The following is a 56,637-nucleotide window of genomic DNA, read 5'->3' on the forward strand; positions in this document are numbered from 1 at the left end:
GGGTACCTGGGCGATGCCTTCATCGTTGAATCCTCCATGGGGCATATTCGCGATCTTCCCCAGCCCTCTGAGCTGCCCGATGAACTCAAAAAGAGCCCCGTCGGCAAGTTTGCGGTCAACGTAGAAGAAGGCTTCGAGCCCTACTACGTGGTCAACCCCGATAAGAAAAAGAAGGTCACCGAGCTCAAGCGCCTGCTCAAAGAGTCCGATGCCCTCTACCTGGCAACCGATGGTGACCGCGAAGGTGAAGCCATTGCCTGGCACCTGCTGCAGGTGCTCAAGCCCAAGGTGCCCGTCTACCGTCTGACCTTCCCCGAAATCACCAAAGAAGCGATTCAGCGCGGTTTCAACGAACTGCGCGACATCGATAACAACCTGGTGGATGCCCAGGAAACCCGCCGTGTGCTCGACCGTATCTACGGTTACGAGCTCTCACCGGTGCTCTGGCGCAAGGTCTCCCGCGGCCTTTCAGCCGGCCGCGTGCAGTCTGTGGCAACCCGCCTGGTCGTAGAGCGCGAGCGCGAACGCATGGCCTTCCGCTCAGCCACCTACTGGGACCTCACCGGTACCTTCACCACCTCTGCCTCCGAGTCCTTCACCGCCAAGCTCTCCGCCGTTGACGGTGCCCGCGTAGCTACCGGCAAAGACTTTGCCGATGACGGCAGCCTCAAGCCCGCCGCAGCCGGTAAGGTTGCCCACCTGGACGAAGCCGCAGCCAGCTCTCTGGCTAGCGCGCTGGCGTCCGCCGCGTTCGCCGTCCGCTCGGTCGAAACCAAGCCCTACACCCGCCGCCCCGCTGCCCCCTTTACCACCTCAACCCTGCAGCAGGAGGCCGCTCGCAAGCTCCGTTTCTCATCCCGCTCCACCATGCAGGTGGCCCAGCGCCTCTACGAGAACGGTTACATCACCTACATGCGAACCGACTCGGTTGCCCTGTCTGACCAGGCGACCCAGGCTGCCCGCAAGCAGGCGGCTGAACTGTACGGCGCTGACTTTGTGCCCGCGTCCCCGCGCGTCTACACCTCCAAGTCCAAGAACGCCCAGGAAGCCCACGAGGCAATCCGCCCCGCAGGCGACTCCTTCAGCACCCCCGCCGAGGTCAAGAATGCGCTGAGTATCGACGAATTCCGCCTCTACGAGCTGATTTGGAAGCGCACCGTCGCCTCCCAGATGGCTGACGCCAAGGGCTCCACCGCCTCCGTCCGACTGGGTGCAACCGCCGCCGATGGCCGCGACGCAGAATTCGCAGCATCGGGTACCGTCATCACCTTCCGCGGCTTCCTGGCCGCCTACGAAGAGGGCCAGGACGTCAAGCGCGGCGAAGAGGGTAAGAGCGAGACCAAGGACGGTAAGGACGACAAGCGCCTACCCAACCTGGCAGAAGGCGACTCCCTGCGCGGCAGCGATATCGAAGCTGCCCGCCACGAAACCTCACCCCCGCCCCGCTACACCGAAGCCTCCCTGGTTAAGGCCATGGACGAACTCGGCATTGGCCGCCCCTCAACCTACGCAGCCGTTATCTCGACCATCATGGACCGCGGCTACGTCAATAACCGCTCCGGCTCCCTGGTGCCCTCCTGGACCGCTTTCTCGGTCGTCCGCCTGCTCGAAGAGCACTTCGCCAAGTACGTGGACTACGAGTTCACCGCCGAAATGGAAGAAGACCTCGACCGCATTGCCCGCGGTGAAGAAGCCCGCCCCGAGTGGCTGTCTCACTTCTACTTCGGTGGGGGAGACAAGCGTGGCCTCAAGCCCATCGTTGACAACCTGGGCGATATCGACGCCCGCGCGATCAACTCTGTAGAGGTCGCCCCTGGCGTGAACCTGCGCGTGGGCAAGTTTGGCCCCTACCTTGAGACCGGCGGCGAGATAGACACCGAAACCGGCGAAATTAAGGACCCCATCCGCGCCAACGTACCGGCAGATCTGGCACCCGATGAGCTGACCGAAGAAAAGGTCGCTGAACTGCTGGAAGCCGGTAAGAACGACGGCCGTGAACTTGGTGTTGACCCGGCTACCGGCCGCACCATTGTGGCTCGTGATGGCCGTTTTGGCCCCTACGTCACCGAGGTTATCCCCGAGATGACCGAAGAAGAAATTGCCGCCTGGATGGATGCCCAGCCCACCGAGTACTACAAGAACGGCAAGCCCAAGCCCAAGAAGAAGCCCAAGGCTGAAAAGCCCCGCACCGGCTCCCTCTTCAAGTCTATGGACCTGGCCACCGTCACCTTGGATGACGCCCTCAAGATTATGGCCCTGCCCCGCGTGGTCGGTACCGATGCCGAGGGCACCGAAATTACCGCCCAGAACGGTCGTTTCGGCCCCTACCTGAAGAAGGGCACCGACTCCCGCTCTCTGGAAACCGAGGACCAGATTTTCTCCATCACCCTGGAGCAGGCCCTGGAGATCTACTCCCAGCCCAAGCAGCGCGGACGCGGCGCCGCCAAGCCCCCGCTGGCTGAGCTCGGCGTAGATCCGGTCTCTGAGAAGAAGATCGTGGTGAAGGACGGCCGCTTCGGTCCCTACATCACCGACGGCGTCACCAACATTACGGTGCCCCGCAGCGAAATCATCGAGTCCCTCACCCACACTCGCGCGGTTGAGCTGCTCGCTGAGAAACGAGCTAAGGGACCGGTCAAGCGCAAGACCACCGCCAAGAAGCCGGCGGCTAAGAAAACCACAGCCAAGAAGACCGCTACCAAGAAGAGCACCGCTCAGAAAGCGGGCGAGTAGTCGGTTATCGCGTGGGTCCCGTCCTTGTACACTGGTAGGCAGGAAAACTGTTTGTCACCACTCAAGGGGGGACCCATGCGTCTAGGCGTGCTCGATATTGGCTCAAATACTGGCCACCTGCTTCTGATTGAGGGGCAGCTAGGCTCCCGCCCCGAAGCCTACACCGCAGCCCACAAGGAGCCCCTCCAGCTGGTGCGCTACATCGACGCGGACGGCAACATCACCGACGAGGGCCGCGACCGCCTCACCGCCTTCGTGAAGTCCGCAGTACTCTACGCGATTGAGCACGGAGCGGAAGACCTGCTGGCCTTTGCCACCAGCGCCATCCGCGAATCCAAAAACGGCCCCGAGGTACTGCAGCACGTGCAGAACCAGACCGGCGTCAACCTCACCGAAATTACCGGCGACCAGGAAGCCGCTATCACCTACCACGCCGTGCGCCACTGGCAGGGCTGGGGCGCCGGCCGTATTCTCAACTTCGACATCGGCGGCGGCTCCTTCGAGTTCTCCACCGGCATGGACGCCTACCCCGACGACGCAATCTCCGTGCCGCTGGGTGCCACCCGCCTGACCGGCGACTGGTTCAGCACCCCCGTGCCGTCCCCCAAGGAAATCAAAAAACTCCGCAAGTACGTGCGCGAAACCCTAGAACCCGTCGCCGAGACCCTGCTGGCCTACGGGCAGCCCAACATGGTTGTGGGTACCTCCAAAACCTTCCGCTCCCTCGCCCGTATCTGCGGGGCAGCCCCCTACTCTGCAGGCCCCTTCGTCAAGCGCGAAATGCTGCTACAGGATCTGCGCTTGTGGACCCGCCGTATGGAAGCCATGCCCCCCAGCGAACGTGAGGACTTACCCGGGGTATCTCACGTCCGCGCCGAGCAGATGCTAGCCGGAGCTATCGCGGCAGAAACCGCCATGGAGGTCTTCGGCGTAGATCGCATGCGCGTTTCCCCCTGGGCCCTGCGCGAGGGCCTGGTGTTACGCCGCCTAAACTACCTCTCCCAGCAGGGGCCCGAAGCCATGATTGACCCCCGTTCCCTGGCAGAATTTGTGCAGGACTAGCCGTGAGCACCGATGCCCCCAAGAACCCGCCCTCCCGCAAACCCGTACAGGTAGCGCTTTCTACCTCCTGCCTCTTCCCGCTCGGCGTGCCCGAAACTTTCTCAACCGCCGTAGACCTGGGCTACGACAGCGTGGAAGTTATGATCACCCACTCAGCCCTCTCCCAAGAGCCCCACGATCTGCTTGACCTGATTCAGAAATACCAGATTCCCATCTCCGCCATTCACGCCCCCACCCTGCTCCTGACCCAGCAGGTCTGGGGCCGGGCCTGGAACAAGATGCAGATGGCGGCCAAAATGACCAAGGCGGTAGGGGCGGATGTCATCGTCGCCCACCCGCCCTTCCGCTGGCAGAAGCTCTACGCCAAGAACTTCGTTGCTGGCGTGCGCGAAATATCAGAGCTCGAAAACGTCAAAATCGCCGTGGAAAACATGTACCCCTGGTCCATCAAAGGCCACGCGGTAGAGATGTACGCCCCCCACTGGGACCCCTCCCGCTTCGACTACGACTGGATGACCTGGGACTTCTCCCACGCAGCCGCAGCCGGGGACGACTCCCTCGAGGCCGTCAAACGCATCGGCTCCCGCCTGGGTCACGTGCATCTGACCGACGGATCCGGCGATAAGGTCATGGACGAACACCTGGTACCCGGCCACGGTACCCAGCCCGTCGCCGAAACCCTACAGTACATCGCAGCCAGCGATTTTGACGGCGTTGTCTGCGCTGAAGTGTCAACCCGCAAGGCAAAGGGCGCAGGCACCCGCGACGACATGCTCTACGAGACCCTGCAATTCGCCCGCACCCACCTAGCTAGGTGAAAAATCTTCACCAAAAATGCGCTTCGGACTCGCGCTCGCTGCCGACCCTCTCACAGGTTCGCTAGCGCTCACATGTGATTCACGCCAGCCCCGAGCCAGCAGCTGTGCTGCGAGTCCGACAGCGCCTTCAGCTATACGTCATATTCGAAGGAGAACATCGTGACTACTGTTGCTTTTATCGGAACCGGCTCCATGAACGGAGCGATCGCCTCGGGCCTGCTTGCTGCGGGTACCGACCCCACCTCTGTGCGCGCGACCGTAGGATCGCACGCCAGTATCTCTACCCTGCGTGAGAAGCTGGGGGAGGGGGCCCAGGACGTAACCATCCTTGCCGGTGAAGATGATGCGCAGGCTAACCTTAAAGCCGCTGAAGGGGCCGATGTGGTGCTGCTGGGGGTCAAGCCCTATGCCATCCTTGATCTTGCCCGCGAAATCTCACCGTCTCTGGGCGAGAAGACCGTAGTGGTGTCGGTTGCTGCCGGTATCACCTTAGAAGCCCTACAGCGGGCTCTGCCCGAGGGGCAGCCTGCAATCCGCTGCATGCCTAATACTCCTTCGCGGGTGGGCAAGGGCGTACTGGCTATCTCGGTGGGGCGGACCGTGACCGAGGAGCTTAAGGACGCCGCCGCTTCGGTTCTGGGGGCAGCAGGCCGGGTCATTGAGGTTGGGGAAGAGCAGATAGGGGCGGTAACCGCTGTATCTGGTTCAGGCCCTGCCTACGCCTTCTTGCTGGCAGAAACTATGGCCGCTGCCGGGGTTAAGCTGGGGCTGGACGAAAAAACTGCTACCGAGCTAGCAGCCGCTACGGTAGCTGGTGCGGGCCACTTGCTGGATATTGACCCCAACCCCCGGGATCTCCGCAAGGCTGTCACCAGCCCCAAGGGCACTACCGATAAGGCTATTACCGCCTACATCGATGGTGGTCTTTTCGAACTAACCGAGACCGCCATGCGGGCCTGCCTAGCTCGGAATGAGGAAATGACCGAAGAGTTCAGCTCCGAAAAATAGTTCAGACCTAGTCTAAAAAGAAGGCCCTATAAGAGCAGGCTGTGCTACCAAAACTCCTTGTGGAGTGGGGTAGGGCAGCCTGCTTTTTCTTTCCTGAACAAAGAATCTAGATACACTGAAGGCCAGTCCGTAGGGAATCGGACTGGCCTTCAGCTTTCTCTTTTGCCGGTAGGGATCCGGCTTCAAGAGAATGCTCGCCACCTGAAGCAGATGGGATTAGGGGGAACCATCTGAGGAATCTTCAGGTCTTGAGCTACTTGAACGGGTTCGCGGACCGTTCAGTAATCACTCGCACCTTTAGAGGTAGTTATAACTATATGCCAGTTTTTAAGTTTATGCACCCTGAAATCTGAAAAAAGACGAATTATTTCGGAAGACACCTGGGTGGTTTCTATACTCGGGTGGGTATAGGGTATAGTCAATGGTTCCTTGTAGGCATAAACCTGTTAGGGTCGTGTGGCAAATCTTTCAATAAGGTCTACCTGACCCGAGACAATCAATAAATCGCGTGAAGAAACCCGGGTGTCGGGTGTTGCGTAGGTAATTTCTTCACCTGGTGATTTCACTCCCACAATGGTCACCCCGTATTTAGACCGCACATCAGACTCTGCCAGGGTAAAGCCATGGGTCTCTTTGGGCGGGTACATTTTGACGATGGCAAAATCGTCATCGAACTCGATGAAGTCCAGTAGGCGCCCGGAGACTAGGTGGGCTGCTCGTACCCCCGCGTCCGACTCCGGGTAAACAACCCGGTGTGCTCCAATGCGGGAGAGAATCTTGCCATGAGAAGGGGTAATAGCTTTAGCCCAAATACGCTCAATGCCCAGATCCACCAGGTTGGCGGTAATCAGCACCGAGGCCTCCACCGAGGTGCCCACACCCACTACGGCGGCGGTAAAGTCCTGGGCCCCTAGCTGACGCAGGGCATTCATATCGGTGGCGTCGGCCTCCACCACGTGGGTAAGGTCGCCTGACCATTTCTGCACCAGGACGGGGTCTTTTTCAACAGCAAGCACCTCTTTGTTCTGGCGGACGAGCTGGGCGGCGGTAGCCGATCCAAAGCGTCCTAGGCCAATCACTAGCACGGGGGCGCTGTGGGCTGGGCGGAAGTCTTTTCTAGCCAATGATGGGCCTTTCTTCGGGGAACTTGTAGAGGCGGCGGCGGGAGCGCATCGCCAAGCCGGTGGCTACGGTGATGGTGCCGATGCGGCCAATGAGCATGAGGACAGAAAGTATGTAGGTTCCGGACGGCGGCAGCTCAGCTGAGAGCCCGGTGGATAGTCCGCAGGTCGCGTAGGCTGAGATGACCTCAAAGAGGGCCCGGTCGAGGCCGACGTTGCCAATGAGCATGATGGCGGTGGTGCCAGCCAGCACGAACATGAAGCTCATCATGATCACGGAAATGGCGATGCGCAGGACGGCGTCGGGAATAGTGCGGTTAAAGGCAACGACGAACTGGTCGCCGCGGGCTTCTGCCAGAATCGCCAGGAAGACCACGGTGATGGTGGTGATTTTGATGCCGCCTGCGGTTGATGCGGAGCCGCCGCCGATGAACATGAGTACGTCGGTGAGCAGCATGGTGACGGGATGGATATCTGCCATGTCGACCAGATTGAAGCCGCCGGAGCGGGTCATGATGGATGCGAAAGCGGCGTTGAGGATTTTATTGCCCGCGCCCATGGCACCGATGGTGCGGTCATTGCCCCACTCCAGGGCGCCCCAGGCAAAGGAGCCTAGGAAGAAGAGCACCAGCGTGCCGATGATGGTGAGTTTGGCGTTGAGATTCCACTTGCTAAAGCGCAGGTTGTTGCGCAGCACCAGAATGACGGGGAAACCCAGCGAGCCCACCATGACGCCCAGGGCGATGGGGAAGAGAATCCAGAGGTCGTGGCCGTAGGGCACAATGCCATCTGAGTGGGGAGTGAAGCCGGCGTTGTTGAAGGACGAGACCGCATAGAAGATGCCGTGCCAGACTGCCTGCCAGAGGGGCTCTCCCAGCACCAGGAAGCGGGGGATAAGCGTGAAGGCGATCAGGGCCTCAATGGCGATGGAGGTAAAGGCCACGGTGCGGAGCACTGAACCCACTTCACCCAGGCGTCCGATATTGAGGGACTCCTGGGCGATAATTTTGGAGCGCAACCCCAGCTTGCGCCCCACCGCCAGCGCCAAGATGGAGGTTAGGGTTAGGGTGCCCAGCCCACCAATCTGGGAGCCTAAGAGAATCATGAGCTGGCCAAAGAAGGTCCACTGCTCGGCGGTAGAAACCGTGGTGAGACCGGTGACAGTCACGGCACTAGTTGCCGTAAAAATAGCGTGGTGAAACTCCACCTGCTGGCCATCGCGTGAAGCCCAGGGGGTGTAGAGCATAAGCGAGAAGAAAATAATGACCAGCAAGAAGGCCGCAATAGCGATACGGGATGAGGAGGACCCAAAGATGCGGTCTACCAGGTCGCGCAGGTGGGCCATGCGGGCCTGAAAGGCTGCCGCAAATTTAACAATCTGCAGGAGCTGCTGGTATTCCAGCTGCCCCTGTTCCGTGGCGTCCAGAACCCGCTTGCGCTCCTGGACCTTGCGCACAATTTTGCCCACGTTCTTCACCTCGCTTTCTTCTGCCGTCTCTAGCGTAGTCTGCGTGTCATACAAGCGGGGTGTGGTGCCCGCAGAGTTTTTATGTGTTTAATGGTAAGTGTGACTTAAATTACCAAGGAGGTAGTGTTGGTGGCTATTATTGACAGTCTCACGCCCACCGACGTGCGTGTGCTCTGGACTCCCGCCATGGCCAACTACTATTTTGGCGACTATCACCCCATGCACCCCTCGCGGTTGGATGCAACAGCCTCCCTGGCGCGAGACCTAGGAATCTTTGATCTCCCACAGGTACAGCTTGAGGAACCCGAAATTGCCACCGTGCACCAGCTCATGCTGGCCCACGACTACCCCTATATCGACGCGGTGCAAAAAATCAGTGCCGATCCCACGCTAACCATTGCCAGCTGTGGGCTGGGTACCGAAGACACCCCCGGGTTTGAGGGGGTGCACGAGGCGTCCGCTCGACTCGCCGGGGGCACCTACCAGGCCGCCGAAGCTATCTTGAGCGGTAAGGTCAAACACGCCGTCAATTTTGGCGGAGGCATGCACCATGCCTCACGCGATCACGCCAGCGGCTTTTGTATCTATAACGACTGCGCTGTCGGCATTGCCCGCCTGCTTGAATCGGGAGTGCAGCGGGTCGTCTATATTGACGTGGACGCCCACCACGGGGACGGCACGCAAAGTATCTTCTGGGACGAGCCCCGGGTGATGACCATTTCCCTGCACGAGAGCGGCATGACCCTCTTCCCCGGTACCGGTTTCGCTAACGAGGTGGGGCCCGAAGGGCTGGCTGCCGGAACTTCGGTTAACATCGCCATGCCCGAAAGCACTACCGACTCGGGGTGGCTACGAGCCTTTGACGCGGTGGTTCCTGGCCTGCTGCGGCAGTTCCAGCCCGAGGTGATTGTTAGCCAGCACGGCTGCGACTCCCACCTGGCCGATGATATGTCGCACCTGAACATCAGCATTAACGGGCAGAGGGAAATTGCGGCCCATATCTCCTTGCTGGCGGACGAGCTCTGTGAGGGCCGCTGGATTGCTACCGGGGGAGGGGGTTACTCTATCTACAACGCCGTGCCCCGCTCTTGGAGCCACCTTATTGCGGTGGCGGCTGGCCAGCCCCTCGACATAAATATGCCCACACCGGAATCGTGGCAGGCTTATATGCTTGAAAAGTACGGGACTAAAGTGCCTACCATGATGGGGGATCCCGTGGATCTCTGGTGGTACTCCTGGGAGGTTGGCTACGACCCTGCCAGCAGCGTAGACCGCAGCATTATGGCCACCCGCAAGGAAGTATTCCCCCTCTGGGGGCTTGACCCCTGGTATGACTAGGCCGGTAATAGGGGCGGGTCGCCGGACCCGGCAGACGGCCCTGCCTGTGGGGTTCCCAGCCTGAGTGCTAGCTGGGCATAGGCGAAGAGTGTCCCCATTTCTGCTGGTCAAACATGTAATTGTGGGTATATATATGTAAAGATGTCAGTATGAAAGACGACGTATTTGCTGTTATCGCCGACCCCACGCGGCGACACATCCTCCAGGCACTAGCCGTCGAACGACTAGCCGTTGGCGAACTGGTCGAGGAACTGGGCGTCAGCCAGCCCACCGTATCCAAGCACCTCAAGGTGCTCCGCACCGCCGGTCTGGTTGAAACCGAAGCCGTAGGCCAAAAGCGCTTCTACTCTATTACCCCTGCCCCGCTTGCAAGCGTTGCCGACTGGGTCGACGGCCTGCTTACTGCCCCCGTAGCCGAGACCGCCCCCGCCCTCGAAGCGGTACCTGCCGCCGAGGCTACCCCTGTTGCTAACGAGAGCTCCGAGCCTGCCCCTGAGGCAAACCCTGCTGCGCCTGAAACCACCTCTGTTCCCGAGGGGCAAGAGGAGGCGTCCGCTCCGGCCGTCGATGTGCCCCACCCCAACACCGCAGGTATTACCTTCACCCCCCTAACCCCCTTTACCCCCGTGCTCGATAACCGGGTAGACAAAGAGGTCGTTGAGAGCCAGACACCTGCCGAGGTTGAGCAGGACGCCGTCAGCGGCCAGGTGCGCCAGCTCGCGCAGAGCCTGAGCTTGGGTGCCAAAGATGAGGAGCCCATCAGCTTTAAGGTGCCCACCCCTGAGCAGGTCATTGCCCAAGAGGCAGCGGCCAAGGCAAGCGATGAACAGGCCCACAAGCAGGCCGGTGACGAAGAGAGTGACGACCGCGGCCTGCTGGCCAAGCTCACCCGCTGGGGTCGCCGCAGCTCCCGCTAGGCCCTTGTCCACCAACCGCTAGTTTCAAAGGACACCACAAGACTGTATGGCACACCATCAGCAGCTTCTCGAATGGATCGAGAACGAACTGATTAACCAGACTCTACACCTGGGCGATAACCTGCCCGACGACAGGGTGCTGGCCCGCGAGGTGGGTATCAGTCAGAACCACATGCGGGAGAGCCTCAAACACTGCGAAGAAATTGGGGTGCTCAGGCTCTACGAGGGGCGGAAAAAGAGCATTATCGCCCAGCTAATGCGGGAACCGGCGGCTTCGGCGGGGCCAGCCGTCAGCCTCTATCTGGCCAGCTCCCTCTCGCCCTGCCAGGATCTGCTGGCAACCTGTCTGCTGCTTGAAAACCACGCCCTCACAGGGCCCGACTACGACCAGTCAGCCTTTGAAGAGCTGGACCGCATCGTGGAGGCCATGCAGGACACCGCTACCAGCCTGAGCGACTTTCACGATTTGGAAGCTGATTTCCATATCCAGCTGGGAAGGCTCTCGGGCAACGCCCTGATTTCTGCCCTCTTGGCGACCCTGCGAGACGCCATGATTGAAGCCCGGTTCGAGCTGGTCAGCCAGGTTCCCCTGTGGAGCGCTACCGCCTCGCGCCTGCGTATGGAGTATCGGGCTATCGTCGATGCTGCCCGCTCCGGTGACACTGCCCTCGCACAGATCCTGCTCAAGGCCAACCTGCAAGAGCGCTTTGCTGAGGCCGGGCACCCGGTCGATTTTGAGACCCCGACTAGGGAAACGGGCAGAATCAACCTTGAACCCATCGAGGTTGAGACCCAGGAACTGGTGCCCGATACCTGGGGTGGTCCCATTGAGCCTGATCTGTTTGAAGCCCTCACCAGCATCCAGCCCATGGATGTCGCCCCTGCAAGCGCTCAGCCCTCTACTGGGAGTGCAACCCGCCGCAGGCAAGGGACGGTGAGCCCGGTCGTCCGCGCCGCTAGCGCTACCGCCAGCCCTGGCCCCGGATCAGCAGCCCCCAAGAAGCCCGAGAGGCCCGCGGCCAGCGAGGCTCCCCAGTTGCAAGAAGCAAGGGAAGAAGCTGACAGTGACGCCGGTGAAGCTGCAGCCCCGCTGGGCGCCAGAAACCAGCCCGCTAAAAAGCGTTTTGACGTGGCTGGCTACTTTGGCTTCCGCAAAAGCGCCCCTGCCCAGCAGGAGAATGGAAGAGCTCGTGACCCCCGCGCCGCAGAACCTGCCAGGGCAGTGGAAGAAGACCCGGGGGAAGATGCCGCAGCGGCCCTGCGCGAGGGCTACGAATACGCCACTAGCGACCGCTAGAGGGCAGATAAAACGAGAAAATGCTCTCACTTGCCGGTGAACAGGGGGCGAAAAGTTCTGTTTACCTGTAGGCTTGGGAGAGAGCGTTTTTTCACGCCGAGGGTATTGCTATGCCCTTTATGCGTGCTTTGGAGCGTTTATACCGGTATAGCGCCCGGATAGCTACCGACCTACCGCCCCCGAGTGGTTGCTGTCGGCCGGGTATCGACCACTATTTAATAAGTGAGGTGAATCCAATGGGTTCAGTTATCAAGAAGCGCCGCAAGCGTATGTCTAAGAAGAAGCACCGCAAGCTTCTTCGCAAGACTCGCCACCAGCGCCGCAACAAGAAGTAAATTCTTCACCGCGAGCCCCGCACCTGTTTCGGTGCGGGGCTCGCGCTGTATGTGCGGCCTTGGGGTGCGGACGGGGCCGCTCGCCTGGCGGGGGAGGGGCGGGTTAGAGTGGAACAATGGCTACACCACTGATTGAACTGCTCACTAAGCCCGGCTGCCACCTCTGTGAGGCAGCCCGTGAAACCACTGCCCAGGTCGTTGCCCGTTACGGGCTGACCTACACAGAAATCAATGTTGAAGAGTACCCGGACCTGCTTGATCGCCACCGTACCGAAATTCCGGTTCTGCGGGTGGACGGTGAGGTCAAGGACTTCTGGCAGGTCAATGCCAAACGTCTGGCCAAGATTCTTGAGAAGAAACTAGCCGAATAAAGGAGATACGGAAGGCTGGTTAGCGCTTACTGACTAGGTTTGAGAGACTAGAGGTATGAACACTTCTTCGGCAACTGTCACCGTTCACCTGATGCGCCATGGCGAGGTGCACAACCCCGACCGTATCGTCTATGGGCGCCTGCCTAACTATCACCTGTCTGAGACTGGGCAGAAGATGGTGCGCCTGTCTGCTAAAGAGTTCAAGCGCCGTGCCGACGCCGGCGCCAACATTGTGCACCTGGTCTGCTCCCCGCTCACCCGCACCCGCGAATCAGCTGCCCCCATCGAGGAACTGCTGGGCCTAACAGCCCAGCCCGATGAGCGCGTGATTGAGGCCGGGAACTACTTCGAGGGTCTGCACGTGAATAAGGACGAGCTGCTGGGCAACCCTCGCCACTGGAAGCACCTGCTCAACCCCCTGCGTCCGTCCTGGGGCGAACCCTACCGGGACCAGGTGGTGCGTATGGCTGAGGCTATTAAGGACGCCGCCCGCACCGCCTACGAAAAGGGCGGGGACGGCGCCGAGGCGATTATTGTCTCGCACCAGCTACCCATTTGGATGGCCCGCACCTCGGTTGAAGGCGGGGCGCTGCCGCACGACCCGCGTAGCCGCCAGTGCAATTTAGCTTCCATTACAAGTTTTACCTTCCCCAATATTTTTGCCCCTGGCAAGCCAAAACTCTCCTATGTTGAGCCTGCTGGCGAGCTCTACTCAGGTGTTATTCAGTTACCGGGGTCATAATGGCACCGACTGCAAGCGCACACCACACTGACCTGAAAGACCTCTAATTCATGTCTACCTCTTTCCCCACCCGTGTGAGCCGTAAGCAGGCCCTGGTCATCGCCGCTCTGGGAACTGTCGGCCTGCTCTCCGCCTGCTCTTCAAGCCAGGACTCCCTGGCAGCCCAGGCAGATGCCGGTGACTCCAAGGGCTATATTGCCGGTGACGGTAGCGTTACCGAATACGCAGCCGGTGAGCGCGGCGAGCCCGTCGAATTTGAAAGTGAACTCTTTGACGGCACCGTCGTCTCCGCCGCCGATCTGCGCGGCAAGCCCGTGCTACTGAATTTCTGGTACGCCGGGTGCGCCCCCTGCCGTGTTGAGGCTCCCTGGCTCAACGAACTGCACGCTAGCTTTGGTGAGAAGGTTGCCTTTTACGGGGCTAACGTGCGCGATGAAAAGGGCACCGCTGAGGCCTTCGAAAAGAACTTTGAGGTACCCTACCCCTCCTTCCGCGACGTGACCGGCAAGGTACTGCTTGCTATGAGCAAGTACGTGCCTGCCCAGGCTGTGCCGACCACCGTCGTCCTCGATGCTGAGGGGCGCGTAGCTGCCCGTATTCTGGGCCAAATCGACAAGTCTGTGCTGAACACCCTGCTCGAAGATCAGGTCAGTGCCTAGCTTCGGCCAAATCGTCCTCGACGGCTCCCTCTGGCTCGCCCTGCCCCTTGCGGCACTGGCGGGCCTGGTCTCATTCGCCTCTCCCTGTGTGCTGCCGCTTGTGCCCGGCTACCTGGGCTACGTGACGGGCCTGTCGGGTGGGGAAATGAGCCCCCGCCGCCGCAACCTGCGCATGGTCACCGGAATTGGTCTCTTTGTGTTGGGTTTCTCTTTTATCTTTGTGCTCATGTCGGTAGTGCTAGCCCAGCTGGGCGCCGCCCCCTGGCTCAGAGGCCAGGGCTGGGTTGACCTGGTGCTGGGTCTGCTAGTGATTCTCATGGGTCTGGTCTTCATGGGCCGCTTTGATTTCTTCCAGCGCGACCGCAAGATTGAGGCCAAGCCCCCGGCCGGCCTCTGGGGCGCCCCGATTCTGGGTGTCACCTTTGGTCTGGGTTGGGCCCCCTGCATCGGCCCCACCTTCGCGGCCGTGCAGACCCTGGTCTACACCGGGGGCTCCGATAACAGCAAGGCAATTCTGCTGACCTTAGCCTACTGCTTAGGGCTAGGCGTTCCTTTCCTGCTGGTTGCTTTGGGGGTAGCCCGCGGGGTGAACACCATGGGCTGGGCCCGCAAGAACAGGCTGCTACTTCAGCGCCTGGGCGGGATCATGCTGATTGTCATTGGGCTGCTGCTGGCCACCGGCGTCTGGACGCAGATGATGTCCTGGTTCCAGGCCACCATGCCGGTCTACGAACTTCCCATCTAAACACACCCCACACTCACGCACCGAACCGAAGACAGCAAGGAAAAAATGGCAGAGACTCAGGACGCCCCGGCCCTAGGCCCGCTGGAAATGCTGCGCTGGGCATGGACGCAGCTGACAAAGATGAACACCGCCCTCTTCCTGCTGCTTATGCTGGCGGTCGCCGCGGTTCCCGGTTCGGTCTTTCCCCAGCGTATTCAGGACCCCGCAGCTGTAGCCGACTACATCGAGGTTCACCCCACCTGGGGCCCTATCGCTGATAAGCTCCAGCTCTTTGACGTCTTCTCGTCGGTCTGGTTCGCCGCGATCTATATTCTGCTCTTTATCTCCCTGATAGGCTGCGTGATTCCCCGCGCCGCCAAGCACTATCGGGCCATGCGGTCAGGTCCTGCCCGCACCCCTAAGAACTTTGCCCGCCTGCCCCAGCACCGCACCCTCACCATTCCTGTGGAGGCCGGTGCGGGGGAGCTCACCGCCGCCCGCGCTATCGAAGACGCCGCCGCCGTCCTGAAAAAGCGCCGTTACCGCATTGAGGTGCGTGAAGAAGCCCCGGGAGTCGTGAACGTTGCCGCCGAACGCGGTTACTTGCGCGAACTGGGCAACATTCTCTTCCACCTGGCCATGATCGGGGTGCTGATTGCGGTAGCGATTGGCTCCCTCTTTGGCTACAGCGGCCAGCGCGTGGTGACCGAGGACGAAACCTTCGTCAACTCCCTGGTTGCCTATGACTCCTTCAGCCCCGGCACCAACTACAACCCCGACTGGCTGGTGCCCTACTCAGCTACCCTCAACAACCTGACCGTCGAATATGACCGCCAGGAAGGCTCACCCACCTACGGGTCAGATATCAACTACGAAGCTGACTTCACCCTCACCAGTGCAGACGGTGAACAGCGCGAGCAGACCCTTAAAGTCAATGAGCCCATCTACTTTGAGGGAACCTCTATCTACCTGCTGGGCAACGGTTACTCGCCGGTCGTCCGTATCACCAACACTGACGGCTCTGTCGCCTACGAGGGGCCCGTGGTGGGCCTGCCCTCGGGCCGTAGCTACCTCTCATCTATCGTGCTGAAGGTTCCAGACGCCCGCCCCGACCAGCTGGGTTTTGTGGGTATGTTCCTGCCCACCGGCGAACGCACCACCGGCAGCGCCCCCACCTCTATCGACTCAGACCTACTCAACCCCATGCTGGTTCTCCAAAGCTATGCGGGCGACCTCGGGCTTGATAACGGCGTACCCCAGAACGTCTATGTGCTTGACGTTGATAGCCTGGCCTCGCTCAACACCATGGCTGCCGGTAACGGTATTGTGCTTGATGCCAGCAACAACACCGCCACCCTGCCCGATGGCCACGGAACTATCGAATTCCTAGGTGTTAAGCGCTACGCTGGCATTGAGATCAGGTCAGACCCCGGCCGCCCGATCGCCCTGGTTTCAGCAGCCCTACTCTTTGGCGGCTTGTTGGTCTCGGTCTTCGTCGCCCGCCGCCGCGTCTGGGTACGAGCCACCGAAAGTGGTACCGGGGCAGACCGCTTACTCACCGTCGAATACGGCCTACTGGCCCGTGGCGAAGACCCCCGCCTCGCTACCGAAGCCGACAAACTCACCGACCTCTTCGCAGAGCGGTGGGGACTAGAATTTGATGAAGCCTAACCTACCCACTGCCTGCCCCGGGGGTAACCCGGCCGGGCACCGACGTCCGCGCCCTACCTCAACCTGTGAAGTGAGAACACCATGTCAGAAGTCAATATAGAGCTCGCCCGCTGGAGCGAACTCTTTATGTACCTAGCAGCCATCACCTACATGGTGGCCTTCGTTGCCTTCGCCTGGGACGTTGCCGCCCACTCCCGCACCACCAAGCGCCTCGAAGCAGCCACCGCCCCCGAGCCTGAAAAGGAATTCGTGGGCGCCGCTGCCCGCGTCAAAAACGCCCGCTCAGTCCGCATCACCGGCACTGAACAGGGCACCGGCGAACGCGGCATGGGCTACAAGAAATCAGCCGCCGCCAAAATTGCCGGCCACGTCGCTGACTCAGAGATGCGCTACGGCACCGGCGAACGCCGCCCCGCCGCCCGTGCCGGCGTTGTCATCCTGGCCCTGGGCTGCCTGATTCACCTAGCCGGTGTGCTCTCCCGCGCCTTCGCCGCCAACCGCGTGCCCTGGGGCAACATGTACGAATTCTGCACCACCGGCGCCCTGCTCGTAGTCGTGGTCTACCTGGGCTTCCTCATCTTCCGCGATCTGCGCTTTGTGGGTAGCCTAGTCTCTGGCCTCGCCCTGACCATGATGACCGCAGCCACCATCGCCTACCCCACCCCCGTAGGCCAGCTGGTGCCCGCCCTGCAGTCCTACTGGCTGGTGATCCACGTGTCCATTGCTGTTCTGGCTTCCGCCATCTTCACCATCACCTTCGCCATGGCAATCCTGCAGCTGGTACAAACCTCCCGCGAACGCCACATCATCGAAGGCAACGACAGCTCCCTAGCCCGCCTTGGCTTCATGCGCCTGATCCCCTCATCCACCGCCCTCGAAAACTTCTCTTTCCGCCTCAACACCGTCGGCTTTGCCATGTGGACCTTCACCCTGGGCGCTGGCGCTATCTGGGCCGAGAAAGCCTGGGGCCGCTACTGGGGCTGGGACACCAAGGAAGTCTGGACCTTCATCATCTGGGTCGTCTACGCAGCCTACCTGCACGCTCGTGCCACCCGCGGCTGGTCAGGACCGCCCAGCGCCTGGCTCTCCATCGCAGGCTACCTCTGCATCATCTTCAACTTCACCGTGGTTAACGTGTACTTCTCAGGCCTGCACTCCTACTCGGGCCTGTAGGATTTATCGCTGACGCTTTTCCACAGGTTCACAGAAGCCCCCGCACCTTGTGTGCGGGGGCTTCTGTGTAGGTGCTATTCGGTAATAATCGACAAAAGTCTTGAAACCTATCTAGGTAGATGTTGTACTTAGATACAGAAGGAGGTGCTCATGAACCCCACCACCTACCCACCGGCCCTGATACGGGCAACCCTGCCCACCGCCGTCCTTGCCTGCCTGGCTCAAGAAGACCTGCACGGCTACGGCTTGGCTACCCGCCTGGAAGAGATGGGCTACGGACGCCTACGCGGCGGCTCCCTTTACCCGGCCCTCTCCAAGCTCGAAGAAGCCGGGTACGTCACCACCAGCTGGACGGAAGGAGAGAACGGCCCCGCCCGCCGCCAGTACCGGCTGACGGACGCAGGCGCCCGCCAGCTCGCCGACGAACGAGCTGCCCTGGCCCGGCTCGCTAGCGCCCTCGGAGCCTAAACCCACCCGAACCGTTGCAACATGACTCAAGGAGGAGACATGGCAAACAATCCCTACGAACGCCTGACCATTGCAATCGAAGAAGTCAGCGACAACCCGGCAGACAAAGACTGGGTGCAAACAGCTTTTGCCACCCTGGCTACAAATGGTGTCAAAGCAGTCACCAGCGAAAGCGCCCTCAACCGTGTTATTAGGCAGGTCGCAGAAAGTGGCGAAAGCGCCACGGACCTCTACGGTAATCCAGAGGGGTGGGCCTACAGTAAAATAGCGGGCTGGAAGGAAAAGGGAACCCAAGCCTTTGAAGAGAGCGAACCTCTCAACATAAAAACGGTTATTACCTATGGGCTGACAGCAGGCGGGATATTTTCTATTTTCTTCATGCTGGTGTACGCATTGCCCAGCAATAGGCCTGATACCGCCCACCTGGGACTGCTGCTAGGGATTATCCTGCTGGGGCTAGCGGTATCCAGCAGCCAGTACACTTTCCAGAGGTCTCAGCGTCACTTTGGTTTCGTAGCTGCTATAGGGCTAACTGGCCTCGTTATTGGAGCTATAGCTTGCTGCCTTGCCCTGCTCTTTGCATGGTTCTCAGAAAATACGGGGCGTTACTCAGTATGGTGGATGCTACCTGTTTCAGGAATTGCCAGCTTCGCCCTTGCCTACCTAGCCAACCGATTACTGCCTGAGTTCAACTATGCCCATGCCTCTAGCGTAGATTTCAGCGATAACGTTGAGTGGAAGGATGCATTTGTTCAGGCTCTCCGAGCTCGGGGAGATATCAGCGATAATCGAGTAAAGGAAGAAATAAGCCGGGTGCAGGAGTACACCCAAAGCACCGGAAGTAGCTACCTCGAAGAATTCGGCAACCCGGTAGCCTATGCCCGTTCCCTCTCAGAACAAAAGAAGGTCAAGCCCTACCGTCTCTATCTGCACTCCCTACTCATGCTCGCGATATTCGGCATATGGGGCTACGGACTTTACACGACTGATGACTACGCTAGCTTGACCTGGCGCCTGCCCCTTCTAGTTGTCATTGTCATCGGTGGTGTTCTTGAAACTAGAAGGCACTACCGGGCCTACAGCCAGGCGAAAGCGCAGTCCAGCTCATTCTGACCTTGGGTGATCCTTATCGTCGGTGGAGCCGGTAGCATCGTCGCCCTGGCCGGGGGCCTGCTTGCCAGGAGCAGGGCCCTGCCCACCGGCGTCCTTACGGTTCTTGCGCTGTTGCCACTCGGCGTCCTGGCGCTCGCGCCGGGCCCGGGCCTCAAGAAACTTCAAAAACTCAGGGTCATCATCGGGAGCTACCGGCGGCTTAGCAACAGGCGCCCCAAAAGACCCGTGGCGCGACCCGCGCGGACGCCCCAGCCAAAACCACAGCACCGACCCCAGCAACGGAAAGAGCACCAGTACAGCAAGCCAAGCCCCCTTGGGCAGGGTGCGAACGCGCAAACGGTCGGTCTGGGCGGCATCTAGAATCGAATAAATCCATACGCCCAGCAGAAGAGCGGCGCCGCCAATAATCAAAATAGCTCTACCCATACCCCCCATTTTTGCATGAATAGGCCCGCCCGCCCCGCTTTGTGCGCTCACAGCGTGCCAGCTGAGCAGGTGCCCGCTGCGCAGACCCTGCCCGTAGCGGGTTGGGTAGAATGAAGGGGTGAATTTTCTGAAGTACTCCCTGCTCCGCCTGCTGTTCTCAGCTGCCGCCTTCTTCGCCTCCTACTACTTTGGTGTGGGCTTTATCCTGGCTATCATCTTCGGCGCGCTCATCGGCTTTGCCATCTGCTACCTGGCCTTCCCCCGCCTGCACGACGCCGCAGCTGCCGACTTTAACCGGATGATTCGCCGCAAGAACAAGCCCAAGAAAACAAGCGTCGAAGATGAGAACCAGGCGATTGAAGACGAGCTGGACGAAGCAGCCCGCCGCAGCCAGGGCTTTTAGTAGCCGGTAAAGACGGTGGCCCGCTCGGCAAAGATTTCAAGCGGGTGCAGGGCTACCGCCAGGGCAATGAGCAGTGAATAAATCAGGGCAATGATGCCAGCCTGCTTCAGCACCGGAATCAGGTCGCGACCCAGGGCGCCCGAGAGCACCACCAGGGCTGAATGAACGACCGGCCCAATCAGAATAAAGGCCAGCGCGTACCAAGGGTTCTGCGGAACCAGCAGGGCGGTCAGGGCCAAGCCCAGGCCCATCTCCACGGCGTAGGTGATGCGCGAAGCCCGTTCGCCCAGGCGCACAGCCAGGGTTTTCTTACCCGCATCAATATCGGTGGGAATATCGCGTACGTTATTAGCCATCAGCAGGGCACAGGAGAACAGCCCCAGGGCGATGGCGAAGACCCAGGAGCTCAGGGTCAGCTGGTTGCTCTGGGTAAACATGGTGCCCAGGGTGGCGACCAGGCCAAAGTAGATAAAGACGAAGATATCGCCCAGGCCCATGTAACCGTAGGGGTGCTTGCCGCCGGTGTAACCCCAGGCTGCCAGCACAGCCGAGGCACCGATGGCAAGGAACCACCACTGCTGCGAGAGCATAATCAGGGCTAGCCCGCTCAAACCGGCCAGACCGAAGCAGATAAAGGCTGCCATTTTCACGTGGGAGGGCTTGGCGACGCCCGACCCGACCAGACGCAGGGGCCCTACGCGCACCTCGTCCGTGCCCTTAATTCCATCGGAGTAGTCGTTGGCGTAGTTGACGCCCACCTGCAAGAAGAAGGCCACGAGGAAGGCGAGCAGGGCACGGCCGGGCTTGAACTGGTGCACCTCGTAGGCGGCTGCAGAACCAGCAATGATAGGAGCTGCCGCCAGGGGGAGCGTGCGCAGACGCGCCCCTTCAATCCACTGTGCAACCGTTGCCACTGTCGTGCTCCTTATCAACCCAAGTCTCGATGTGGCGTCGCTACGCCACAAATACACACCATTCTCTCACTTTTTAGCGGTGGGTGCCCGCTAGTGGCTGCGTGACCTGCCCCGATTTGCTGACTGGGGTTTCCAGGCTTCTGCAAGGATCGCCTGCACGGCCCGCCGGTCAGGCTTGCCGGTGGGCAGAGTCGGCAGCTCAGGGAATACTTCAACGAGTTTGGGGGCGGACGCTGCCCCCAGCTTTTCTGCCACCAGCTGGGGGAGGGCGTCCGCAAGCTCAGAAGCGGGTGCGCTGTTGCCTGCCACCAGGGTGACGGCGGCGGTGATGGCGGTACCCCAGCGGGCATCTGGAACCCCGGCTACCAGGGCCTCGCGCACGGCCGGGTGGCTTTCGAGGGCGGTAGCTACGGCTGCCGCACTGGTTTTGATGCCGCCAGAAATCAGCACGTCGTCGGCGCGGCCCGCTACGGTGAGGGTTCCGGTGCGCAGGTCTTGGGTGCCCAAATCGTCGGTGCGGTACCAGCGGGTTCCCTGACCGTCTACAAAGAAATGGGCGGCGGTGCGCTGCGGGTCATTGGCGTAGCCGCTGGCAATGGTTGGCCCGCCCAGCCAGATGCGCCCGGGAGCGTCTGGGTTTGAGGCATCGGGTTCTATCTGCACGCGGACGCCCGGCAGCTGCTTACCTTCATAGACGCAGCCTCCGGCGGTTTCGGCCGACCCGTAGGTACGCACTACGGGCAGTGCCAGGTCGCGGGTGCTTGCGATAAGGTCGGCGCTGGCCGGTGCCCCGCCCAGCAGAATTACGGAGAAAGAACGCAGGGCCGCGAGGGTTTCTTCACGAAGGGGCCCTTCCGGGGTTTCGAGCAAGCGGTGTAGCTGGGTGGGTACCAGGGAAACCAACCGGTGCGGGGCTGAGAGCTTTTCGGCGGAGTTGACGAAATCCTGGGCCGTGAAGCGGGTGCCTTTGCTGACTGAAGCGGTCAGGACGGGGGCGGTACCTGCCAGGGCAGACCTCGCCACCACCTGCGCCCCGGCAACGTACTGCAGGGGAAGAGCCAGGAGCCACTGGGCACTGCTTGTCCCGGTGGCTGTTTCTGTGCCCTGAGCCGACGCACGTAGCGCCGAGGCCACGAGTATCGTCTGCTTGGGGGTGCCGGTGGAGCCGCTGGTCGTGACCACTAGGGCGGGGGCGTCCTGCCCTCTCTCTAGCTCTGCAAAGCGGGTGCTGAAAGTGTGCAGGGCTTCGGTGACCTGCTGGGCGGGGCTGGTGGGCTGATCTGACCCGACGCGGACGGCTATCCCCAGCTCGGGCAGGGTGGGAGAGGGGAGAGGGGTAAGGGAATCTAGTGTCATGGCTCTTTTAGTCTACGCCTGGTGATGATTGCCAGATAGTACGCCTGCTTGGTAATCTGGTGGGTAACACCTTCTGCTTCTCAAGGTCGAGATAGGAGCCAACCCATGCTTGAAGCAACCGGCGCTGCAATCGCGCTTTTGTTACTGTACCTGGCCCTGCTGGTGCTCTTCTTCGTAGTGTTACTGGGCTTTCACAAGAAAAATAAGACCGAGATTCGGGTGATTCGTAAGCGCCTGGGCCTGGGCGAGAATGCCACAGGTAACACCGACAAGGGAGCCTAACCATGACTGTACTTGCTACCAACCCGCTGGTGCCCACTACTGGGGAGGCCGTTCTTTCTGTGATTGGCCCAGCCTACCTGGTCTTCATGCTGGTCTTCCTGGTCTTTCTGGTCAACGTGCTGCTGACCTGGCACCGCAAGAACAAGCTGCGCATCATCGAGCTGGAGTTCGAAGAACGCGCCATCGACAATCGCAAGGCTGCCCGCCGCATGGCAGGCCCTGAGGCCTAGACTTAGGCCGAATGCAAGGACGCCCCGCCCCGCCTTCCCTGGAGAAGGTGGGCGGGGCGTCCTACTCGTAGTGGTACCTCACCGCAGCAATGCGCACAGAATTGCCCACGATTTTGTAAACCAGCCGGTGTTCTTCAGTAATTCTGCGGGACCAGTAGCCGGAGAGGTTGTTGCGCAGGGCCTCTGGCTTGCCAATGCCTTCGTTACCGTTGCGTTGAATATCCTTGAGTAGGGTATTGATTCTTTTGAGAACCTTGCGATCTTGCTTTTGCCACCACAGGTAATCTTCCCAGGCCTGACTGCTCCAGATAAGTTCCACGCCGCTGCCTAATCTTCGAGAAGTGCCTGGCTGGAGCCTCCACCTGCTTCAAGCTCGTCGATTGAATCTAACAGCCTTCGAGCATTGGCAGGCGAACGTACGAGATGAGCGGTCTCTTTGAGCGATTCGTATTCGGCAAGTGAAAGGATAACGGCAGGTTCGCGCCCTGCACGGGTAATCACAACCTCTTCAAGGTCTTCTACCGCGATATCGAGTACCTGGGCGTAGTTGGCGCGGGACTCGGTGTAGGTCATAGTTTTCATCAAAACCTCCTGTACAGAAAACTGTACGCTTGAGAGGTTGTATCTTCAAGAGCTCATGTTTTTCTTTTGGAATACCGCACTCAGCAGGGGAAGTATTGTCTTATTTTTTGCTCAGGGAGCGAAAGCCCACCAGACTCTCGTGCTGCCCACAGGGAAGATGGGCAGTATGAGAGTCTGGTGGGCACTTAGCCTGCGCAGCTCTGAGCCGGACGCGCGGACGCCGGTGGGCGGCTAGAAGTAGTAGGGGTAGTTTTCCCAGTTGGGGTTGCGCTTCTCAAGGAAGGCGTCGCGGCCCTCAACGGCCTCGTCGGTCATGTAGGCCATGCGGGTGGCCTCACCGGCAAAGACCTGCTGGCCGACCATGCCGTCGTCCGGAAGGTTGAAAGCGAACTTGAGCATACGAATCGCCTGCGGCGACTGGCGGGCAATGTGGGCCGCGTACTCCAGGCCCTTGGTCTCCAGCTCGGCGTGGGGCACCACGTCATTCACAGCGCCCATCTCATACATGCGCTTGGCGTCGTACTCCTTAGCCAGGAAGAAAATCTCGCGGGCAAACTTCTGGCCCACCTGGCGGGCCAGCAGGGCTGAGCCGTAGCCGGCATCAAAAGAGCCCACCGTCGCATCGGTCTGCTTGAACTTGCCGAACTCCTCAGAAGCAATGGTCAGGTCAGCAACCACATGCAGGGAGTGGCCGCCACCGGCCGCCCAGCCAGATACCAGGGCAATGACTACCTTGGGCATGGTGCGAATCAGGCGCTGCACCTCCAGAATGTGCAGGCGGCCAGCACGGGCAGGATCAATCGAATCGCGGGTCTCACCCTCGGCGTAGCGGTAGCCGTCGCGGCCGCGAATACGCTGGTCGCCACCGGAGCAGAAGGCCCAGCCGCCGTCCTTGGCAGAGGGGCCGTTGCCGGTCAGCAGCACGGTGCCCACGTTGGAGGTCATGCGAGCATGGTCCAGTACCCGGTAGAGTTCGTCGACGGTGTGCGGACGGAAGGCGTTGCGCACTTCGGGCCGGTCAAAAGCAATACGGACGGTCGGTAGATCTCGCAGAATCTCACCGGCCTCGTTGCGTTCTACCTGACGGTGATAGGTGATGTCGGTCAGATCCTCAAAGCCCTCAACCAGGCGCCACTGGTGGGGGTCAAAAATATCAGAAACCTTGGCAGGAAGTTCGTTAGTCATAGCCACCAGTCTACCCAGGGCGTCCCCGCCGCTGGCTCCTTGTGCGTAACCGAAAACTTCATCTACGCGTTCAAAGAACACGCAGATGAAGCTTTCGACGACATTCGGCGCAGAAAAGGACGGACGCCGCCCCCAGTGCCCCTGCCCGCAGGCAGGGGAGTAGGGGGCGGCGTCCTGACCCAGATGAAGCTACTAGCGGGAGAGTTCCACGGCGCGGTCGAACTCTTCGTTGATCTCGCGGGTGGTGGCGGAGTCACCCTTGTAGGTGGCAACCGACACCAGGTAGGCAAAGAGCAGGTTGACCAGGAAGCCAGGCACAATCTCGTACATATAGCCCGAGAGAACCTCGTTGTAGCCCCAGACGAAGACGGTAATGGTGCCTGCCACCATACCCGCTACGGCACCAAGTGCGGTGAGCTTGCGCCAGTAGAGGGAGAGAATCACGATGGGGCCGAAGGCTGCGCCGAAGCCTGCCCAGGCAAAGGAGACTAAGGAGAGCACGGAGGAGTCGGGGTTCCAGGCCAGTAGACCTGCGATAACAGAGACAACCAGCACGCCCGCGCGGCCCAGCCAGAGGCCCTTAGCGTCTGAGAGTTCCTTGCCGCCGCTGGTGAGCTTGTAGAGATCTTCAGCCAGAGCCGAAGAGCAGACGATCAGCTGGGAGGAAAGGGTTGACATAATCGCAGCTAATACCGCAGCCAGCACGAAACCAGCCAGCAGGGGGTGGAGCAGAATCTGGGACATATCTAGGAAGACTGACTCAGCATTGGTGGTGTCGGTCAGGGTTGCTTCGGGGTGGCGGGCAAAGTAGGCGATGCCGATCAGGCCAGCGCTCATAGCACCGACCAGGGTGGCAATCATCCAGGTGATGCCGATGCGGCGGCCGGCCGTGGCGTCCTGGGCTGAGCGCAGACCCATAAAGCGCACGATGATGTGGGGCTGACCGAAGTAGCCCAGGCCCCAGGCAGCTGAGGAGAGAATGCCCAGTAGGGTGGTGCCAGCAAAGAGAGAGAGGGCGTTAGGGTTGACGGACTCGATGGTGGTTTCAAGGCCGGAGAAGCCGCCGACGTAAATCAGGGCCATAATCGGCAGGACGATGAGGGCGGTCAGCATGAGCAGGCCCTGGACGACGTCGGTGTAGGTTGCACCCAGGAAGCCGCCGAAGAGGGTATAGGCAACGGTGATGCCGGCGACCAGCAGCATGCCGGTGTGGTAGTTACCGCCGAAGGAGGACTGGAAGAAGACGCCACCGGCGACCATGCCGGAAGAGACGTAGAAGGTGAAGAAAATCAGGATCACCAGGGCGGCGAAGATACGGATGATGCCGCGGGGGTCACGTAGGCGGTTGTGGAAGAAGGAGGGGACGGTTACCGAGTTGCGGGAGACCTCGGTGTAGGCGCGTAGGCGGGGTGCTACGAACTTCCAGTTGAGCCAGGCGCCGGCAGTTAGGCCGATTGCGATCCAGGCTTCAGCCAGGCCGGTGATGTAGAGGGCGCCGGGTAGGCCCATGAGGAGCCAGCCTGACATATCTGAAGCACCTGCTGAGAGGGCCGCTGCGGTGGGGGGGAGGGAGCGCCCGCCGAGCACGTAGTCGTCGAGGTTGTTGTTCTTGGACTTGGCCCAGATGCCGATGCCGACCATGGCGGCGAAGTAGATAGCCAGGGCTATCAGCTGGTAGGTGGTGTTGCTCATGAGCTCCCCTTGGATTGTAGGCGAGGACGTGCGGGTTGGGGTGGGTACGTCGGCGCACCTTCCCCTTTGTGTAGTTTCTCTAAAGTATCTTGTTTAGATTACTTGAGGCATCTTCCCGCATGCATGTTTTGGTCTGTGCGTTAGCTTACACCCTGCGGGTCTGCTTGACACTATCTCACCGCCTGAAGCTATTTAGAATCGGTGTGCAACACCGGTGAGCTTTTCTTAAGGGTGCCCCTGGATGTGCGGATCTATCACGGGTAGGGCTGATGTGTGCAGGGTTACCGCAATGGCTGACCTGTTGGTGCGCCAGACGATGTAGGCGCCGGAGGTAGCGATGAGTACAATGCCCAGGTAAGACCAGGCAGAGAGCACTTCACCCAGCATGAAGGTGCCCACGATGGCCCCCACCACGGGGTCGATGGAGAAAAGCACCCCGATGACGGCGGCGCTGGTCAGCTGCCCGGCGATGTTATCGGCAGAATAGGCAAGGGCTACGCCCACGATGGCGGAGAGAGCCAGCTTGAACCAGGCGTCCGCGTCCAGATTCGCCATAGCAGGCACCGACAGGGGAAGCTGAATGAGAGCCGAAAAAGCCAGGGACATGGTGGTGCCGCGCAGGCCGCTGGTAGCGGCGGATGCCGACCCCATGCGGGCCGAGTAGATGGTGTAGCCTGCCATGGAAGCGGCAGACCCGAGCGCCCAGATAAAGCCGATGGGGTGGGCGTTCCCGGCGAGCGTGGGCCCGGCAATCATCACAACCCCGGCCAGGGCAAAGAAGGCCATAAGCCCGTCGCGCAGCCGCCGCACCCCCAAGAGGGCCACAACAAAGGCGCCCAGGTATTCAAAGGTTACCGCCACGCCCAAAGGAATATGGTGCACCGCGTTGTAGAAGCAGACGCTCATCAGGGTCAGCACAAACCCGTAGACCAGCACCTGGGGAAGGTCCTGCCGCCGCAGAGCAAGGGGGTTAGGGCGCACCAGCGCCCACAGGACCACAGCGGCAATCAGGGCACGCAGGGCGGCGACCTGGGTGGGGCCAACGCTGGCAAAGAGTACCGAGACAATCGCAGCTGAAATCTGAATACCCAGGGAGCCAGTGAGGATCAGAAGCAGGGCAGCGGTGCCCCGACGTTCGGCCGGTATGCGGTCAGCGAGGTTCACAGTGCCCCCTAGAACCCGCAGGTGCTTTCGAGCAGCGGGTCTACCACAGTCCAGGGGGCCTGCTTGATACGGTCTGGGCTGAAGACAGAGAGCATCTCAGCAGCCGTTTCGGGCAGGTGGGGGCCGGCCTCGCCCGCACTGGCCCCCGTGAGCGGAGGCAGCGGAATAGAGGCAGCAATCATGCGCATAATCTGCTCGGTGGGTACACCCGCGGCGGTGAGCTCAGCGAGGGTGACGGCCCCGTCCCTCTTGGCCAGGCGCTTGCCCTCGGCGTTGAGGGCCAGGGGCACATGGGCGTAGGTGGGCACCTGCAACCCCAAGAGGTGAGCTAGATAGGCCTGGCGGGGAGCAGAGGGTAACAGATCGTCGCCGCGCACCACCTCGGTGACCCCCTGGTAGTCGTCATCAACCACACACACCAGGTTGTAGGCGTAGACCCCGTCGGCCCGCACCAGCACAAAATCGTCGACCGCGTCGGTGTAATCTCCGGCGAAACGGTCGGTGACAGTCCATTCGCTCACCTGGGCTTTCAGTCGTAAGGACGCCGGCCTCAGCGCCCTGCGCTCGGCCCGTTCTGCCTCGGTGAGGTTGCGGCAGGTGCCGGGGTAGGCGCCGGGGGCGCCGTGCGGGGCGCTGGAGGCCTCCTGAATTTCTTTGCGGGTGCAGTAGCACTCGTAAACTAGCCCTGCCTCTCGCAGGCGGGTAAGGGCGTCCGCGTAGGCATCTAGGCGGGTGGACTGGTAGAGCACCTCCCCGTCCCAGTCGATACCGAGAGCCGCAAGGTCGGCTAGCTGGCGCTCAGCAGCCCCCTTCTTGACCCGGTCTAAATCCTCCACCCGCATCACAAACCGGCCCCCCGCGGTGCGGGCCATCATCCAGGCCATCAGGGCGGTGCGCAGGTTACCCAGGTGCAGATCACCCGAGGGGGAAGGCGCATAGCGGCCGCAGGGCAGGGGAGTGGACGGGGGCGCAGCGGGGGAGGAAGTAGAAGACATCACCCCTCTAGTCTAGTAGCTCACAGGCTTCTGTAATATGACAGAAGGTTGCGCTGAGTAGGCAGAGAACCGTCAAAAAGTGCAGTGTGGCAAGAAATAACCCCGCAAGTGGGGTTTAAACAGGCTGCTCACCTGCCTCAGTCCAGTACCTTAGAGAGTATGGCTAGAACTCTTGAAATTGCCGATGGTATCTATCAGATCTCAACGGATAACTACCGTCTTAACTCCGGCCTTATTGTGGGTGCAGAGAAGGCTATGGTGATTGATACCGGCGCCGGGCCCCGTCAGGGCGCTGAGATTCTAAGAGCGGTCCGCCGGGTCACCGACCTGCCCCTGGTCGCGGTCAACACCCACGCGCATTTCGACCGCTTTATGGGCAATGCTGTGTTCATCGCCGACGGGGTCACTGATATCTGGGCCCACCCCCGCGCAGCCCGCGCTATCGAAAGCTACGGTGACCGCCAGCGTCTTTACGTTGAGGTGCTAGAACCCGAGATGGCCCACCAGCAGGGCTCCAATACCGAGCTTGTGGTACCCACCCGCTTCCTGCCCGGTGACGGCACCCGTCCGGCCTTTACCCGCGTAGAGCTGGGCCAGCGGGCCGTGACTCTCATGTATCTGGGCCTGGCCCACACCGACGGGGACGTGCTGGTAGGCGTCGACGATGTGCTGTTTGCTGGCGATATTATCGAGCAGGGCTCAGACCCCGCCTTCGACGACTCCTACCCCGAACTGTGGGTCGGCACCCTGCGTACCCTGGCAGGGCTCGACCGCTACCGTATCTTCGTTCCCGGGCACGGCACCCCGGTGGAGAGCACCTTTATCGAGCGTATGGCCGACACCATGGAAGACGCCGTCCAGAAAATTGCTGACTCTGCCCTGAAGAAGGTTAAGGGGGCTACCACAGCCTCCATGTACCAGCTACCCTATTCTGGCGGGTCCACCCGTATTCTGCTTGACCGCCTGATGAAGCTTGAAGCTCGTGAGGCTGAGGGGCAGGGGCTCTCAACCGTCACATTCGAGGGGGACGCCGCGTCCGGCCTCACCGGCCCCATTACCCTGGGCCAGGGCTAAAGCCCCTGAGCGCCTAGTAGGCCCAGACCTTCCGGTAGGCGCTGCGCTTCTTGTTTTGGGGGCGCAACAGGGCGACCTGGGTGCTGGTAGTCAGGGCCGCTACCGCCCCAATCAGGCAGATCGCTGCCATAAAGGCAGAACCGGGAATCGGGTTGGTGTAGGTGACCCAGTAGAGGGCCAGAGCGCAGAAACCCGAGAAGAACCCCGAGATAGAAAGCAGGGGAACCAGAATCAGCCCCGACCGCTGGGTATCGCTCATATCAAGTTCCTCTGAGCGCATAAAGCGCAGAATCACGAGCCCCAGCACACCCCAGAGACCGGTGACCAGAATAGCTGCGACCACATCGGCTGGGCGGTGCCAGCCGTTGACCACGGTGGAATAGCCAGCCGCTACCGTAAAGACCATGCTGACGAGCGCTACGGTGGGGCGGAAACGCTTGGGGGAAGCCAGGAAGAGGGCCAGGCCCGCAGCGGCTGCGAAAGTCGTGTGGCCGGACGGCGCCGAGTTACCCAGGGCCTCCTGAATACCTAGGTTGGGCTTGACGATGATGTAGTTCTTCAGCAGCTGGGTGGTGAGGTTGGCACCGGTGGCAATGGCCACACCCACCAGGGCAGGTACAAAGCGGTGCTTCCATAACAGCACAAAGAGAATACCGATAGCCGCGGTAATACCGGCGGCGGTAGGAATGAAGTCGAGCAGGGTAGAGGTCTGCTCGGTGTAGGTCATGAACTGATAGGAGAACTCCTGGAAGGAAATCTCGTCGAGCTCCTGGCCGGTTGGCGTTGTAATAAAGAAAATAAAGGCCGCTACCAGAAGGCAGAAAAGGGTGCCTGCCGCAAAGAAGTGCTGAATCAGGGTCCAGAGCGAGGGGCGGGTCTGGCGAATATGCGAGGGGGTGAGCATATGCAGACGGCCCGAGGGGGAACCCTCACCCGAGTGGGCCTGGCTACCATAGGGGGGTCGGCCGTAATCCGGAGCCGGCTGCCTCGGGGCGCGATAATTCTGGGCGGGGTAGCCGGGGGCCGGCTGTCCTTGCCTAGCAGAGGCGGGGGCGCCGTAGGGGGCCTGTGGGGCCCGGTGGGCGCTGACGGCGTCCGGACGCGGGGCCGCGGCCTGGGCACGGGCCTTGCTCGCTGCGCGGGCAGCACGTTCCTTCTTGACCCGGTGCGCTGCCTCCTGAGCAGCGGCCTGGGCGGCGGCAAAACCGGTCTTAGCTGCTGCCAACCCGCTGGCGGTACCGGCCTGCAACTTAGCTTTGATGGCCTCACCCTGGGGAGTAGAAGGCGCGGCAGGCTGGGTTTCTAAGAGCTGGGTGCGGTCGGGGTCAGCCGAGGGAAGGGATGCAGGCCTAGTCAGTGGCTGAGTCACCGGGTGCTGCTGGGCAGACTGCGACCGTACAGAGGCAGGGAGCACCACGGTGGCATCATCGTCTGTAAAAGCGGCGCGGGCCTGAGAAGCGGGAAGCACCTCGGTAGCGTCTTCACCGGGGCTCACCGGCAGAGCAACCGTGCGGTCGTCGTAGGCCTGGGGTGTTAGCACCTCGGTGGCATCGTCGGGTGTGCCAGAAACAGCGTTAGAATCGCGCTTTTCAAAACTCACAGTTATCGCCAAAGACCTTTCTGCCGCGTGTAGACACCTCAACGAGCCTACCAAGCCCTGCCTGCTATTTCAGCCCTAGACCCTGCTAGGAGCTAACAGGCTCAGCCTGCACTGCTATTGTGACAAACTCACATGGGACTTTCCTGAGAGAACCCCTAATGTTGCGCGAGCACCTTCACACAGCCCTGCAGAAACGGCGAAAGAGTAGATTAGAAGGTATGACAGCTAGCTCCCTGCCCCCGCTCGAAGAAATCCTGGCCGCTACCTGCGTCGTGGCCCTGCCTATGCGGGTGAAGTTTCGCGGCGTCACCCTGCGCGAAACCGCCCTGATTCAGGGGCCAGTGGGCTGGGGGGAATTTGCTGCTTTTACTGAGTACGAGCCAGCAGAGGCGTCCGCCTGGCTGGCCTGTGCTATCGAGGCAGCCTGGCTGCCCTACCCGCAGCCGCTGCGCACCAGTATCCCCCTTAACGCTACGGTTCCTGCTGTGGACGCTAGCGAGGTTGAGGCGGTGTTAGCCCGCTACGAGGGGCAGGTGCGGGAAGTCAAAATCAAGGTGGCTGAGGCCGGGCTGCCGTTTGAAGAATCTCTAACCCAAGACCTCGCCCGGGTAGCCGCAGTGCGTGCTGCCTGCCCGGGAGCCCGCCTGAAGATTGACGCCAACGGCGGCTGGACCGAGGCCCAGGCCGTCCGCGCCCTCAACGAGCTGGCCGACTACGACCTACTCTACGCTGAGCAGCCGGTCCCGGGTATTGAGGGCCTTGCCCGGGTACGCGATCAGCTGCGGGCGCACGGCAACCCCCTGCTCATTGCCGCCGATGAGGCCGTCCGCAAGGCTGACGATCCACTGCGGGTTGCCAGCCTGGGGGCTGCGGACCTCATCATTATTAAGGCTGCCCCCCTGGGCGGGTTAAGGCGGGCCCTGCACATCGTGGAGCAGGCGGGTCTACCCGCGGTTGTTTCATCTGCCCTTGAAAGCTCGGTCGGCATCCGTACCGGGTCAGCACTGGCCGCAGCCCTTCCCGAGCTGCCCTACGGGTGCGGCCTGGGCACGGTCTCGCTCATGGCCCAGGACGTCACAGCCCACCCCCTTATGGCCCGGGACGGGGAGCTGCCCCTGCGGGATGTCACCCCCGAGCCCCATCTGATGGAAGAGGTAGCAGCCAGCCCCGACCGCACCGCCTGGTGGCACCGCCGAATAGAAGCCTGCTACCGCCTGCTTGAATAGGGGCAGCTGGGCAGCAGCAGAACCCGGCCGAGCCTTGAAGAGGGCAGCGAGTAAACTGGTGGGGTGACTGATGCACCCTCAACCTCCTTTATGACCGCAATTTCTGTGTTCGATACCCTGGTGCGAGCAGGAATGCGGCATGTTCTCATTGCCCCGGGCTCGCGCTCAGCACCCCTGGCCTACGCTCTCGCTGCCCTAGACCAGGCCGGGGTCATCGAAGCCCACGTGCGCATCGACGAGCGCAGCGCCGCCTTCACAGCTTTGGGAATGGCCAAGGCCAGCGGCCAACCAGTGGGTATCGTCACCACCAGCGGCACCGCCGTGGGCGAATGCCTCCCGGCCCTTATGGAGGCCTACCACGCTGGCGCGCCCCTGGCCCTGCTCTCGGCCGACCGCCCTGCCCGGCTCCAGGGCACCGGCGCCAACCAAACCACCGACCAGCAAGTGATTGCTCCCGCCCACACCCGGGCGTCCTGCACCCTTGAAAACTACACGGCCGACCCCGCTGACCCCCAGAGCGCCCAGCTCAACGCGGCGCTCGCAGCTCTGACCGGGCGTTCAACAGACAACTGGGACGCCCCCGCAAGCACTCCGCGGGGGCCCGTCCAAATCAACCTGGCCCTTGATACCCCACTCACCCCCAACCCTCTAGACCAACAGATCCTAGAGCGCTGGGCGCGCTCGCTGGCTGAGAACCCACCGGCACCTGCCACCCCGCTACCCCCGGCCGACCCCAGCGCAGCTAGCTGGCTACGCGCAGGCACCACCGAGGGAACTGGGCGGACGGACGGCGCTGGCACCGCCCGCCGTACCGTCGTTGTGGCCGGTGACGGGGCAGGGCCAATCGCCCAAGCCTTCGCCCAGCAGCAGGGCCTGCCCCTGCTGGCCGAACCCTCATCGAACGCCCGCTTCTCGCCCCTGGCCGTGCCCGCCTACCGGCAGGTACTGGCAGGGCATCTGGGGCAGCAGATCGAGCGGGCCGTCATCTTCGGCCACCCCACCCTTTCCCGGCCGGTTGCCACCCTGCTGGCCAACTCCGCGATAGAACGCGCCCTCTACGCGCCCTCACCTGCCCCCTGGTATGAGCCCGGGGCCCTTGACCTGCGGGAGATTGCAACCCTGACTGAACTGGTCGACTTCGCAGGCACAGGCCAAGGGGCTACAACCGAGGACGGCCAGGACTGGACGGTCAGTTGGAGCGAAGCCGGCCAGAAACTAGCCCAGGAACTGGGCCAGCAGGTCGCCGACTACCGGGAGGGCACCTACACCCTGAACGCCCAACCCGGGGCAAGCTCAGCCGACCGCACCGCAGGCTACTCTCTCGTTGACACCACCTGGCGGAGCTGCCTAGACGATGACGCTGTTCTGATGGTGGGCTCATCCAACCTCATCCGCGACCTTGACCTCATCGCCCCCTCCCTGGCAGCCTCACCCCTGGTCTTTGCCAACCGCGGCCTAGCTGGCATCGACGGCACAATCGCCACCGCGTCCGGAATTTCCCTGGCCCTCAATCGCCCGGTCCGCGTGCTCGTCGGGGATCTCACCTTCCTACACGACACCGGCTCCCTCAACATCGGCCCCCTCGAACGCAAACCCAACCTCGACGTGCTGGTCTACGACGACCGGGGCGGCGGAATCTTTTCAACCCTGGAACACGGCCAACTAGCCCAACACGAGAAATTCGCCCCGGCCGTCCGCCGCTTCTTCACCACCCCGCACACCGTCCAGCTCGAAGAACTCGCAACAGCCTGGGGCGAGAACGGAATCAGCGTCAGGGTGGTGCGGCCGTAGGGTCTTCTTACTAGTTACACAAAAGCCCCTCCACACCTGCGTGTGGAAGGGCTTTTCTCTGCGGAAGGTCGGTTACTTCTGGGCGGTTTCAGTGGCCCAGGGAACTGCGGTCTCGTCGGCCTCTACCTCGTTACCCGTTTCGTCGGGGTTGCGGGAGAGGTGAACCAGGGCCAGGCCCAGGCCGCCCCAGATGAGGGTGATGGAGACAATCAGCATAACGATGGCGATGGAGCTCATTCTAGGCACCTTCCTTTTCGGTGGCTGACTGGGCTGCCGACTGGGCGGTGGCGTCTACGTGGCCGTGGACGACCTTACCGCCGGCAATCGGGGGAGCCGGGGGAGTCAGCGCTGCGCGGGAGGTCTTAGACCAGGGCAGCATAGAGACGATGATGGCTACGACCAGCAGGGCGATGACCATGCCCCAGCCGAAGATGTTGAGCATCTGGTCGGGGTAGCCCTCGTAGGGCTCATTGATGAGCGAGATGAAGGTGTTGATCAGGGAGTAGCCCAGGATGACGGGGGTGACGCCTGCCAGCAGGATTATCCAGAGCTTGCCCATCTTCCAGGACGAACGCTCGTTGAGGTGGTCGCGGAAGATTGGCAGGGCGCGAAGCAGGTAGGCAACCACGAAGATGGAGACCAGGCCAGCGGCGAGGATGCCGAACTGGTTGACAAAGTTATCCAGGATATCCAGGACGTAGAGGCCGGAGGTAGTGGCCATGAGCAGGGTGGAGATTACCGCGATAGGGGCGATAACCAACAGGGTGGAGCGCACACGGCCCAGGTTGAACTTGTCTTCAACACCGGCAACGATTACCTCAACGATGGAAATCATGGAGGTGAAGCCTGCAAAGAGCAGGGAGCCGAAGAAGAGCACACCGATCAGGGTGCCACCGGGGGCTTGGGAGATGATGGTGGGGAAAGCGATGAAAGCCAGACCAATACCTGAGGTTGCTACCTCGGAGACCTGGGTGCCAGCAGCGGTTGCCATGAAGCCCAGGGCTGCGAAGACGCCGATACCGGCCAGCAGCTCGAAGGAGGAGTTTGCGAAGCCCACAACCGCGCCGGACCCGGTTAGGTTGGTCTTGTTCTTCAGGTAGGAGGCGTAGGTGATCATGATGCCGAAGCCAATGGACAGGGAGAAGAAGATCTGGCCGTAGGCTGCAACCCAGACGCCGGGCTCGGTCAGAGCAGCCCAGTCGGGGGTGAAGAGGGCATCGAGGCCGGTCATTGCGCCGTCCAGGGTTAGGGAATAGCCGACCATAACCAGGAACATGATGACGAGCACGGGGATGAAGAAGAGGTTAGCCAGGCCCACGCCCTTCTGTACGCCCAGGGACATGATGAGGGCTAGCAGTACCCAGATGCCAATCAGGGGATAGAGGATGCCGGGCACGAAATCGAAGGTGAGGGCTACGGGATCAGCCAGCTGCAGAACGTCCGCGAAGAAGAAGATCTGTGGGTCGTCGCCCCAGGCGTGGGTGAAGGAGTAGATGAAGTAGCGGGCGGCCCAGGCAAGAATCGCTGCGTAGTAGATAGCGATGATGAAGTTGATGCCCATGTGCCACCAGCCGATGAACTCGGTCTTGCGGTTCAGGCGGCGGAAGGCCAGGGGAGAGGACGCGCGGGCGCGGTGACCGATGACGTAGTCAAAGAAGAGGAAGGGCAGACCCGCGGTGAGCAGGGCGACCAGGTAGGGGATCATGAAGGCGCCGCCACCGTTATCGTAGGCGACGTAGGGGAAGCGCCAGATGTTACCGAGACCAACGGCTGAACCGATAGCTGCAAAGATGAAGACCTTGCGGCTTGAGAAGCCTTCTCGTTTCTTGGGCGCTGAGGTGGGGTTTGAACTCATGTGAGTAGTCCTCCGCAGGCTAACGTGTGAATGAATCTTTTGTAGTATGTGGGGTCAGACTAGTAAGTGATAAATAAATCTCAAATAGTGGATAGAAAATTGGGTAAAAAAATCCCGGCGGTTTCCCGCCGGGAGCAGCTCTAGGCGTCGCGGTGGACGACGGCGTGAGCGAAGGATTTGAGGGCCTCCTTGACCACAGAGTCAGGCAGGGGCTCGATGGCCGCAATAGCATCGTCAGCCCACTGGTAGGCAATCTCCCATGCTTCTGCTGTGACCGGGTGGGCCGAGAGGGCTGCAACGGCTTCGGCTAGAGCTTCGTCGCTGGTGAGGTCGCCCTGAATCAGCTGCTGGACGTGCTGGGCTTCAAGGTCGCCGGTTGCGGCAGCCCGGCCGAGCAGGATGGTGGGCAGGGTGGGGACGCCCTCGCGCAGGTCGGTGCCGGGGGTCTTGCCGGAGGCGACCCCCGAGCTGGTGACGTCGATGACGTCGTCGGCCAGCTGGAAGGCTACACCTACTAGCTCGCCGTAGCGGGCCAGCATCTGCACGGTTGCCTCGGGGGAGTCCGACAGAATAGTGCCATAGGAGCCCGCTGCTGCAATCAGGGAGCCGGTCTTGCCCTCGATGACCTTAATGTAGTGGCTGAGAATGTCTTCGTTTTTCTCGGGGCCGGTGGTCTCAAAGAGCTGACCCAGTACCAGGCGTTCAAAAGTCTGAGCCTGAACGGCTAGAGCGCGGCCACCCAGTTCGGAAACAATCAGAGAAGCGCGGGAGAAGATGAGGTCGCCGGTCAAGATAGCGACAGAGTTGCCCCAGATGTTCTGGGCGGTATCTACACCGCGACGTTTGGGGGCGTCGTCCATGACATCGTCGTGGTAGAGGGTAGCCAGGTGGGTTAGTTCAACGACAACAGCTGCGTCGATGACCCGGTCGTTGATGCCACCACCGGCCTCTGCTGCCAGCAGGGTGAGCAGGGGGCGTACCCGCTTGCCACCGGCAGAAAGCAAGTGACGGGATGCCACATCTGCCAGGTGGTTGGTCTGGGCAACCGCACGTTCTAGGCGCTGCTCAACCTCAGAAAGGGCCTCAAGAATCTTGGGGCCGAGTTCAGCGTCCTGTGCAATGAGTTCAAACCCCTTGGGCAGGTTGAAGTCAGCTTCGGGCATGAGCGCTTCAACGCTCATAGGGGAGCTGGTGGGTTCAGTCACGGTGTCTTTCACATTTCTTCGGTGGGTGGCTGCGGCCCAGAGCCGCGGCAAGCTGCTGGTGTAAGTCTACCGGGTTTACTGCGCGGGCTTATAAGCGCGGTGCAGGGCTACAATGCCGCCGGTCAGGTTCTTGTACTGAACGTTCTGCCAGCCGGCGTCGGTGAAGTGGCGGGCCAGCTCATCCTGGGCGGGCCAGGCAAGAATAGACTCAGCCAGGTACTCGTAGCTTTCGGGGTTTGAAGAAACCTTGCGAGCAACCGGCGGAATCAGCTTCATGATGTAGTTGCGGTAGATAGCGCGGAAGGGCGCGAAGGTGGGGGTGGAGAACTCGTTGATGACGATGCGTCCGCCGGGCTTGGTCACGCGGTAGAGTTCGCGCAGGGCCTGGGGGTAGTCAGCGACGTTGCGCAGGCCGTAGCTCATGGTGACGGCGTCAAACTCTTCGTCGGCAAAGGGGAGGGCGGTGACGTCCGCCTGTACGAACTCGATATCGGGGCGGCGGCGGCGGCCTACGGCCAGCATGCCCTCGGAGAGATCGGCGGCGATGACCTTAACGCCGGCGTCGGCGAAGGGTTCGGACGAGGTGCCGGTTCCGGCTGCGACGTCAAGGACCTTCTGGCCGGGGTGGGCGTCGACCGCAGCAACGGTCTGCTTGCGCCAGTAGATGTGTTGGCCCAGCGACATGATGCCGTTCATCAGGTCGTAGCGTTCGGCTACCTGATCGAACATGGAGGAGATGTCGGTGGTCTTTTTGTTAAGGTCTGCTCGGTTCACCCTGCCTATTTTGTCATGTTTGTGCTTAAAGCTCACCTTGGGGGTGTGTAAAAAATTCATAATGAATATTCATGCATGGGTTTGCATTTTTACGCATAGGCGTGCAGAATAAACCTCAAAGCACATCGCACCTACACAGTTTTAGATACGAGGTACACCATGAAGAAGGCTCCCTTCGCTCTCGCCGCAGCTGCTCTGATGCTCACCGCCTGTGGCTCATCCAGCACCGGCACCACCACTGAGTCAGGCGTTTCCCTGATGTCAGAGGGCAAACTGACCGTCTGCACCAACCCTCCCTACGCTCCTTTTGAATACGAAGAAAACGGCAAGATCGTTGGTCTGGACGCCGATATCGCAGCAGCTATCGCCTCAGACCTGGGCGTCGAAGCCGAAATGTTCACCACCAGCTTCGAGGGCATCCAGTCCGGTGTAGCCCTTTCCTCCAAGCAGTGCGACATTGCTCTGTCTGGCATCACCATCACCGATGAGCGCAAGACCGTCATGAACTTCACCGACTCCTACGTCGATGACAACCTGGCCATCCTGGTTCCCGCTGGCTCCGACATCAAGAGCGACGCTGACCTCTCTGGCCGCAACATCGGCGTGCAGCAGGCTACCAGCGGTGAAAAGTACTCCCAGGAAGCCGGCGCTAACACCGTCCAATACGAAGACAACGGCCTGCTCCTGCAGGCAGTACAGACCGGCCAGGTCGATGCCATCGTCGGTAATATCACCGTGCTGTCTGAAATGCTGACCTCTGACTCATCCCTTTCTGTAGTCCAGGAAATCGAGACCGGTGAGCAGATCGCTGGTGCCGTTGCTACCGAGAACACCGCCCTGCTTGACTCCGCCAACGCGACCCTCAAGAAGATGGAAGAGGACGGCCGCCTGGCAGACCTGCGCGAAAAATACCTGGGCGTATCCCAGTAACCACGGACAACGGGTAGTAGCGTAAACCCAAGCTCACCAACGGGGGTAGGCTAGCGCAGGCGTAGCCTACCCCTCACCCGTATACCCCTCTTCTACGCCGATACGAGCCCGGGCAACCGGGGAAACAAAAGGAAAAGACTACCCATGGCACTGTCGACCCGGCAGAAACAAACCTACGCCCGCTACGCCCAGTACGCCCTGCTGGCTATCATCGCACTCGTTGTTATTCTCGTTGCCGACTGGGCTACCTTGCGCGATAAGGCCTTTAACCCCGAGATTATCGCCCAGCAGTTCCCCAACATCATCACCGTTGCCCTCAAGAACACCCTGATTTACACGGCATTAGGCTTCGTGGTGGGCCTGGCTGGCGGTGTTCTGCTGGCCCTGATGAAGATTTCATCGGTTGCCCCCTACCGCTGGCTAGCCTCCCTCTATATTGAGCTCTTCCGCGGTCTACCCGCGCTGTTGGTCTTTATCGCCTTTGGTTACGGTATTCCCTTGGCCTTCGGCCTGCGCCTGAATAACTACGTCACCGTCATGCTGGCCCTGGGTATGGTGTCGGCCGCCTACATCGGTGAGGTGCTGCGCGCCGGCCTGGAAGCTGTGCCCAAAGGCCAGTACGAGGCAGCCCGGTCGCTGGGCATGAGCCACACCCGCGCCATGGTCACCGTCATTATTCCCCAGGCCTTCCGCATCGTCCTGCCCCCGCTCACCAACGAGATTATCCTGCTCACCAAGGATTCCTCCCTGGTCTACCTGCTCGGTATGTCGGTGGCTCAATACGAACTGACCAAGTTCGGCCGTGAGGGCATCTCGGGTTCCGGCGCGGGCCTGACCCCGCTCGTCCTGGCAGGCGCCTGCTACCTGATTATCACCGTCCCGCTGGGCTTCCTTGCCCGCCACTTCGAAAAGCGCGTCAAGGCCCGCTCCCGCAAGTAAAGCACCCACCTACCCCAGGAAGAACCAGCCATGACTCTTCAGACCGTACCAGCGTCCGTCACCATCACCAACCTGCATAAGTCCTACGGCGACGTCGAAGTGCTCAAGGGCATCGACATGTCGGTAGCTCCCGGCGAGGTCGTCTGCCTGATCGGCCCCTCGGGCTCGGGTAAGTCCACCCTGCTTCGCTGCGTCAACCTGCTCGAAACCCCTAACTCCGGCAGCATCGAGGTGGCCGGTCACTCAGTGACCGACCCCGATGTTGATATCGACGCCATGCGTCGCTCTGTGGGTATGGTTTTTCAGCAGTTCAACCTCTTCCCCCACCTGACCGTGCTGGAAAACTGCACCGTTGCCCAGGTCAAGGTGCTCAAGCGCTCTAAAGCCGAAGCCAAAGAAATCGCCCTGGCCAACCTCGAAAAGGTAGGCCTGGCCGATAAGGCCGCCCGCCACCCCGACCAGCTCTCCGGTGGCCAGCAGCAGCGCGTCGCTATTGCCCGTGCCCTCTCCATGAACCCCGCCCTCATGCTCTTTGACGAGCCCACCAGCGCCCTGGACCCTGAGACTGTGGGAGATGTGCTCTCCATTATGCGCCAGCTCGCCGCCGAGGGTATGACCATGATCGTGGTAACCCACGAGATGGCTTTCGCCCGCGATGTAGCTGACCGCGTGGTCTTCATGGACGGCGGCGTGGTCGTCGAAGAGGGCCCCTCTGACGCCGTCATCGGCAATCCCCAGCACGAACGCACCCAGCTCTTCCTCTCCCGCGTGCTCAACCCCACCGCCCAGTAAGGCTTGGCCCAGTAAGTTAGGCTCAGTAGCACCAACGCGGTAAGACAGCCCAGACCCGTTCAAAGCGGATCTGGGCTGTCGGCGTAGAGGGAGCTAGCTAGTTTTGATGTGGGGCAGCATACCTGTGTTGGTGTCGGGGGAGGGCACCTCGGCGGACGGCTTGCGGGGTCGTGCCCTGCGCTGGGTGAGCAGGGAGTCGGTGATGAAGAAGGCGGCAGCTACCCAAATTAGAATGAAGCCTGCCCAGCGCCCTGCTGAGAGGTGCTCCTGGGTTACAAACAGGGCAAGGAGGAATTGCAGGGTGGGGCCAACATACTGCACCATGCCCAGAACAGAGAGCGGGATGCGGGCAGCGGCACCGGCAAAGAGGAGCAGGGGGACGGCGGTGAGTACGCCGCTAGCAGCCAGAATCCAGAAGTGGGCCGGGCCTTCTGCGAGGAGGGTGAGCTGGCCGGTGCGAGCAAAGTACCACATCAGTACAGCTGCCAGCGGGGTTAGGAGCAGGGTCTCCATGGTCAGAGACACCAGGGCAGGCACTGCCCCGATTCGTTTCTTGACCAGCCCGTAGAAACCGAAAGTGAAGGCCAGCCCCAGACCCAGCCAGGGGACTGAGCCGTAGAAGACCACCATCACCAGCACCGCGAGTGCAGCAACACCGATGCCGGCCCACTGGAGGGGGCGCAGGCGCTCACCCAGGAAGACGACGCCTAGGGCGACCGAGACAATGGGGTTGATGTAGTAGCCCAGGGAGGCTTCCATGACGTTATTACTGGTGGTGGCAATGACATAGAGCAGCCAGTTGCCGAAGATGAGCAGGCTGGCAACCAGTAGCAGGCCCACCTGGCGCAGGTTCCCTAGCACTGCCAGCAGGTTTTTGACCTGCCGGGTGAGCGGTAGCAGGGCTAAACAGAAGACCAGCGAGAAGAGCACCCGGCCAGCCACGATCTCTAGGGGAGTAGCTGGTGCTGTCAGCATGAAGTAGAGGGGGAAGAGCCCCCAGATGAGGTAGCAGAAAAAGGCGTAGAGGCCGCCTGCTACCTGCTCGTTTTTGGCTGTTTTCACCGGCATATTCTTCGTGCTTCTCTCGGTATCGTGTGGGCGGTCAATCAGGTGGCAGTTTCTCTGGGGCCACAGCAAGTGTGAATCGGTGGCGCTACGAGAAAGTGGCTACCCGGTGCATACCGGGTAGCCACTGACAGGTGCTCTATGCGAGGGCCTAGAGGCCGAAGAAGCGGCTGAAGAAGCCCTTCTTTTCTTCCTTAGGCTTGGGCTTGGTTGCAGCTTCTGCGCGTTCAGCCTCAAGGTCGGGGGCCTGGCCAGCCAGACGAATCTCTGAGGCGGGGCGGGCAGGCTCTTCAACCTGCTCGTAACCGGCAGGGGCCTGCTCGGTCTCAGCTTCTTCGATAACCTGCTCGGCGGCAATAGAAGCCGCTGCGGGCTCTTCTACCTGGGCAGGCTCATCGCGCACGATATCTTCATCGGCGATAGCGCTGGTGGTGACGCGGCCGGGGCGGGCGTCCTCGGCAGGATCGCGGTCGTAGGGCTGCTCTGCGTTGGGGTAGACGCGGTCGGTGGTGATGGTACCTTCGACCTCTTCCTCACGGGCAGCCTCTGCAGCGTGTTCCTTCTCGAGACGCTCGGCCTCAGCGGCTTCAGCTGCGGCGCGCTCTTCAGCGGCAGCGATCTCAGCCTCGCGAGCTTCGATGGCGGCCTGTTCAGCGGCCAGGGCTTCAGCCTCGGCTGCGCGGGCGGCTTCGGCGCGGGCCTCGTCCTCACGGGCAGCTTCTTCAGCTGCCAGGCGGTTAGCCTCTTCGCGGGCCGCGACCTGGGTAGCGGCCTCCTGGGCTGCTACAGCTTCGATGCCTTGACGCTCAGCAGCCAGCTGTTCGCGCAGGTCACGGGCAGTCTGCGCCATGCGAGCCAGCTCGTCGGCTCCAGCCTGGGGCTCAGCGGCCTCGATACCCGAAATCTTGCCGTTGTCGAACCAGAGGCGCAGGGCGCCGTCCGATGCGGTGATGACGGCGGTTGCCTCGGTGTCCCAGGCAATGTGGGCACCGCGCAGCTTGGCGTAGGAGTCTACGGCGCGCAGGTGGTTCACGGCGGTGCCGGTCTGCAGGGCCTGGGCCATGACCTGGCCCATGCGGTTAACGGTGGGGGCCTCAAGTTCAAGCTGGCTGCCATCGAGCAGAATCCAAGCGCGGACGCCCGCACCGGCGGTTACAGGGTAGTGGGCGTAGATGCCGGTCAGGGCCTTGGAAGCCAAGGTCAGCTTGCGGGCTAGGCCCGAGTCGAGGGGGAGCTCGTCGGTGGTGAGCTCAGAGATGCTGTGCTTCGCTCCGCCTTCACGCGCCTGGATTGCTGCCGAAACGACGCGGTCGGGGAAGTGACCGAGCTCCTGCCAGGACCAGATCCAGGAACCGCGGTTCTCAGATTCGGTGCCCAGCAGGTAGGGGGTGAGGCTTACGGAAGCATCAGACTGGAGGGTGAATGACGGTGCAGAGAAGTCCACCGTCCATTCTGCGCCGCCGCTGATTTCAGCAAGACGGGCCTGGTACTCGGTGGAGATAAAGATTGAATCGTCAATCAGATCCTGCAGTGTAGTAGTCATACGGTCAAGGCTAGCAACTCTTGCGGTGCTCCCGCACCTTTTTGCCGCGGTAAGAGCTTGAATTTCTGATATATTCAGCTACCTCCCCGCAACTGGGGGTGGATCACCCAGCGAGAAGGGCGGTGTACTCTGCCCCGGTGCGGGTAGTTTCTTGGTTTAATAGGGGAGATAACTCGCACCCTGTGGCCCTGCTACCCGTGTAGCGCCGCGCAGGGTTTTGCTTCGCCCAAACCTTCAGGAACAGTATGTCGCCCTCTTCGCCCCGTTACACCGAGATTGAACGCCCCGCTATGGTGCAAGATGCCCTGAACGCTATCGGTAGCTGGATGCTGGGTACGGTCAAGGTTGAACCCGGCTGGAATGAGCTGGTGCTCGATATCAAGCCCCTGTCTGAGACCGTTTTTGTGCGTATTACCGAATCACGCGATGAGCAGGACTATGTGGGTACCGTGGGCCCGGTGAAGTCAGATAGCCCGGTACTGCCCGCTATCGAACAGCTGCAGCATGCCTCTTTTGTTGAGGGGGAAGGCACCTGGTTCACCGCTTCTGTGGTGATTACCGCCAGCAACTGGCCTGAGCCCCAGTACCAGATCGGGGCCTCCTACGACCGTGCCCACGAGCCGGTGGACTGGAAGGGCGAGGGCCGCCTGAGTGCCCGCGATATCCGCGCCCACTTTGAGCTTTTCCCCCGTGACCCCGAGCATGTGCCTGACTGGGCCGCTGTGCGTCTGGCAGGACGCCGGGGCGCAGGTTTTGCTGAGCCCGGTGGGGAAGGGGGCCTGCCGGTAGGCCCCGTTAACCGCTACCTGACCGAGGCCCTGGCGGGCTTCGCAGCTGCCAGAAGCGAGCAGTCCTTGGCGAACGTCGTCCGTACCGCCCAGGGCGGCAATCTTATTATGGATATCTCCCAGAGCACCCTCACACCCGAGGGCACCCCCCAGCTCAACTACCAGGTACTCCGCCTGGCCAACGGTATGCGGGCCCTGACCGCCTACACGGCAACAGAACCGGCCCAGGCCTATTCGACCCAGGTGCTGAACGAACCTAACCCCCGCCTGGTGGTAGAACACGCCATGAAGGTTTTCATGCAGGTGGCCCACGACGACAGCATCGACGTGCTGGTGCTTGACCCCGGTAGCGACCACGAATGCTTCATCGAAAAGGCCCAGATTCAGTGGGTGCTGGGATCTCCCCACAACATGCCTGCCCAGCGGGCTTTGCTCGAAGAAAATATGCACGATCTGCTCATGGCGCTGACCGCACCTGCCTCGGTTCTGCTGCTGGGGGTGCGGGTTGACGATTCTGCAGGCCGCCCCGTCATGCTCAAGAAGGACGACGAGAGCGAAGAGAACGTCGCCCTGGTCTTTACCACCTCTGCCGAGGTCGCTGCCCTCGACCCCACCCTAGTGGTGCGAAGCGCCCCGGCCCTGGACGTCCTGAAGCTTCTCGCCGCCGGCACGAGCAGCTCTGTGCGTATCAATGCCCTGGCCCCCCACGCCACTCTCCCCATGGAACAGGTCCGCCAGCTCATTTCAGTAGTAGAATCACAGTAAACCCCCGCCTCTTACCCAGGAGTTCCCCATGACCGGTGCCCTGCGCACGCTCGGCCTTACCGCGGCTCGTCATGCCCGCGCCACTATTGTGCTGTGGCTGGTGCTTCTGATCCTTGCCGGTGTGGGGGCACTGACTCTAGCCCGCGGCGCAACCGCCAGCTACACCATGCCGGGGGCCTCCTTTGAGGCGGTACGCGAAGACCTCCAGGCTAAGATTCCCGACAACGGTATCTCCAGCGGCTACGTGGTACTAGAGGCCGAGAGCGGCTTCAACGACACCCAGAAGCAGGCTATCGCCCAGGCCGTCACCACAATTGACCAGCTGCCCGAGGTTGCTGGCTCCCTCGACCCCTTTGTAGCGGCGGACGCCGTGACCCAGGCGTCCGTGCAGCTTGAGGACGCTAAAGCCCAGCTAGCCCAAGCCAAGGCACAGATTGATGAGGGCCAGGCCCAGCTGGACGCCGCCAAAGCGGCCCTTCCTGAGGGCCTGAGCGCCGAAGAAATCGCCGCTCTTGCCCCCGATCTGGCAACCCAGGAAGCCGCCCTGGCCGAAGCCCGCACCACCCTGCGCGCGAACCAGGATAAGGTCGATGCCGCCCAGTGTGAGCTTGACGCGGCAGCCGATGCCAACATGGTGAGCGAAGACGGCACCGCAGCCATCGTCAATATTGCCTTCAACCAGGACACCAACTCCCTACCCACCTCGGTACGGGAAGAAGTCTTTAGCACCTTTGATACGCTCAAAGACACCGGCCTGACCGTCAACTACAGCTACGAGCTCGACCAGGACGTCAGTGACGTCTTTGGCATCTCAGAAATCATTGGCCTGGTCGTGGCCTTTATCGTCCTGCTGATTACCCTGGGTACGGTCGTAGCTGCCGGTCTACCCCTGGTGCTTGCCCTGATTGGAGCCGGTACCGCCGTTGCCCTGGTCTACACCAGCACCGCCTTTATCGGCATGACCGCAACCGACCCCGTCCTCGCCCTCATGCTGGGCCTGGGCGTCGGCATCGATTATGCCCTGCTGATTCTCTACCGCTTCCGCGAAGAACTGCGCGACGGCGCCGACGTGCTCGATGCGGTAGGCACCGCCAACTCAACCGCGGGCCACTCCGTGCTCTTCGCTGGCATGACCAACATCATCGCCCTCTCAGCCCTCTGCCTCACCGGCCTGCCCTTCCTGGCCATCATGGGCTTTGCCGGGGCCTTCGCCGTAGCCCTGGTCGTGGCTTCCTCCCTGACCCTGGTACCGGCCGTCCTGAGCCTGCTGGGCACCCGCCTGCTGACCCGCGCCCAGCGGGAAGAACTCACCCAGCTCAACCTGGCCCGCACCCAGGAAATCCAGGTACCCCGCAACCGCCGCGAAGCCTTCGCCGAAATCGAAGCCGCCTACAAGGGCTGGGGCGGCTTCGTCACCCGCCACCCCTTCGCCATGACCTTCGTAGCGGTAGCCGTGCTGGTACTGGCCATCATTCCCACCACCTCCCTCCGCCTGGGCCTGCCTGATGGTTCCTACCAGGCCACCGACTCAACCTCCTACCAGGCCTACCAGACTATCTCCGAAAAGTTCGGCGAAGGCGTCAATGGGCCCATCATCGCGGGCCTGACCCTCACCGTCCCCGGCGACGAAGCCCGCCTGCGTGACGTAGCCCTCGACGTGGCCGACCGCCTCAAAAACAACAAAATTGAAAGCGTTGCCATCGTCGCTACCAGTGACGACAACGCCACCGCCATCCTGGCCTTCTTCCCCACCGAAGGCCCCTCAGCAGACAGCACCCTCGCCACCGTTCACTCCATGAACGACAAGCTAGAAGCCACCGAAAAAGCCACCGCAACCACCATCGGCCTGACCGGCTCTACCGTGGCTAACATCGAGATTTCAGAGCGAATCTCAAGCTCTATCCCGCTCTACCTCGGGGTCGTGATTGCCCTCTGCCTGGTGCTCATGGCCTTTGTCTTCCGCTCCATCATCGTGCCGGTCATGGCCACCATCGGCTTCCTGCTCTCCACCCTGGCCTCCTTCGGCGCCGTCGTCGCCGTCTACCAGTGGGGCTGGCTCGCCGACGTCTTCGGCGTCACCCAGCCCGGCCCCATCCTGGCCTTCCTGCCCATCCTGCTGATCGGCATCCTTTTCGGCCTCTCGGTGGACTACCAAATCTTCATCGTCTCGGGCATGCGAGATGCCCACCGTCAGGGCCACTCGGCAGGCGACGCCGTTGTACTGGGCTACAAGCAGGGCGGGGCCGTTGTGACCGCCTGCGGCGTCATCATGGTCGCCGTTTTCGCCGGCTTCATCTTCTCCCACCTCACCGCCGTGCGCCCCATCGGCTTCGCCCTAGCTCTGGGCGTTGCTATGGACGCCTTCCTGATCCGCACCACCTTCATCCCGGCCACCATGTACCTGCTGGGCGAAGCCGCCTGGTGGTGGCCCTTTGAGAAGAAGGAACGCGACGAAGAAGACGCCCCCAAGCACATCGCCGAATAAGGCGCGCTGCCCAATACAGCACAGCATCACATACAGCACAGCTCAGGGACCCGCCACACTTGCCCGCAACACATAAAGCCGCCCCCGGCGTCCTTGATCATCAGGACGCCGGGGGCGGCTTTCTTGCGAAAAGCTAGGCTTTGCCGCAGACCTTAGGCGGTCTGGGGAGTGGGCTCGTTGCTCTTCTCGTTGTTGTGCTTGTAGGCTTCACGCACGCGGGCGCCCAGCTCTTCGTGGACTGAATCCCAGTACTTGAAGGCACGCTCACGAATCTCGTCAGAGACAACAGCGCCAACGTGACCCGCGATGTTCTCAACCAGACGGGCCTTAGCGGCATCGTCCATGACATCGGCGTAGAGGGTGCGTGCCTGGCCGAAGTCATCGTCCTCAGCGTGCAGGGTGGCAGCAGCACGAACCAGGGCGCCATCAGCTTCCCAAGAACCCTCACCGGCGCGGGCAGCGTCAGCGTGGGGGCCACCGAAGGTGTTGGGGGCGTAGACGGGGGTATCGGGGCTGTTGAAGGTGTAGCGCATAGCGCCGTCCTGGCTGTAGTTGTTCACTTCAGCGTTCTTCGCGTAGTTGACGGGCAGGTCAGCGAAGTTGGTGCCCACACGGTAGCGGTGCGCATCGGGGTAGGAGAAGATACGGCCCAGCAGCATCTTGTCGGGGGAAGCTGCGATACCCGGAACGAAGTTGGAGGGTGAGAAGGTAGCCTGCTCAATCTGAGCGAAGAAGTTCTCGGGGTTCTTGTTCAGGGTCATCTTACCCACCTTGATCAGGGGGTAGTCAGCGTGGGGCCAGACCTTGGTCAGGTCGAAGGGGTTGAAGCGGTAGGTCTTGGCGTCCTCGTAGGGCATGACCTGAACGTAGAGAGTCCATGAGGGGAACTCGCCGCGCTCGATAGCCTCGTAGAGGTCCTGACGGTGGTAGTCAGCGTTTTCGCCAGCGATACGCTCAGCATCAGCACCGGTCAGGAAGTCGTTGCCCTGGTCGGTCTTGAAGTGGTACTTGACCCAGAAACGCTCACCTTCGGCGTTGATCCACTGGTAGGTATGTGAACCGAAGCCATCCATGTGGCGCAGGGTAGCGGGGATGCCGCGGTCACCCATGAGCCAGGTTACCTGGTGGGCTGACTCGGTGCGCAGGCTCCAGAAGTCCCACTGCATGTCGTTGTTGCGCAGGCCGTTTCCGGGTAGACGCTTCTGGGAGTGGATGAAGTCGGGGAACTTGATGGCGTCGCGGATGAAGAAGACGGGGGTGTTGTTACCGACCAGGTCGTAGTTGCCCTCGGTGGTGTAGAACTTGACCGCAAAACCGCGGGGGTCGCGCCAGGTGTCGGGTGAACCCTGCTCACCGGCAACGGTGGAGAAACGAATCAGCATCTCGGTGGATACACCGGGCTGGAAGAGGGCTGCACGGGTGTACTTGGAGACATCTTCGGTGGTCTCAAAGATACCGAAGGCGCCGGTGCCCTTGGCGTGCACGACGCGCTCGGGGACGCGCTCGCGGTTGAACTGGGCGAGCTTCTCAACGGTGTAGGCGTCGTGCAGGACGATGGGGCCGTCGGCACCTACGGTCAGGGAGTCGTTGTCTGAGGCAACGGGGGCACCCTGGGTGGTGGTGGTAAATGAACCGGGCTTAATCGGGTTGTTCATTTTTCCTACTTTCCTGTGTGGGGTTGTTTTCTGCCTGTCTCTAGGGGCGGTTCTAGTAGGCAGGCAGAGGGTGATGACGCTCTGCCCTAGCTGGCTAGTGCCTGGTTGACGGCTGCCTGCTGGGCGAGGGCCACTTCTTTTTCGTCGGCGTTTTGGCAGTCGGCGCAGATGCCTCGGTAGAGCACATCGGCGCTGAGAAGAGCCATGCCGTGAAAATCGCTGGGGGTCAGGCAGGGGGCGGCCCCGATGGCGCAGTCCACGTCTTCGACCTTGCCGCAGCGGATGCAGTAGGCGTGGTGGTGGTTGTCGCCGGTGCGGGTCTCGTAGAGCCCTGCTGATCCCGGTGGTTCGAACTTGCGGAGCATATTGATGTCGGTGAGGTCGGCAAGGACGACGTAGACCGACTGCACGGTGATGCCCGGCAGCTCCTGGCGGACGGCCGTGACCACGGCGTCTGCGGTGGAGTGGGGGTTATCGTGTACAGCGGCAAGCACGGCGAGGCGCTGCTTGGTGACGCGGCGGCCCTTGGCTCGGAGCTGGGCTGACCAGGCTTCTTGGTGAGCGCTGGCGGGGGTTTCGGTGCTGCCGGGGATGTGGCTGCAGCCGTTTGCTCCGAGGGTGCTTGTTGTTGACATCATGTCACCATAATATCCTTATTTTGAATCTTTCACAATAAGGTAAGGCTGGGTAGCCCCTCAAGAATGCCTGGGTTGAACCTTGGGTAAGGTAGTCCAGTAGGGGCACCCAGTTGGCTCTGCGTGGAAAGGAGGGAGGACGTCCGCACCTACCTATTGCGAGCGATGCGGCGGCTTTGCCCGGCGTAGAGCTTCAAACTTTTAAAAAACTTTGAGGGGCAAAAGTGCTTGTCAAAGGTGTATTTGGGGGGGTCTGAAAAAGTTTTTTAAAAAACTTCCTGTTTTCGCGTCATGAAACGGGCCTAAACGGCTCTTTATCTATGACAGCGCAAAACTGTCGGGTGTGCCTACCGGTTTTCATGATCGGCTCGGTGGCACACCACCCCCAAACTGCTATGGGAAGCAGGGCGGGGAACAAGGGAATAAATCGTGCCCGTCAATCGTGGGGATTCGACGAGCACAACGGCACCTCGCCGGGACTAGGGGAAAACGCCCCGGCGCCCAAGGAGCCAACACTGTGATGTGTTAAGGTGCAGAGCCGCCGCTGCTGGAACTTATCGAGCGGCTCTGCCCACCACACACAGGAAATAGCCACCGCACAGGGCCGTTCGCGGGTTCTGTGCCAGGGCAAACACATACAACCCAATACACTTCAGATGCTTTCGCAGGCACTGAAACGCAAAGTGCCAACGCTGTTCGTGGGTGGTGGCACACAAGCTACACACTCACCACCGGCAGGCGGCACCTCCAGGGAAGGGGGAGCTGCTGCCACCAACAGAGGGTAGAGAGGCTCGCACCGCTTTACCGCTAGGGACAACACGGCCCGGCCCCCTATCACCGCATAGGGGCCGGGCCGTTGTTGTTCTTTCCACAAACTACTGCACACAGGGCATAATCCCGATAGACTAATAGAATGCCCCACCACTCTAACTAGGGGTAACTCGCATAAACCCAGGGATTTTCATGCAATCACACAACACCGCGCAACCAGCTACTGGCGGCCCCACCGACGAGCTGCTGCTCTCGGACGTCCGCGAAGGCAAGCTTGATTCGTTCGGCGTTCTGTATGAACGTTACGTGTCGATGGCTCGCGCCATCGCTTATAAGCACACCTCTAACAACACCCTCTCAGAAGACATCGTCTCCGAAGCCTTTGTGCGTGTGCTTCAGGCCCTCAAGAACGGTAAGGGCCCCCGAACCTTTATGGGGGGCTACCTGGCTACTACTATTGCCCACCTGGCGGCAGAAAATGGCCTGATTGCCCAAAAAGAAGTGCCCAGCGAAGAAGAGCACCTGGAATCCATGGGCTCGCTGGACGAAACCGTCTTGAAATTACACGAATCAGATGAGCTCATCAGCGCCTTCACCGGCCTGCCGGAACGCTGGCAGACCGTGCTCTGGATGACCGAGGTTGAAGATAGGAAGCCCCGCGAAGTCGCCCAGACCATGAATCTTTCTGCCAACGCCGTCTCGGCCCTGGCTACCCGCGCCCGTGAGAGCCTGCGCGAAGGCTTCCTGCGGGCTCACCAGAATGCGCCGAAGACCGACGAATGTGCCCAGTACTCACCCCACCTGAGCTCTATGGTGCGTGGCTCCCTGACTAAGAAGCGTAGTGAAGCTCTGCGCCTGCACCTGTCGGTGTGCTCCTACTGCACCTCGGAATACCTGACCCTGGCCGGTATCAACAAGTCCATGCGTGTTTGGGTTTTCCCCGTGCTGGCGGGCCTGGTGCCCGTTATCACCGACGGTTCCAAGGTGCTTCTGCCCTTCCTTGCCGGTGGTGTGGCTGGTGGCGCTGCCGCTGGGGCCGGTGCCCAGGGCGGCCTTTTCTCAGGTTTTGGGGGCGGACGCTGGACGCCCGGCAGCCAGGCCCTGGCAGGTGCCGCTGCGGTCGTGACCGCTATCGGTGCTGTGGCCGGTGGCATGGCCCTGGTCAATAATTCTTCGACCGGGTCAGCGGTTATCAGCGCAGACTCCCAGCTGCAGACCCCTAAAGCCCAGCCGAGCGATGATACTTCAGGCGTTACCGATAGCCTGGTGAACGAGCCCCAGAGCGTCTCTAGCGGCATGACCGCCGAAACCTTGCGCTCGTCCGTAGCCGTTAACGGGCCCTCAGCTGGCCAGGGCAGCAACAGCTCTAGCAGTGCTGCCTCTTCAAGTTCTCTGGCCAATGCGGTGGCGCCGGAAGCTCCTGTTGCGCAGTCGCTTGCTGCTGCCTCGTCCGACGGTAGTTCTGCTTCAAGGAACAGGGCCGCTGAGTCTGCTGCATCTAGTGCGAGTGCTCCTACCACTTCTGAAAATGCTACAGCGTCTCTGACTGAGCCTGTTTCTGCGCAGGTTCCTCCGGATCCTGCCCCTGAGCTACCTGCTGCTCCCGAAGCCCCTGCTGTTCCCTCGCAGCCGGAAGCTCCTGCCGAGCCGGTAGCCCCTGAGGCTCCTGCGGAGCCGGTTGCTCCCTCTGAGCCAACCCCTCCGGCAGAACCTGAGACTCCGATTGCTCCCGAGCAGCCTGTGGACCCGGAAGTTCCCGTAGACCCGGTCGAGCCAGTTGACCCCGAGGTTCCTGTTGAACCTGTGGACCCGGAAGTTCCCGTAGACCCTGTTGACCCGGAAGTTCCCGTTGAACCTGTCGATCCTGAGGTCCCCGTAGACCCCGTTGACCCCGTTGACCCCGAGGTCCCTGTTGAACCTGTGGACCCCGAGGTTCCTGTTGAGCCCGTTGACCCTGAGGTCCCTGTTGAACCTGTGGATCCTGAGGTTCCCGTAGACCCGGTTGAGCCCGAAGTTCCCGTAGAGCCTGTCGACCCGGTTGAGCCTGTCGATCCGGAAGTTCCCGTTGACCCTGAGGTCCCCGTTGAACCTGTTGACCCTGAGGTTCCCGTTGAACCTGTTGACCCTGAGGTTCCCGTTGAACCTGTTGACCCTGAGGTTCCCGTTGAACCTGTTGACCCTGAGGTCCCCGTTGAGCCCGTTGACCCTGAGGTTCCCGTCGACCCGGTTGATCCTGCTGATCCTATCGACCCGGTTGAGCCCAAGTCCCCGGTTGACCCGGTTGTGCCTGTCGACCCTGTGGACCCCGATACGGGAATCCCTGAGATTTTGGGGCCCCTGGACTGGGTGGGTACTCCGGAGTACTACGAGTTCATCGCTAATACTCCCTGGGATACCATTGGGCACCCCGTTGGTGACAACCGTATGTGTATCATCACCTTCCTGGTCACTGACTCTGAAGGTGCTGAATTCCCCTCAGGATTTGGAACCTACCTGCCCCCCATCATCATCGAATCGCCCTATGCCACCTACGTGCTTGAGAGCTACTTTGGCATCAGCCGAATTCAAGACATCACCTGCTACTAGGTAAGAAACGCCTACCGGCCCCGCACAAGGGGGCTCGGTGGGCGTTTTTCTAAAGCCTCTAGCGGAACACCGGGCACTATCTCAGCTTGGGTATCTAACCTAGAAATCAAGACCCCGACGAAAGGACTTTCATGCACAGCCATAACAACGGCCTCAAAACAGCCCTGCTCTTGGGGTCGATGGTAGGTTTCCTGCTCCTCATTGGCGCAGGCCTGGCCTACTTCACCCGAAGCTCAATCTTTATTGTGCTCTTCGGCCTGATTGGTGTAGGTACGGTCGCCTACACCTACTGGAATTCCGACAAGCTCGCTATCCGCTCCATGAACGCCTACCCCGTGACCCGTGAGCAGATTCCCGGCCTCTACGCCATCGTTGAAGAGCTCTCAGCTAAGGCCAACCAGCCCATGCCCAAGCTCTACGTTGCCCCGACCATGACCCCTAACGCCTTCGCTACCGGCCGTAACCCCCAGAACGCCGCGGTCTGCTGCACCGAGGGTATTCTGCAGCTGCTGGACGAGCGCGAGATGCGCGGTGTGATTGGTCATGAGCTCATGCACGTTTACAACCGCGATATTCTGACCGGTTCAATTGCTGCCGCTATCGCCTCCGTCATCGGTACTATCGCCCAGTTCGCTACCTTCGGTGCCATGTTTGGCGGCAACCGCGAAGAAAACCGCGGTGGCGGCCTCATCTTCACCCTGCTTATCGCCTTCCTAGCGCCTCTGGCCTCGGCCGTCATGCAGATGGCCATTAGCCGCACCCGCGAATACGATGCCGACGAGGACGGCGCCCGCCTCACCGGCGACCCGCTGGCGCTGGCGTCCGCCCTGCACAAGCTGGAAAACGGGGTGTCACGCTACCCCATGAACCCCGAGAACCGCCAGACCGCAGGCGCTGCCTCCATGATGATTGCTAACCCCTTCCGCGGCGGCGGTTCGATTAAGAACCTGATGGCCACCCACCCGCCCATGGCTGACCGTATCGCCCGCCTGGAAAACATGGCTCGTCAGAACGGGCAGCTCTAGACTTCAGGTCACGCTGACTGAAAGTTGACCGTACAAATCTGAACAGGTTAAAGAAGAGCTCCCCACCTGCCCGGGCAGGTGGGGAGCTTTATACCTAGGTGCGGACGCCCCTATGGGGCAGGTGCCTAGCGGTAGTTGACGAACTGCAGGTCAACCTCAAGGTCGGCGCCCTTGAGGAGGGCAATGACGTCCTGCAGGTCATCGCGGGACTTGGAGGTTACGCGCAGCTCATCGCCCTGAATGGTGGCCTTGACCGACTTGGGGCCCTCTTCGCGAATGAGTTTAGAGATTTTCTTGGCCTGGTCCTGGGCGATACCCTCCTTGATAGAGGACTCAATGCGGTATTCCTTGCCCGAAGCGTAGGGATCGCCGGAATCCAGGGACTTGAGCGAGATGCCGCGCTTGACCAGCTTGGACTGGAAGACATCGAGCACGGCCAGGGCGCGCTCCTCGGAGTTGGCCTTAATCAGGATTTTTTCGCCGGAGAAATCAATTTCAGCGCCGACACCGCGGAAGTCGTAGCGCTGGGCTACTTCCTTCTGGGCCTGGTTGAGGGCGTTAGAAACTTCCTGCTTGTCGACCTTTGAAACAACGTCGAATGATGAATCGCTTGCCACGGGTGCTTACCTCTTTGCTTGTAGATAGGTGACCGTGCCCCTGTAGACCGCTAGCGGGTGAGGGGCGCTTACCTACAAAGGTACCCTGTTTTGCGGGGGCTATGCAGGTTATCGCAATCGTTATGAAACTGTGACACCATTCTCAGCTAAAGTTCATCTTGGTTTGGGAGGATGAAGCTATGGCTGAAAAGAAAACAGCTGCTCACGCTGCAGCCGGCGTACAGCCCGGCTCAGGAACCACTCCGGCAGCGCACCAGGTACTAGCTGTAACTGAGGAGACCATGCAGCGAGCCTACGAGGCTCTCCTTGCAGATTTAGTGGCAGACGGCTTGACTGCCGCCGATGCAACTGCCCCGGCGGGCGGCGGCTTGCCTGAAGTCGAACGGGCCCCAGATTTTGCCCGCGGGCTAGGTCAAACCCTGCACGATGCTGATTTAGTCGCCAGATTTGAGGGCGTGAAAGAGAACCTCTCCCGCGAAATTCGCGGTGGCATGTGCACCCCCGATCAGGCTTATGCCTACCTAGAAAACCTTGAAATATCGCTCCTGCTAGAGCAAGAAGCCCTGGTGGCAAGCTCTGCGTCTAACTAATATGGCCCCGACCGGCGTCCGCTCCCATAGCGCGCCGGTCGGCCCGCTTAAGTGGTCTTTGCAACAAAAGCTACTTTTGGTTTGGCAAGCTGCCTAAAAGTGTGTAAAGTATTCTACTGTTCGCTCAAACGAACACATTCAAGAAATTGAATACGGCAGATTACCCGAGCGGCCAAAGGGGGCTGACTGTAAATCAGCTGGCATTGCCTACGGGGGTTCAAATCCCTCATCTGCCACAGCGAAAATCCCGCCTCATACGAGGCGGGATTTTTTATTCCCATCGTGGGCTAGCTTCATTATCAGAGAAACCGGCCACAGTCTTTAGACAAGCCCAGCTAAAACCGGTAGCGTGTTTCTCATGGCAACCATTGAAATTACCCAGGAAAACCTGACCCAGAACGTCGAAAGCTCAGACATTCTCTTCCTCGACTTCTGGGCCGATTGGTGCGGCCCCTGCAAGCAGTTCGGCCCCATCTTCGAAGCTGCTTCTGAAAAGCACGCCGATATCACCTTCGGCAAGGTCGACACCGAAGACCAGCAGCAGCTGGCCGCCGCAGCAGGTATCACCTCTATCCCCACCATCATGGGCTTCCGCGAGGGCGTTCTCGTCTTCTCTCAGCCCGGCGCCCTGAATGCCCAGCAGTTCGACCAGATTATCGACGCGGTCAAGGGTCTGGATATGGCCGAGGTGCACAAGCAGGTTGCCGAGGCTGAAGCAGCCCAGGCTGAGCAGGCCTAAGGCCACTAACTTTCTTTATATAAGTCGCCCTCCCCCTAATTGGGGGAGGGCGACTTCGTCTTAGAAGGAGCGCATATCCTGCGGGGCGTATCGGGGGCCGCGGCGCGGTTCGCTGATCCCGGCGGCCTTGATGAGGGCCACGACCCGCTGGCGGTGCCCGGCATAGGGAGCAAGTAGCTCTACCATGCGGGCGTCATCGCCGCGGGTACCGTCGAAGGCATAGGTGACGTGGTGGGCGAGATGATAGTCGCCCACGCTGACGGCGTCGGGGTGGCCGCAGTAGCGTTGCAGGGTTTCTGCGATGGTCCAGGGGCCAATACCGGGAACCGAGTTCAGTGCCCGGGCGAGTTCGCTCACGCTGTGCTGGGAGGCAAACCGTTCGAAGGACTCAGCTCGGTTCGCATAGTGCACCATGGTAGATGAGCGGGAGCGGTCAAAGCCGGCGCGGTGGTAGGCCCAGTCAGGAATCTGGGCAAAGGCGGACGCCTGCGGGAAGATAACAAGCCCCGGCGGCTGGTCGGGGAGCCCGGTTGCAGGAGCTGGTTCACCGTACTGGCGTAGCAGGGCCCGCATACCTCCCATAGCTTCGATGCCGGTGACCCGCTGTTCGGTGATGGCCAGTAGCAGGTTTTGCGAGAGCAGGCCAATAGAGGGTAGCCGCAGCCCCGGCGCCTCGGCCCGGGCCTGCACCAACCTAGCTGGCAGCTGCCCCCAGGCCTCTGAGGCGTAGAATCCGGCCCACCGGTCCTGCTCACCCACCCAGCCCGGCACGCGTGCCGCAAAAGCTTCCAAGGCGGACGCAGGTGATGTACCGCTAGGGGAGCTGGCACCCGCCCAAATCGTTACCTCAATCGGGGCGCGCAGGTCGGCGGGGTGCGTCCTTGCAAAACGAACAAGCATGCCCACCCCAGCTTCGCGGGCCGTCGCCCAAAAAACAGGG

The 56,637-nt window shown here is 61.1% G+C and carries 53 protein-coding genes and 1 tRNA gene (2 of these 54 only partly in view); 32 read left to right on the forward strand and 22 right to left on the reverse strand.

Annotated elements, in window-relative coordinates:
• The 4 genes from topA to proC form a co-directional block, all read left to right on the forward strand.
• A protein-coding gene (gene topA / locus VSX42_RS02440; protein ID WP_326502807.1) for a type I DNA topoisomerase crosses the window boundary here: on the forward strand, positions 1–2,733 show its 3' portion. 78 nt of this gene lie to the left of the window's left edge; only the last 2,733 of its 2,811 coding nucleotides appear in the window; its start codon lies off the left edge, out of view; its stop codon occupies positions 2,731–2,733.
• Between the two features lie 75 nt (positions 2,734–2,808).
• Positions 2,809–3,795, forward strand: a complete 987-nt coding sequence (locus tag VSX42_RS02445) for a Ppx/GppA phosphatase family protein (protein ID WP_326502808.1) — start codon at positions 2,809–2,811, stop codon at positions 3,793–3,795.
• A 2-nt stretch (positions 3,796–3,797) separates the two neighbouring features.
• Positions 3,798–4,613 carry a sugar phosphate isomerase/epimerase gene (locus tag VSX42_RS02450; protein WP_326502809.1) on the forward strand — a complete coding sequence of 272 codons (816 nt, stop codon included), beginning with the start codon at positions 3,798–3,800 and terminating at the stop codon, positions 4,611–4,613.
• Positions 4,614–4,769: 156 nt separating this feature from the next.
• Positions 4,770–5,621 carry a pyrroline-5-carboxylate reductase gene (proC, locus tag VSX42_RS02455; protein ID WP_418950760.1) on the forward strand — a complete coding sequence of 284 codons (852 nt, stop codon included), beginning with the start codon at positions 4,770–4,772 and terminating at the stop codon, positions 5,619–5,621.
• A 446-nt stretch (positions 5,622–6,067) separates the two neighbouring features.
• Here the strand turns inward: proC and VSX42_RS02460 are convergent, their stop codons facing one another.
• Together VSX42_RS02460 and VSX42_RS02465 are read right to left on the reverse strand one after the other, a co-directional pair.
• Positions 6,068–6,745 (reverse strand): TrkA family potassium uptake protein, encoded by a 678-nt coding sequence (locus VSX42_RS02460; protein WP_326502811.1) that lies wholly within the window; start codon positions 6,743–6,745, stop codon positions 6,068–6,070.
• Positions 6,738–8,087, reverse strand: a complete 1,350-nt coding sequence (locus VSX42_RS02465) for a TrkH family potassium uptake protein (RefSeq protein WP_326503001.1) — start codon at positions 8,085–8,087, stop codon at positions 6,738–6,740. The genes VSX42_RS02460 and VSX42_RS02465 overlap by 8 nt, the downstream gene beginning before the upstream one ends.
• 309 nt (positions 8,088–8,396) lie before the next feature.
• Here VSX42_RS02465 and VSX42_RS02470 point away from each other — a divergent pair, with 309 nt between their 5' ends.
• From VSX42_RS02470 to VSX42_RS02525, 12 genes are all read left to right on the forward strand, one after another.
• Positions 8,397–9,548 (forward strand): acetoin utilization protein AcuC, encoded by a 1,152-nt coding sequence (locus VSX42_RS02470; protein WP_326503002.1) that lies wholly within the window; start codon positions 8,397–8,399, stop codon positions 9,546–9,548.
• Positions 9,549–9,697: 149 nt separating this feature from the next.
• Complete coding sequence (locus VSX42_RS02475; RefSeq protein ID WP_326502812.1) at positions 9,698–10,465, forward strand: metalloregulator ArsR/SmtB family transcription factor; 768 nt, start codon at positions 9,698–9,700, stop codon at positions 10,463–10,465.
• A 46-nt stretch (positions 10,466–10,511) separates the two neighbouring features.
• The gene (locus VSX42_RS02480; protein WP_326502813.1) at positions 10,512–11,762 is read left to right on the forward strand and encodes a FadR/GntR family transcriptional regulator; all 1,251 of its coding nucleotides are present in this window, start codon (positions 10,512–10,514) and stop codon (positions 11,760–11,762) included.
• A 236-nt stretch (positions 11,763–11,998) separates the two neighbouring features.
• A complete protein-coding gene (locus VSX42_RS02485) occupies positions 11,999–12,097 on the forward strand; it encodes a 30S ribosomal protein bS22 (protein ID WP_005504750.1) in 99 nt (32 codons plus the stop codon).
• 116 nt (positions 12,098–12,213) lie between these two features.
• Positions 12,214–12,468, forward strand: a complete 255-nt coding sequence (locus VSX42_RS02490; RefSeq protein WP_326502814.1) for a glutaredoxin family protein — start codon at positions 12,214–12,216, stop codon at positions 12,466–12,468.
• Between the two features lie 55 nt (positions 12,469–12,523).
• Entirely contained in the window at positions 12,524–13,210 is a 687-nt protein-coding gene (locus VSX42_RS02495) for a histidine phosphatase family protein (protein ID WP_326502815.1), read from the forward strand.
• A gap of 50 nt (positions 13,211–13,260) precedes the next feature.
• Positions 13,261–13,869: a TlpA disulfide reductase family protein gene (locus VSX42_RS02500; protein WP_326502816.1), complete on the forward strand. Its 609-nt coding sequence runs from the start codon at positions 13,261–13,263 to the stop codon at positions 13,867–13,869.
• Entirely contained in the window at positions 13,862–14,614 is a 753-nt protein-coding gene (locus VSX42_RS02505; protein ID WP_326502817.1) for a cytochrome c biogenesis CcdA family protein, read from the forward strand. The genes VSX42_RS02500 and VSX42_RS02505 overlap by 8 nt, the downstream gene beginning before the upstream one ends.
• Before the next feature lie 45 nt (positions 14,615–14,659).
• Positions 14,660–16,264: a cytochrome c biogenesis protein ResB gene (gene resB / locus VSX42_RS02510; RefSeq protein WP_326502818.1), complete on the forward strand. Its 1,605-nt coding sequence runs from the start codon at positions 14,660–14,662 to the stop codon at positions 16,262–16,264.
• Between the two features lie 81 nt (positions 16,265–16,345).
• Positions 16,346–17,437, forward strand: a complete 1,092-nt coding sequence (gene ccsB, locus VSX42_RS02515) for a c-type cytochrome biogenesis protein CcsB (protein WP_326502819.1) — start codon at positions 16,346–16,348, stop codon at positions 17,435–17,437.
• Between the two features lie 150 nt (positions 17,438–17,587).
• Positions 17,588–17,905, forward strand: coding sequence for a PadR family transcriptional regulator (locus VSX42_RS02520; RefSeq protein ID WP_326502820.1), 318 nt, complete (start codon positions 17,588–17,590; stop codon positions 17,903–17,905).
• Positions 17,906–17,944: 39 nt separating this feature from the next.
• A complete protein-coding gene (locus VSX42_RS02525) occupies positions 17,945–19,018 on the forward strand; it encodes a hypothetical protein (protein ID WP_326502821.1) in 1,074 nt (357 codons plus the stop codon).
• Here VSX42_RS02525 and VSX42_RS02530 read toward each other — a convergent pair.
• The gene (locus VSX42_RS02530) at positions 19,010–19,444 is read right to left on the reverse strand and encodes a PLD nuclease N-terminal domain-containing protein (RefSeq protein ID WP_326502822.1); all 435 of its coding nucleotides are present in this window, start codon (positions 19,442–19,444) and stop codon (positions 19,010–19,012) included. The two genes, VSX42_RS02525 and VSX42_RS02530, sit on opposite strands and share 9 nt — an antisense overlap.
• A 118-nt stretch (positions 19,445–19,562) precedes the next feature.
• On the opposite strand from VSX42_RS02530, the gene VSX42_RS02535 reads away from it, so the two are divergent.
• Positions 19,563–19,847: a DUF4229 domain-containing protein gene (locus VSX42_RS02535; protein WP_326502823.1), complete on the forward strand. Its 285-nt coding sequence runs from the start codon at positions 19,563–19,565 to the stop codon at positions 19,845–19,847.
• On the opposite strand, the gene VSX42_RS02540 is transcribed toward VSX42_RS02535, so the two are convergent.
• Together VSX42_RS02540 and VSX42_RS02545 are read right to left on the reverse strand one after the other, a co-directional pair.
• Positions 19,844–20,761, reverse strand: coding sequence for a 1,4-dihydroxy-2-naphthoate polyprenyltransferase (locus tag VSX42_RS02540; protein WP_326502824.1), 918 nt, complete (start codon positions 20,759–20,761; stop codon positions 19,844–19,846). The genes VSX42_RS02535 and VSX42_RS02540 overlap by 4 nt on opposite strands.
• A 90-nt stretch (positions 20,762–20,851) precedes the next feature.
• The gene (locus tag VSX42_RS02545) at positions 20,852–22,117 is read right to left on the reverse strand and encodes an AMP-binding protein (protein ID WP_326502825.1); all 1,266 of its coding nucleotides are present in this window, start codon (positions 22,115–22,117) and stop codon (positions 20,852–20,854) included.
• 105 nt (positions 22,118–22,222) lie between these two features.
• Between VSX42_RS02545 and VSX42_RS02550 the strand changes: the two genes are divergently transcribed.
• The gene (locus VSX42_RS02550) at positions 22,223–22,399 is read left to right on the forward strand and encodes a hypothetical protein (RefSeq protein WP_326502826.1); all 177 of its coding nucleotides are present in this window, start codon (positions 22,223–22,225) and stop codon (positions 22,397–22,399) included.
• Between the two features lie 2 nt (positions 22,400–22,401).
• The gene (locus VSX42_RS02555) at positions 22,402–22,629 is read left to right on the forward strand and encodes a hypothetical protein (protein WP_326502827.1); all 228 of its coding nucleotides are present in this window, start codon (positions 22,402–22,404) and stop codon (positions 22,627–22,629) included.
• A gap of 61 nt (positions 22,630–22,690) precedes the next feature.
• On the opposite strand, the gene VSX42_RS02560 is transcribed toward VSX42_RS02555, so the two are convergent.
• The 6 genes from VSX42_RS02560 to gluQRS all read right to left on the reverse strand — a co-directional run bounded on the left by VSX42_RS02560 (position 22,691) and on the right by gluQRS (position 28,247).
• Positions 22,691–22,948, reverse strand: a complete 258-nt coding sequence (locus VSX42_RS02560) for a Txe/YoeB family addiction module toxin (protein ID WP_237206154.1) — start codon at positions 22,946–22,948, stop codon at positions 22,691–22,693.
• Positions 22,949–22,956: 8 nt separating this feature from the next.
• Complete coding sequence (locus VSX42_RS02565) at positions 22,957–23,211, reverse strand: type II toxin-antitoxin system prevent-host-death family antitoxin (RefSeq protein ID WP_326502828.1); 255 nt, start codon at positions 23,209–23,211, stop codon at positions 22,957–22,959.
• Positions 23,212–23,442: 231 nt separating this feature from the next.
• Positions 23,443–24,396 (reverse strand): 1,4-dihydroxy-2-naphthoyl-CoA synthase, encoded by a 954-nt coding sequence (locus VSX42_RS02570; protein ID WP_326502829.1) that lies wholly within the window; start codon positions 24,394–24,396, stop codon positions 23,443–23,445.
• 192 nt (positions 24,397–24,588) lie between these two features.
• Entirely contained in the window at positions 24,589–26,088 is a 1,500-nt protein-coding gene (gene putP, locus VSX42_RS02575; RefSeq protein WP_326502830.1) for a sodium/proline symporter PutP, read from the reverse strand.
• Between the two features lie 225 nt (positions 26,089–26,313).
• A complete protein-coding gene (locus VSX42_RS02580) occupies positions 26,314–27,252 on the reverse strand; it encodes an EamA family transporter (protein ID WP_326502831.1) in 939 nt (312 codons plus the stop codon).
• 8 nt (positions 27,253–27,260) lie between these two features.
• A complete protein-coding gene (gene gluQRS / locus VSX42_RS02585; protein WP_326502832.1) occupies positions 27,261–28,247 on the reverse strand; it encodes a tRNA glutamyl-Q(34) synthetase GluQRS in 987 nt (328 codons plus the stop codon).
• Positions 28,248–28,406: 159 nt separating this feature from the next.
• Between gluQRS and VSX42_RS02590 the strand changes: the two genes are divergently transcribed.
• Complete coding sequence (locus VSX42_RS02590; protein WP_326502833.1) at positions 28,407–29,321, forward strand: MBL fold metallo-hydrolase; 915 nt, start codon at positions 28,407–28,409, stop codon at positions 29,319–29,321.
• A gap of 13 nt (positions 29,322–29,334) precedes the next feature.
• Here VSX42_RS02590 and VSX42_RS02595 read toward each other — a convergent pair whose 3' ends face one another.
• Positions 29,335–30,921, reverse strand: a complete 1,587-nt coding sequence (locus tag VSX42_RS02595; protein WP_326502834.1) for a phosphatase PAP2 family protein — start codon at positions 30,919–30,921, stop codon at positions 29,335–29,337.
• Between the two features lie 218 nt (positions 30,922–31,139).
• On the opposite strand from VSX42_RS02595, the gene VSX42_RS02600 reads away from it, so the two are divergent.
• A complete protein-coding gene (locus VSX42_RS02600) occupies positions 31,140–32,147 on the forward strand; it encodes an o-succinylbenzoate synthase (protein WP_326502835.1) in 1,008 nt (335 codons plus the stop codon).
• Positions 32,148–32,210: 63 nt separating this feature from the next.
• Complete coding sequence (menD, locus tag VSX42_RS02605) at positions 32,211–33,938, forward strand: 2-succinyl-5-enolpyruvyl-6-hydroxy-3-cyclohexene-1-carboxylic-acid synthase (RefSeq protein WP_326502836.1); 1,728 nt, start codon at positions 32,211–32,213, stop codon at positions 33,936–33,938.
• Between the two features lie 72 nt (positions 33,939–34,010).
• Here the strand turns inward: menD and VSX42_RS02610 are convergent, their stop codons facing one another.
• The 4 genes from VSX42_RS02610 to VSX42_RS02625 all read right to left on the reverse strand — a co-directional run bounded on the left by VSX42_RS02610 (position 34,011) and on the right by VSX42_RS02625 (position 37,832).
• Positions 34,011–34,175: a methionine/alanine import family NSS transporter small subunit gene (locus VSX42_RS02610; RefSeq protein WP_326502837.1), complete on the reverse strand. Its 165-nt coding sequence runs from the start codon at positions 34,173–34,175 to the stop codon at positions 34,011–34,013.
• A 1-nt stretch (position 34,176) separates the two neighbouring features.
• Positions 34,177–35,793: a sodium-dependent transporter gene (locus tag VSX42_RS02615; RefSeq protein ID WP_326502838.1), complete on the reverse strand. Its 1,617-nt coding sequence runs from the start codon at positions 35,791–35,793 to the stop codon at positions 34,177–34,179.
• A 140-nt stretch (positions 35,794–35,933) separates the two neighbouring features.
• Complete coding sequence (locus tag VSX42_RS02620) at positions 35,934–36,974, reverse strand: polyprenyl synthetase family protein (RefSeq protein ID WP_326503003.1); 1,041 nt, start codon at positions 36,972–36,974, stop codon at positions 35,934–35,936.
• A gap of 99 nt (positions 36,975–37,073) precedes the next feature.
• Positions 37,074–37,832, reverse strand: a complete 759-nt coding sequence (locus tag VSX42_RS02625) for a demethylmenaquinone methyltransferase (RefSeq protein WP_418950757.1) — start codon at positions 37,830–37,832, stop codon at positions 37,074–37,076.
• 99 nt (positions 37,833–37,931) lie between these two features.
• Between VSX42_RS02625 and VSX42_RS02630 the strand changes: the two genes are divergently transcribed.
• From VSX42_RS02630 to VSX42_RS02640, 3 genes are all read left to right on the forward strand, one after another.
• Positions 37,932–38,702, forward strand: coding sequence for an ABC transporter substrate-binding protein (locus VSX42_RS02630; RefSeq protein WP_326502840.1), 771 nt, complete (start codon positions 37,932–37,934; stop codon positions 38,700–38,702).
• A 144-nt stretch (positions 38,703–38,846) separates the two neighbouring features.
• Positions 38,847–39,641: an amino acid ABC transporter permease gene (locus VSX42_RS02635; protein WP_326502841.1), complete on the forward strand. Its 795-nt coding sequence runs from the start codon at positions 38,847–38,849 to the stop codon at positions 39,639–39,641.
• A 30-nt stretch (positions 39,642–39,671) separates the two neighbouring features.
• On the forward strand, positions 39,672–40,433 hold the full coding sequence (locus tag VSX42_RS02640) for an amino acid ABC transporter ATP-binding protein (RefSeq protein ID WP_326502842.1): 762 nt from the start codon (positions 39,672–39,674) through the stop codon (positions 40,431–40,433).
• Positions 40,434–40,526: 93 nt separating this feature from the next.
• Here the strand turns inward: VSX42_RS02640 and rarD are convergent, their stop codons facing one another.
• Positions 40,527–41,501: an EamA family transporter RarD gene (rarD, locus tag VSX42_RS02645; RefSeq protein ID WP_326502843.1), complete on the reverse strand. Its 975-nt coding sequence runs from the start codon at positions 41,499–41,501 to the stop codon at positions 40,527–40,529.
• A gap of 148 nt (positions 41,502–41,649) precedes the next feature.
• Positions 41,650–43,041 carry a DUF6882 domain-containing protein gene (locus tag VSX42_RS02650; RefSeq protein ID WP_326502844.1) on the reverse strand — a complete coding sequence of 464 codons (1,392 nt, stop codon included), beginning with the start codon at positions 43,039–43,041 and terminating at the stop codon, positions 41,650–41,652.
• A 245-nt stretch (positions 43,042–43,286) separates the two neighbouring features.
• On the opposite strand from VSX42_RS02650, the gene VSX42_RS02655 reads away from it, so the two are divergent.
• Positions 43,287–44,594: an SseB family protein gene (locus VSX42_RS02655; RefSeq protein ID WP_326502845.1), complete on the forward strand. Its 1,308-nt coding sequence runs from the start codon at positions 43,287–43,289 to the stop codon at positions 44,592–44,594.
• A 28-nt stretch (positions 44,595–44,622) separates the two neighbouring features.
• On the forward strand, positions 44,623–47,079 hold the full coding sequence (locus tag VSX42_RS02660; RefSeq protein WP_326502846.1) for an MMPL family transporter: 2,457 nt from the start codon (positions 44,623–44,625) through the stop codon (positions 47,077–47,079).
• Positions 47,080–47,231: 152 nt separating this feature from the next.
• On the opposite strand, the gene VSX42_RS02665 is transcribed toward VSX42_RS02660, so the two are convergent.
• Positions 47,232–48,734: a catalase gene (locus VSX42_RS02665; protein WP_326502847.1), complete on the reverse strand. Its 1,503-nt coding sequence runs from the start codon at positions 48,732–48,734 to the stop codon at positions 47,232–47,234.
• An 86-nt stretch (positions 48,735–48,820) separates the two neighbouring features.
• Positions 48,821–49,369 carry a Fur family transcriptional regulator gene (locus tag VSX42_RS02670; RefSeq protein WP_418950761.1) on the reverse strand — a complete coding sequence of 183 codons (549 nt, stop codon included), beginning with the start codon at positions 49,367–49,369 and terminating at the stop codon, positions 48,821–48,823.
• Between the two features lie 963 nt (positions 49,370–50,332).
• Here VSX42_RS02670 and VSX42_RS02675 point away from each other — a divergent pair.
• Both VSX42_RS02675 and htpX read left to right on the forward strand, forming a co-directional pair.
• Positions 50,333–52,726 carry a sigma-70 family RNA polymerase sigma factor gene (locus tag VSX42_RS02675; RefSeq protein WP_326502849.1) on the forward strand — a complete coding sequence of 798 codons (2,394 nt, stop codon included), beginning with the start codon at positions 50,333–50,335 and terminating at the stop codon, positions 52,724–52,726.
• 131 nt (positions 52,727–52,857) lie between these two features.
• Entirely contained in the window at positions 52,858–53,751 is an 894-nt protein-coding gene (gene htpX, locus VSX42_RS02680; protein WP_237184944.1) for a zinc metalloprotease HtpX, read from the forward strand.
• 125 nt (positions 53,752–53,876) lie between these two features.
• Here the strand turns inward: htpX and VSX42_RS02685 are convergent, their stop codons facing one another.
• Positions 53,877–54,368, reverse strand: a complete 492-nt coding sequence (locus VSX42_RS02685; protein ID WP_237184942.1) for a YajQ family cyclic di-GMP-binding protein — start codon at positions 54,366–54,368, stop codon at positions 53,877–53,879.
• Between the two features lie 179 nt (positions 54,369–54,547).
• Between VSX42_RS02685 and VSX42_RS02690 the strand changes: the two genes are divergently transcribed.
• From VSX42_RS02690 to trxA, 3 genes are all read left to right on the forward strand, one after another.
• Positions 54,548–54,958 (forward strand): hypothetical protein, encoded by a 411-nt coding sequence (locus tag VSX42_RS02690; RefSeq protein ID WP_326502850.1) that lies wholly within the window; start codon positions 54,548–54,550, stop codon positions 54,956–54,958.
• A 154-nt stretch (positions 54,959–55,112) separates the two neighbouring features.
• Positions 55,113–55,194 (forward strand) — tRNA-Tyr (locus VSX42_RS02695).
• Between the two features lie 122 nt (positions 55,195–55,316).
• Positions 55,317–55,697: a thioredoxin gene (gene trxA, locus VSX42_RS02700; protein WP_326502851.1), complete on the forward strand. Its 381-nt coding sequence runs from the start codon at positions 55,317–55,319 to the stop codon at positions 55,695–55,697.
• Positions 55,698–55,757: 60 nt separating this feature from the next.
• Here trxA and VSX42_RS02705 read toward each other — a convergent pair whose 3' ends face one another.
• Positions 55,758–56,637: the 3' portion of a 3-methyladenine DNA glycosylase gene (locus VSX42_RS02705; protein WP_326502852.1), read on the reverse strand. The gene runs 119 nt beyond the window's last position; only the last 880 of its 999 coding nucleotides appear in the window; its start codon lies off the right edge, out of view — the gene reads right to left on this strand; it ends in the stop codon at positions 55,758–55,760.

The sequence above is a fragment of the Rothia nasimurium genome (assembly GCF_035916755.1).
In the GTDB taxonomy this organism is placed as follows: Bacteria; Actinomycetota; Actinomycetes; order Actinomycetales; family Micrococcaceae; genus Rothia.

Bases quoted from the DNA above. Each gene is read 5' to 3' on its own strand.
- VSX42_RS02530 (WP_326502822.1), bottom strand. From the start codon at position 19,444: ATGGGTAGAGCTATTTTGATTATTGGCGGCGCCGCTCTTCTGCTGGGC.
- resB (WP_326502818.1), top strand. From the start codon at position 14,660: ATGGCAGAGACTCAGGACGCCCCGGCCCTAGGCCCGCTGGAAATGCTG.
- VSX42_RS02480 (WP_326502813.1), top strand. From the start codon at position 10,512: ATGGCACACCATCAGCAGCTTCTCGAATGGATCGAGAACGAACTGATT.
- VSX42_RS02675 (WP_326502849.1), top strand. From the start codon at position 50,333: ATGCAATCACACAACACCGCGCAACCAGCTACTGGCGGCCCCACCGAC.
- VSX42_RS02635 (WP_326502841.1), top strand. From the start codon at position 38,847: ATGGCACTGTCGACCCGGCAGAAACAAACCTACGCCCGCTACGCCCAG.
- VSX42_RS02565 (WP_326502828.1), bottom strand. From the start codon at position 23,211: ATGAAAACTATGACCTACACCGAGTCCCGCGCCAACTACGCCCAGGTA.
- VSX42_RS02570 (WP_326502829.1), bottom strand. From the start codon at position 24,396: ATGACTAACGAACTTCCTGCCAAGGTTTCTGATATTTTTGACCCCCAC.
- VSX42_RS02485 (WP_005504750.1), top strand. From the start codon at position 11,999: ATGGGTTCAGTTATCAAGAAGCGCCGCAAGCGTATGTCTAAGAAGAAG.
- VSX42_RS02615 (WP_326502838.1), bottom strand. From the start codon at position 35,793: ATGAGTTCAAACCCCACCTCAGCGCCCAAGAAACGAGAAGGCTTCTCA.
- VSX42_RS02555 (WP_326502827.1), top strand. From the start codon at position 22,402: ATGACTGTACTTGCTACCAACCCGCTGGTGCCCACTACTGGGGAGGCC.
- VSX42_RS02655 (WP_326502845.1), top strand. From the start codon at position 43,287: ATGTCGCCCTCTTCGCCCCGTTACACCGAGATTGAACGCCCCGCTATG.
- VSX42_RS02525 (WP_326502821.1), top strand. From the start codon at position 17,945: ATGGCAAACAATCCCTACGAACGCCTGACCATTGCAATCGAAGAAGTC.
- VSX42_RS02495 (WP_326502815.1), top strand. From the start codon at position 12,524: ATGAACACTTCTTCGGCAACTGTCACCGTTCACCTGATGCGCCATGGC.
- VSX42_RS02640 (WP_326502842.1), top strand. From the start codon at position 39,672: ATGACTCTTCAGACCGTACCAGCGTCCGTCACCATCACCAACCTGCAT.
- VSX42_RS02650 (WP_326502844.1), bottom strand. From the start codon at position 43,041: ATGACTACTACACTGCAGGATCTGATTGACGATTCAATCTTTATCTCC.
- VSX42_RS02630 (WP_326502840.1), top strand. From the start codon at position 37,932: ATGAAGAAGGCTCCCTTCGCTCTCGCCGCAGCTGCTCTGATGCTCACC.
- VSX42_RS02445 (WP_326502808.1), top strand. From the start codon at position 2,809: ATGCGTCTAGGCGTGCTCGATATTGGCTCAAATACTGGCCACCTGCTT.
- htpX (WP_237184944.1), top strand. From the start codon at position 52,858: ATGCACAGCCATAACAACGGCCTCAAAACAGCCCTGCTCTTGGGGTCG.
- ccsB (WP_326502819.1), top strand. From the start codon at position 16,346: ATGTCAGAAGTCAATATAGAGCTCGCCCGCTGGAGCGAACTCTTTATG.
- putP (WP_326502830.1), bottom strand. From the start codon at position 26,088: ATGAGCAACACCACCTACCAGCTGATAGCCCTGGCTATCTACTTCGCC.
- VSX42_RS02475 (WP_326502812.1), top strand. From the start codon at position 9,698: ATGAAAGACGACGTATTTGCTGTTATCGCCGACCCCACGCGGCGACAC.
- VSX42_RS02670 (WP_418950761.1), bottom strand. From the start codon at position 49,369: ATGTCAACAACAAGCACCCTCGGAGCAAACGGCTGCAGCCACATCCCC.
- VSX42_RS02465 (WP_326503001.1), bottom strand. From the start codon at position 8,087: ATGGCCCACCTGCGCGACCTGGTAGACCGCATCTTTGGGTCCTCCTCA.
- VSX42_RS02610 (WP_326502837.1), bottom strand. From the start codon at position 34,175: ATGAGCTCCATCGCCATCGTTATGCTGATTGTCTCCATCACCCTCATC.
- VSX42_RS02490 (WP_326502814.1), top strand. From the start codon at position 12,214: ATGGCTACACCACTGATTGAACTGCTCACTAAGCCCGGCTGCCACCTC.
- trxA (WP_326502851.1), top strand. From the start codon at position 55,317: ATGGCAACCATTGAAATTACCCAGGAAAACCTGACCCAGAACGTCGAA.
- VSX42_RS02690 (WP_326502850.1), top strand. From the start codon at position 54,548: ATGGCTGAAAAGAAAACAGCTGCTCACGCTGCAGCCGGCGTACAGCCC.
- VSX42_RS02590 (WP_326502833.1), top strand. From the start codon at position 28,407: ATGGCTAGAACTCTTGAAATTGCCGATGGTATCTATCAGATCTCAACG.
- gluQRS (WP_326502832.1), bottom strand. From the start codon at position 28,247: ATGTCTTCTACTTCCTCCCCCGCTGCGCCCCCGTCCACTCCCCTGCCC.
- VSX42_RS02620 (WP_326503003.1), bottom strand. From the start codon at position 36,974: ATGAGCGTTGAAGCGCTCATGCCCGAAGCTGACTTCAACCTGCCCAAG.
- rarD (WP_326502843.1), bottom strand. From the start codon at position 41,501: ATGCCGGTGAAAACAGCCAAAAACGAGCAGGTAGCAGGCGGCCTCTAC.
- VSX42_RS02550 (WP_326502826.1), top strand. From the start codon at position 22,223: ATGCTTGAAGCAACCGGCGCTGCAATCGCGCTTTTGTTACTGTACCTG.
- VSX42_RS02520 (WP_326502820.1), top strand. From the start codon at position 17,588: ATGAACCCCACCACCTACCCACCGGCCCTGATACGGGCAACCCTGCCC.
- VSX42_RS02470 (WP_326503002.1), top strand. From the start codon at position 8,397: ATGGCCAACTACTATTTTGGCGACTATCACCCCATGCACCCCTCGCGG.
- VSX42_RS02500 (WP_326502816.1), top strand. From the start codon at position 13,261: ATGTCTACCTCTTTCCCCACCCGTGTGAGCCGTAAGCAGGCCCTGGTC.
- VSX42_RS02625 (WP_418950757.1), bottom strand. From the start codon at position 37,832: ATGAATTTTTTACACACCCCCAAGGTGAGCTTTAAGCACAAACATGAC.
- VSX42_RS02665 (WP_326502847.1), bottom strand. From the start codon at position 48,734: ATGAACAACCCGATTAAGCCCGGTTCATTTACCACCACCACCCAGGGT.
- VSX42_RS02660 (WP_326502846.1), top strand. From the start codon at position 44,623: ATGACCGGTGCCCTGCGCACGCTCGGCCTTACCGCGGCTCGTCATGCC.
- VSX42_RS02545 (WP_326502825.1), bottom strand. From the start codon at position 22,117: ATGACACTAGATTCCCTTACCCCTCTCCCCTCTCCCACCCTGCCCGAG.
- VSX42_RS02600 (WP_326502835.1), top strand. From the start codon at position 31,140: ATGACAGCTAGCTCCCTGCCCCCGCTCGAAGAAATCCTGGCCGCTACC.